The sequence below is a fragment of the Oceanobacillus limi genome, from assembly GCF_900111445.1.
GTDB classification, from domain to species: Bacteria; Bacillota; Bacilli; order Bacillales; family Amphibacillaceae; genus Ornithinibacillus; species Ornithinibacillus limi.
In genome coordinates this window covers 57672-115342 of record NZ_FOHE01000008.1, presented here as the reverse complement: position 1 = coordinate 115342, position 57671 = coordinate 57672, and the positions used below count along the sequence as shown (strand labels likewise).

The window sequence follows — 57671 nt, the reverse complement described above, 5'->3', positions numbered from 1 at the left end:
AAACCGCAGGAATATGGTAAATCGAAAACAGCGCATTAAATAGTAGAATAGCTATTAATGGCTTGGTTAAAAACCGCATTAAAGGATAAATAATTGGTAGTTTAATTACTTTTTCCCAAATCCACGCAGGAATTCCTTTAATCATAAGGATTGGAAAAATGATTAAGTAAACAGCCATTTGCATCATGTGAGCTGTTAGCATAATATGTGTAAGCAAATCAATAGGCGACCCTTTAACAAGATACAATAAGAGCAAACCAGTGTAGAAAATAGCTTGTTGTTTCACACTTGGTTTTTCAATTACTCCAAATTTATGTCGCAAAGGTCCAGTCACTAAGAAATAAGCAATTCCTAGTGATAAAACAAATAATAGAAAATACGGACTCCATAGTGCACGAAATCCAAATATTTGTAACTCTAACCACATAGTTAATTTCCTCCAAAAAAAACTTATATAATTTAGTATAACGTATTTTCCAAGTGAGGAAACGCTATAAATGTGACATTTTACGTAAAAAACTAACTAACTAGGACTTAGCTAAAAGAAAAAGATCAGGAATTGTCCTGATCTTTTCTATCTTACCACCAAATGATTAACGTAAGAGCTAATATAGTTACTATAGCAGCTCCTATTCCTCCGTAAATCATTAAGGATGGCATTTCATGGCCTGCATCTTTCATATGCATGAAATAATAAAATTGGAATGCAACCTGAACCACTGCTAATAGTAACAATAGTGGTATAGCGAATATTTTATCTACTCCTGTCAGTACTACTACAAAGGCTATAAGAGTAAATACAATCATTAACGCAAAAGTAATTAGTTGCTTTACCATTTCATCTTTATGTTTTTGTTTATGGAACGAATCAAAATTCCCGGTATTGGTGTTATTTGCCATAATTTAGCCCACCTTCCCCATTAAGTATACAACAGTGAAAATAAATACCCATACGACATCAATAAAGTGCCAATATAAACTGAAAGTATTAAATTTCGGAGCGTTGTATAGGTTTAATCCTCTTTTGGCATTACGAACCATAATTGCTGTTAACCAACAAAGTCCAAATAATACGTGCCCTCCATGAAATCCAACTAGTGTATAGAAAGCTGAACCAAAGGCAGATGAACGGAACGTAAAACCATATTCATGGATATAATGATAGAACTCATAAATCTCAAGGGATAGGAACGCAAGACCGAGCAAGCCAGTTATTCCTAACCACAATTGCATTTTCTTAAAGTCATTATTTTTCATATGATACATTGCATAAACACTAGTTAAAGAACTAGTCAATAGCAACATTGTCATAATGAAAACTAATTCTAACCCAAACAATTCCTCTGATGAAGGACCGCCAGCAGTTGAATTTTTCAATGCTAAATACGTTCCAAATAAACTTGCAAAAAGAACCGTCTCTCCACCTAGAAAGAACCACAAACCAAGGAATTTATTTTTCCCTTCTAGAGTTGCTTTTTCTGGGTTATGAGGCATTGTTTCCGGATTTAAGGAATGATCGTGACTCATATTAGTCAGCCTCCCTTTCAAGTTCTTCTTTCGTAATATGGTAGCCGTGATCATCCTTAAGAGACCTCACTAACATACTACCAAGACCAATTGCCATTCCACCAAATAAGAAGAGGTAGGCAACATCATGAGTTGCATGATAAATGAAACCAAAACTTGCGATAAAGAAACCTAGTGACATAACAAATGGAATAAACGATCCATTTGGCATGTGTACATCACCTAAAGGCTCTGCTGGAGTCATTTTTCCTTTACCTTCTACTTTTTCAATCCATAAAGGATCTAACCCACGTACTAATGGTAATTGTTTAAAGTTATAATATGGTGGTGGTGAGGCGATAGCCCATTCTAATGTACGTCCTCCCCATGGATCAGCTGGTGCTTTTTCCCCTTTAATAGCGGTGTAGATTGCATTGATTAAAAATACAATAACACCAAATGCCATGAAGAAAGCTCCAATTGTACTGATAAAGTTTCCAGTATCTAACCCTTGGTCTTCAAGGAATACCCAATAACGACGTGGCATCCCCATTAGCCCTAGGAAATGTTGGATAAAGAAAGTTAAATGGAAACCTATAAAGAATGTCCAGAATGTTAATTTACCCATTCCTTCATGTAGGATACGTCCGAAAATCTTCGGCCACCAATAATGACAACCTGCAAGAATACCGAATACTACCCCACCAACGATTACATAGTGGAAATGGGCCACTACAAAGTACGTATCATGGTACTGATAGTCGGCAACTGATGCTGCAACCATTACTCCAGTCATACCACCAAGTGTAAAGGTTGGAATAAATCCTAATGCCCATAGCATGGCAGAATTTATTGTGATCTGTCCACCCCATAAAGTTAGTAGCCAGTTAAAGATTTTTATACCTGTTGGTACTGCAATTGCCATTGTTGCAATTGCGAATATAGAGTTTGCTACAGGTCCCATACCAACTGTAAACATGTGGTGAGCCCATACCATGAATCCTAAGAATGCAATTAATACGGTTGCAAATACCATTGCCGTATAACCAAACAATCTTTTCTTAGAAAAAGTTGAGAATATATCACTAAATATTCCAAATGCTGGCAGAACCAAAATATAAACCTCTGGATGACCAAAAATCCAAAAGATATGCTGCCAAATAATTGAGTTACCACCTAAGGCAACATCAAAGAATGCAGCTCCAAACATACGATCAAACATTAATAGGAAAAGACCTACTGTTAATGCCGGGAACGCAAATAAAATTAACACACTAATCACAAATGTTGTCCATGTGAATAATGGCATACGCATATACGTCATACCTGGTGCACGCATATTTACGATCGTAACTAGAAAGTTAATACCACCCATTAGTGTACCTGCACCCGATAACTGAAGACCCATAATATAATAGTCTACACCATGACCTGGTGAGGTGGTTGATAATGGTGAATAAGCTGTCCACCCTGCATCAGGTGCTCCACCAGTAAACCAACTAACGTTTAACATAATTCCACCAAATAAGAACATCCAAAAACCTAATGAATTTAAAAATGGAAATGCAACATCACGAGCACCTATTTGTAATGGCATAATCGCATTCATTAAGCCAAGTAGTAACGGCATGGCTGCCAAGAATATCATGGTTGTACCATGCATTGTAATCATTTCATTATATAAACCTGCTGTTATAAAGTCATTTTCAGGTTCGATTAATTGTATACGGATAATCATTGCTTCTAGCCCACCGAGTAGGAAAAACAAACCACCTGCATACAAATACAATTTACCAATTTTTTTGTGGTCAACTGTAGTCAAGTAGTCCCATAACACGGCAGCGAAGCCTTTGTTCTGAGTAGCTATACTCACAAGATAAACCTCCCTTTTACGTCTTCCATCCCTATTTTTTATTAGTTACCAGCGCTATCAGGAGTTATATCTGAAGGCTGTAATTGCAGTAAATAATCTGCTAATTTATCCGCATCTTCATCTGAAAGAGTAGGATATTTACCAGTCATTTTATTTCCTGGTTTAATTAACTCAGGGTTTTTTAACCATTTTACTAAATTATCTTTTGATAGATCTTCAATTCCAGCTAAACGTGAACGATCCCCGAAGTTTGTTAAGTTTGGTCCTGTCGCCACTGGTGATGAACCAATTGCATGACATGCCATACAGTTATTTTCTTCAAATAATTGCTGACCATCTTCAACTATTTCACTATCTGCTGGTTCTTCAGGATCAACATTTTGCATATCTGCAACCCATTCCTCATATTCTTCCGGACTAACAACTACTACTTTAAAGTCCATCAATGAGTGAGAAGGTCCACAGAATTCAGCACATTTTCCCCAATATACGCCTTCTTCATATGCTTCAATGTACATTGTGTTCTCGTTCTCAGGGTTAACATCCATTTTACCCGATAACGAAGGTACCCATAATGAATGGATAACGTCTGACGATAGCATGTTTAAATACACTCTCTCACCAACCGGGATGTATAGATCCTGACTCGTTTGAATTTCTTCTCCTGCATAATCAAAATGCCACCAATACTGATTACCAGTTACATTTACATTAATAGCGTCCTCTGCACCTGCATCATCTGCCAAATCAAATGTAGCTATTACAGTAGGAACTGCAATGATGATTAATAGGAGAATCGGAATCACAGTCCATATTGTTTCTAATGTGTGATTTCCTTCAACTTGTTTTGGTATGTAATCTTCTTGACCTTTCTTTTTACGAAAACGTACAAGTGCGATCACATAAATAACCATAACTACCGCAAAAACAAATAACATAATAACGGTTGTTAAAATAATTAAATCTAATGAAGATTCAGCACCATACCCCTTTGGTACTAAAGCTGTTAAATTTTCTTTACCACAGCCAGATAATACTAGTGCCAATGAGCTTAACAAAAACAAAGCTCTAAATTTTCCCATCCAACCTAACATGTATTCATACCTCTCTTTCTGTCATTCATCTTTATATTTTAATTAATAGGGAAATCGATTGTTACTAATGCCATCATTACAAATAAAATTGTCAAATAGTTTAAAGAATATATGAAAATTAAATTCGCCCATTTCAAATCGTTTTTCACGGAGAATCCTCTGATTCCAATTACAAGCCAACCTATATTTAACAGGGTTGCAATTGTGACAAATACGAGGCCTAGCTCATAGAGAAAAAATGGTAATGGCAATAAGCATGCAATGTAAATAACAATTTGTCGCTTTGTAAATTCAAATCCATAAACAACAGGTAGCATCGGAATATCAGCTGCTTTATAATCATCTACTTTTTTCATAGCTAAGGCTAAGAAATGTGGAGTTTGCCATATAAACATAATGAGAAATAATACAACTGGTACAATATGAAGGTTTGGATCAATTGCTGTCCAACCTATTAAAGGGGGGACTGCTCCAGAAAAACTTCCTACTACCGTATTTAATGTATACTTCCTTTTTGACCACATGGTGTATAAGACCACATATGCAAACCAGCCAAATAATGCAATTAAGGTAGCTTCAATTGTTGTAAACATCAATAGAATTAGACCTGTAACTGTTGAAGCAATTCCTAGAAATAGCACCGTTTGCATTGATAAATTCCCAGTAACTGTAGGACGTTTTTTTGTCCGAGTCATGATAGGATCGATATCAACATCGTACCAATTATTGAAGATACATCCTCCCGCAATAACAAGAGCGCTACCAAACATAGTTAATAGTAAAACATCCCAATTTGCTAAAAACGAGGAATTGGTAAAATGAAGTGCTAATAAAAATCCAGTAAATGTTGTCATTAAGTTTGAATTTACAATACCAACTTTAACAAGAGCTTTTAAGTCTGAAATAAATGATGTTTTATTTTCCTTTGATACAGTTACATTCCCCAACACTTGTGATGAAGTTGTTGTCTCGACCTTGTTCATTATGAATATCCCCCCTTCAAATCCCTGACTTAAGGAACACATTTAAATAAGCATACTTCGAGTAGTTCAAGAACTATTTTTTATTACTATTCCCATAAGTATCCTTATTATAATCTTCATTGTATCATGGAAGTATAAGTACAATCTATTTTGCTACATAAGATTCATGCCCCAAAAGGGATAGAATATATGACAATTTTGTGAATGTCATATATAAAATAAAATAAAAGGCATCATAGCCTTCCTTTTAAGTATAAAATATGTAGCTGCCCAAATAAAAATGGACATAGTTTTATAAAGCTTATCAAATATCCCCTACATTATTTCTAGCAGACAATGACGAACAATGCAAGGTTTTTTTCTCGTTTTTACCATGAAAATAGTAATAAACCATGATATTATGTAGATTGTGTGTCAATTATCACATTTTCCCATTATTTAATTGATTTATCTGCTCAAGAGATATTATTATGGAAATTATAGAAAATAAACAGTGGAGATCTTTAAAAATTCCATATTATAATCAACATGAAGTGAGGATATTTTTATGATCAAAATATTAAAATGGCTTTCAATAGTCGCGTCAATTGGAATGATATTTATCTTAATTGGCGGAGCGCTTGTAACAAAAACAGAATCTGGGGCAGGATGCGGGGAAAGCTGGCCGTTATGTCATGGCCAGTTCATTCCAACCAATATTAATGCCGAGCTAGTCATCGAGCTTAGTCACCGATTAGTGTCCGGGGTTGTTGGTGTGGTCGTATTATTATTATCTTATTTCTCTTGGAAACATATCGGCCACATTCGAGAAGTCAAATTTCTTTCGTTTTTATCCATCTTTTTTCTCGTTTTACAAGGATTAATTGGGGCAGCAGCAGTAATGTGGGGACAATCTGACTTCGTATTAGCAGCACATTTTGGAATTTCTCTCATTTCTTTTGCAGCTGTATTCTTATTAATGCTACTTATTTTTGAAATTGATAAGAAGTTTGATGCGAGTTCACTTTTCATTCAGAAACGACATCGAATAGAGATCTATTTACTGACATTATACACACTTATTGCTGTATATACCGGGGCACTTGTCCGTCATACAAATGCAAATCTAGTCTGTGGGGATTGGCCATTTTGTACGAACACCTCCCCTTTCGCATTTTCAGCTTATAGTTTGGAACAGTGGATTCAGATGGGACATCGCTTCATTGCAGGCATTCTATTTATTTGGACCGTAACCTTATTTATAAGAATGATAAAACATTATCGATCTAGCCGGGTCATGTTTTGGGGATGGACAACAGTTGTCACACTTATTTCTCTACAAGTGTTTTTTGGTGCAATGATTATTTTCACCCTGCTTAACCTAGGCATCGCTTTACTTCACGCGCTGGTTATATCTTGTTATTTTGCAATGCTTAGTTATTTTATCCTTCTATCATCTAGAAGTGCAGCAGCAGAGCGAAAAAACAGTGAAACATCAAACTCTAATAACGGAATAAGTAAAGTCAAATAAACATGACAGATGGCGAAACCTTTGATCGTAGACGTCGCTATCAAATTTACGAAAACCCTGTAGTAGATCGTTTTCTACCACAGGGTTTTCTAGTGTGAATTAATATCTATTTACTTAAATTCGATCAATAGATCATCTACCCCTATTGCTTCTCCATCCTTCACATAAATTGATTGGATGGTACCGGCAAATGGTGCTTGAACCGTTGTCTCCATTTTCATCGCTTCCGTAATTAGTAAATGGTCTCCTTTTTGAACATTTTGTCCTTCTTCACAGATTACTTTTACAACGGTTCCTGGCATCGTAGCTCCAATATGCTTTTCATTCAGCTTATCCACTTTCGGTTTTGTCTCCACTTGCGACTGAACACCTTCGTCCTTCACAACTACTTGACGGGATTGACCGTTTAACTCAAAGTAAACAACTCGAGTACCATCATTACGAGGCTCTGAGATCGATACTAATTTTACTATTAAGGTTTTCCCCTGTTCAATCTCTACTTCTATAACCTCTCCAATTTCCATCCCATAAAAGAAAGTTGGTGTATCCAATACGGAAAGATCACCGTAAGTTTCATAAAATTTATGATAGTCCATAAATACTTTCGGATATAAAGCATATGCAATCATATCAAAACTAGTAACCTGACGATCTAATGTTTTAAAGAGCCTTTCTTTTAACTGATTAAAATCAATCGGTTCCATTAATTCACCTGGTCGAACAGTGACTGGTTTTTTCCCTTTTAAGATGATACGCTGTAATTCTTTGGGAAATCCTTGATAAGGCTGCCCCAAAAGACCTTCTGCAAGTTCTATAACTGAGTCCGGGAAATCAATAGACTCCCCTTTTTCGTATATATCTTCTTCGGTCAGGTTATTCTGTACCATAAATAATGTCATGTCCCCTACTACTTTGGATGACGGAGTTACTTTTACAATGTCACCAAACATATCGTTAACCCGTCGGAACATTTTCTTTACTTCATTCCATCTGCTTTCTAATCCAACTGCCCTAGCTTGTTGTCTTAAATTACTATATTGTCCTCCAGGCATTTCATGTAAATATATCTCCGTATGAGGTGCTTTCATTCCACTTTCAAATGCTTGATAATAATCTCTTACCCCTTCCCAATAATGAGAAAGTTTTTCATAGGAATCTACATTTACATTTGGCTGTCGAGGCGTACCTTCTAGTGCATGATATAAGGTTTGTGCACTTGGCTGCGAGGTTAACCCAGCCATTGGACCACAGGCAACATCAACTGCATCGACCCCGGCGTCAACAGCGCGAGCGTATGTGTAAACACCATTACCACTAGTATCATGCGTATGCAAATGAATTGGTAAATTAACAGAATCTTTTAGTGCGGATACTAACTGGTAAGCCGCTTCTGGCTTCAATAAACCAGCCATATCTTTAATTCCTAAAATATGTGCACCGGCTTGCTCCAATTCTTTAGCTAGGTTTATATAGTAAGCCAGATCATATTTTGATCTACTAGGATCTAGAATGTTTCCGGTGTAACAAATAGAAGCCTCTGCAATTTTATTGTTTTTACGAACCGCTTCAATTGCAGGTTTCATCCCCTCTACCCAATTTAAACTGTCAAATATTCGGAACACATCAATCCCAGCTGTTGCACTTTTTTCAACAAATTCGTTTATTAAGTTATCCGGATAATTTTTGTAGCCAACTGCATTACTAGCGCGTAATAACATTTGGAACAATACATTTGGCATTTTTTTCCTTAACTTTAATAGTCTTTCCCATGGGTCCTCTTTCAGGAATCTATAGGCAACATCGAAGGTCGCCCCTCCCCACATCTCTATGGAAAATAAATTTGGTAGTAGCCTAGAAGTTGGTTCTGCAATTTGTACAAGATCCTTTGTACGAACTCTAGTTGCAAGCAACGATTGATGCGCATCCCTAAACGTCGTATCTGTTAATAGTACTTCCTTCTGATCTTTCAACCAGTTGGATAATCCTTCTGGTCCTAATTCATCTAAAATTTGCTTGGTACCATTCGGAGCAGATTTTACATGATTCACCGCAGGAATAATTGGATTTGTAAATGAAGGCTTGGCCTGCTTTTCCAATCCTTCAAACCCATTCACGGTTGTATGACCAATATAAGTTAACATTTTCGTTCCACGGTCTTTACGTTTTGGAAAAACAAACAATTCTGGTGTTTGATCAATAAAGGTAGTATTATATTCACCTGACATAAATTGCTTGTGAAGCATTACATTTTCCAAGAATGGAATATTCGTTTTTATTCCGCGAATACGAAATTCCTTCAAATTTCGTACCATCTTTTGTGCAGATTGCTCAAAAGTTAACGCCCAAGTAGAAACTTTTACTAATAACGAGTCATAATGTGGTGAAATTTCCGCCCCTTGAAATCCATTCCCTGCATCGAGTCGAACACCAAAACCACCACCGGTACGGTATACCATTATTTTGCCAGAGTCCGGCATGAAATTATTTAATGGATCTTCTGTTGTTACTCTTGATTGAATTGCATAACCTGTTGTCGTAATTTTATCCTGCTCAGGAATTCCAATTGAATCATCATGAAGTTTTAGTCCATCTGCAATTTTAATCTGAGTCTGTGCAATGTCTATTCCAGTAATCATCTCTGTAATGGTGTGTTCTACTTGAATTCGTGGATTAACCTCAATGAAATAAAAATCATTACCCGTTACAAGAAATTCAACTGTGCCAGCATTAATATACTGAACATTTTCCATAAGATCAGTAGCTGCTTTACAAATATCTTCTCGTAGCTGACCACTTAAGGACACACTAGGAGCAACTTCGACCACTTTCTGATGCCGTCGTTGAATGGAACAATCCCTTTCGTATAAATGAACAATGTTACCGAATTTATCTCCGATAATTTGTACTTCTATATGTTTTGGATTTTCAATTAATTTCTCTACATAAACCTCATCATTTCCAAACGCTGCTTTTGCCTCCGATTTGGCACGATCATAACTTTCGGCTACATTTTCTGCGTTTCTAACAATACGCATACCACGACCGCCGCCACCTAAAGATGCTTTAATGATAATCGGGTATCCATGCTTTTCTCCAAAACTTTCTACTTCATGAAGGCTATTGACAGGTCCATCACTTCCAGGTATTACTGGTAAACCTGCTTGAATAGCCTGTTGTCTTGCTCTGACCTTATCTCCAAACATATGTAAATGCTCACTAGTGGGGCCAATAAATTGGATACCCTCTTCTTCACAGCGCTTAGCAAATTGAATGTTTTCTGATAAAAACCCATAACCAGGGTGTATGGCATCTACACCTACTTCTTTTGCTAGATCAATGATCCCTTCAATGTCTAAATAAGCATCAATCGGTTTTTTACCTTCTCCAATTAAATAAGCCTCATCGGCTTTATAACGATGATAAGAACTTGAATCTTCCTTAGAATAAATGGCCACCGTGCGAATGTTTAACTCCGTACAAGCACGAAAGACACGTATTGCAATTTCTCCACGGTTTGCAACTAATATCTTATTTATTTTATTTAACTTGTCCATGTTTTGCCTCCTTTGTAATTAGAAACACTTCTGATACTTGGAGTTTGTTTATTCTCAGGAGCGGGTTCTTGAGCCTGCTTTTTAACCGTCATAGCAATATTATTTAATATCCCCATCGAAATCATAAGAACAAGAAGGGATGAACCTCCATAACTAACAAATGGCAAGGTTACTCCAGTAATCGGGAGAATCCCACTAGCCGAACCTAAGTTAATGAATACTTGTATACCCACCATAAAAGATATCCCAATTGCTAATAATGCACCAAAACTATCCTCTGTTTTTCTAGCGATAAAAATCCCGCGTAATACAATTGTCGAGAGCATTGCCATTACAGTTAAAACACCAACTATTCCTAGCTCCTCTGCGATTATAGCCATTATAAAATCCGTATGAGGCCCAAATAAATAGCCTAATTTTTGGACACTTTGCCCTAATCCTTCTCCAATTAAACCACCTGAACCAATCGCAACATAGGACTGTATTAAATGATATCCATCATCATCTGGTGATTCGAACGGCTGATAGGCACCGGTAAATCGTGATAAACGTTCATCCGTAACCATGTTTGGAATAGCAATTGCTACAAGAATCAAACCAACCAACACCAAAACAAAAAGATGCTTAAAACGTATCCCCGAACTAAAAATTACAGAACACGCAATTAAAAATATGATCGAAGCAGTTCCAATATCAGGCTGTAAAACGATTAACCCTAATATAATACCAGTAAGTATTAATGGGGGTAACACACCTCTATTAAAGTCATTAATATAAGATTGCTTCTTTGAATATATAGAAGCAAGGTAGATAATAAGTCCTAATTTAGCAAATTCTGCAGGTTGTAGACTAATAGGTCCTAAAGCAAACCAAGATTTTGCATTATTAACTGAATTCCCGAATAATAATACACCTACCAGCAAACCAATTATGACCAAAGTAATCAGCTTTGTAAATTTCTGATAATTCCTATAAGGGAAGACACTACAAAAAACAAATCCTAATAACCCCATTGAAAACCACTGAATTTGCCTAAACAGATAATATGTACTTTCTCTCCCCTCAACGACTGCTACTACCATACTAGCGCTATAAACCATTACAATTCCAAACCCTGCTAATAATAATGGCATAATGATCAATGTAAAATCATAGTGTTTTAATTTTCGTATCATCTTGGCTTCTCCCATTTTATATAGTATAACAATTATTCTGACTATTGTCACATTATATTAATATTTACGTTAACTCATTAACTATCGTTTTAAACAAAAAAACCTTGCCCAATCCTTTCCGGCAAAGTTTTATTTCCGCATCCTCCATAGATGATCCTAATTGCTACACAGAGTTCTGTGCAGCTTCGTGTAGTATATTAAGCTGCCTCTCCAAATTCTCTAAAAGTGCTTTACCTTCATCTTCGCTGATTAAGTTTAAACGTACAGCAAAATCAATCTCTCTAGAAAGCCCAAACATTTGCGTATCCAGTACCTCTTCATACAAAGGGCATTGTGGCATGGTTAGATTTTCTATTTGGACTTCGATAAGCCGTAAAATTTTATCAGCATCAGCCTTAAGAAGGGCATAGGCTTTTTCACGATGATCGATCGTTACCTCAGGCATCAAATATATCCCCTCCCATAGAAAAATAGCTCATTGCTTCAGTTTATGAAATCAAAGTTAATATTAGTAGTAAAAAGTATACTTTCTTTAATCTATATTATCGTTTGAACTAAGAAATTGCAAATATTATTGATATACTATAGTAAATTTATGTGCGATATGTCATAATTATTTCGAAACTCGTGAAAAATAAGTGGTTGTCTGCTAACCTGAATATAAAAGAGTTGAAAGGTGGAATAATAATGATAGTTCCTATAATAGGTAATGTTACATACTCGATTACAATGGATCCTACTGTTTGGATCTTCGACGATCGGAAAATAGAGCTAGGTGAGGCCTTCTCTTCTAAAGTAAACAAAGATGTCAATCAGGATGAAGTACTTGAACAAGCAGCGAAGCGCTGGGACCGTGAAGTATATCATCAGAATGTAAAGCCACCAGTAAATAAAAGTATCTCACGTCTTGAGGGTGAAAAAATACTTACAGAGTCCTATGTTATGCCAATTCAAGATTTTATAAATCATGCCGAGATTGGTTCTGATGCTAAAGAAGCTCAACTAATAACAACGCATGAGGAAATAGTAATTCCTATCGAGGAACTAAAGAACTCATATTTTTTATTTGCATTAGAGGGGAAACCATTAAAAGAAGATGGGCCAGTTCATTTACTATACAAGGATGGATCAAATCAAGACAATCCAATTAAAGGAATTCAAAAAATAAATATCTTATAATCAGATGGTTTGTAGGGTGCAATGCTCCTGCAAACCATTATTATTTGGTAATACTTTTTCACAATACGTAGTGCCTCCCCCTGCGTTGCGTTCACTTTTAAATTGTATAATTTGACACACACTACTAAGAATAACAGTAGAGAACTTTCTATTGTTGATATTAGGAGGAGTGTCAAATGTTCATTCGAATAAGTATTCTTTTGGTTAGCATATTAATGATTGTTGGTTGTCAACAAGACAATACTGAGAATTCGTTACCATCTAAAGAACGTGATCAGGAAGAAAAAATTATTAATGTTAAAAACTCTGATCCAAAGGAACAACGAGATTTATCTAATGAGGAAATCGCCGACCATCTTGCCAATGTCGCAAGTGATGTCCCAGAAGTTGATGATGCAGCAGCTGTAGTAGCAGGACCTTATGCTGTTGTTGGGATTGATGTCGATAAAGAACTAGATCGTTCCCGAGTAGGAACCATTAAATATTCAGTTCTTGAAGCGTTACAACACGACCCATATGGTAAAACTGCTGTAGTTGTGGCTGACGCTGATGTAAACGAACGAATTCGGATGATGGCGGAAAAAGTGAGACAGGGCCATCCGGTACAAGGAATTGTGGATGAAGTTTCTGGAATTGTCGGAAGATATATGCCTGATTTTCCAATTCCAGAAGATCAACCTGAAACACCTGACACAAATAAAGAAATCCTTGAGGAAGAAAATGACAAAGATAAGCTAAATGATATTCAAAATGATCAATCAAAGCACCACAAAGAGCAGCGAGGAGATTAAAGTTTCCGCTTCCAAATTATAAAAGGTGTTACCAAAGCGGTAACACCTTTTTTCTAATTGTCTTTCGAATGGATATGTTTTTCGATATCATTAAAATATTGAACGCCATATTGAGATCCTTCAGAGACCATTTTAGCATTATCTAATTGTGCTTCATTTTCAGACGAGATTTGGTCTGGAATTCCAGCATTATATAATGTCGAATCCACTGTATTATCATCTTTTACAGATTGTTTTGATTTCTTCTTATTCCCTACTAATAGTCCTGCTGTGACCCCTACTGCACCTAAAGCAGAAATGATATATCCTTTTTTCAAAATATCATCCTTTCTTTCAACTCTATTATAAATCGATACCCTCTCTATTTTTCGTTTAAACATAATTAGTATTCCTAAATTTGCATGACGTATGATATAGTAAAATTATACACTCCACTTAGAGGTGAAAAAATGCAAGTTAAATGTGTTATTTGCGATAATATAGAAGATATTGAGGATGATTCCTTACAAGCAAAACGATTACGAAATCGTAGAATTCATATGTATTTGTGTAATCCTTGTTACAGTAGGGTGAAGGAAAATACGAATAAACGTCATGCAACAGGCGAATTCCGCTTGTACCGCGAAAAGAAACAACCAAATGATCTCATATAAAAAACCACTATAAAAGTGGTTTTTTATATGAATTCGTATGATCTGTACCAAGCTAACGAATCGAAAATCCTTTAATTTGATTTTCGTTGGGTATACAATCGAAAGCGATAAATCCCTAAGACTAAGCAGATTACAACTAAGCTCTCTGCTATTGGCAATGGACTCCTAGCCCATGCTGAAGGTAAAACAATAAATAATATATTTAATACAAATACACCTATCGCCAGTAGAATGTATACAATAAAGGACTTCACAACGGAGAGTTTCTTTGCAAACCCTAATTTATAAGCAATAGCAGCCAAAATATAATTAACAATAAAAAAAACCGTGAAAAGTTGTTCTTCACCAAAACGTTCCATAACGAAATCAAAAAACATATGTATCCCCCATTACAATTTCATTCCTTGTCTATCATACTAAATTTACATAAAACGCGCTAGTTTAAATATAATTCATGAGCTAAATTATTTTGTACAATTTGGTCATCTAATATATACTTTAATTACAAAAGTGAGGTGTTTTACATGAAAAACTTTAACTTTCCAATGTTCCTACTTTCTTCTTTGGTGATTCTTATGTTTTTACTCGTTGGGGTAGCAATTGCATTCCGAAGTATTGGATTCATAATATTATTTCTAGCAATAGGATTTATAATTATGGGCATAGGGATTTCAATAAAAAGAAAGAAAGTGACTTCATGAGTCACTTTCTACCTTTTTGGATATACTCGGTAATAATTTTCTGATGAACCGCTGGATGACATGTTAATACAGTATCCTTCTGTAACAAATTTAGGGAGATACCATCAATGTTACTAGTAACACCACCAACCTCATTTACAATTACCATACCTGCTGCTACATCCCAAGGAGCTAATCCCATAGCCAAATATCCTTCCAAAGTACCTTCTGCAACGAATGCAAATTCCAATGCAGCGGAACCATAAGCTCTCGCCCCTCTAACTTTCTTTACTAATTTTTGCATTACTTTCTCGTCAACCAATCGATTTTCACATAACCAAAAATGATTAAGACCTAAAACTGATTTATCTAGCGATACTTGTTCATTTAAGGTCGGAAGTTTTTGATCATTTTTAAAGGCTCCATTATTTCTTTGCGCAGTATACAACACATCGTCTATAACATTATAAATGAGACCAATTTCTCCGATTCCATCGTGAAAAACACCAACTGAAATAGCAAAATTCCTTTTTTGCTGTACAAAGTTCATTGTCCCATCTATTGGGTCAATAATCCAAACAGTTCCGTCTAATGTGGTAACATCGTCCCCATAGCCTTCCTCGCTCAGCAATTGATGACTAGGATATGCCTCTTTAATTCGTTTTACAAAGAAATATTCAATCGCCCTATCCATTTGGGTAACTAAATCTTTTGCGTCTGATTTTGTGTCAATTGTTAAAGGATCCTTTATTCGATTACGAATAATTTCACCAGCTTCTTTGACCCAAGTTTTGGCTTGGTGAAATAATTCTTCACGCATATCTATATCCATAATTGTTCCTCCATCTAGTTCGTGTTTATTATATATAGCTTATCAAATTTAAATTACCTAGTCATATTATATGAAATAATTAGGTCAAGTCTTTTTAATCATTAGAAATTGTTTACGTAATTCCTTTAAGCGCTCTTTCGATTTAATAACTTGAACGGTGTCATTTTCCTGCAATGCGTCATAAAGTGTTAATAGTTCATAATCGATTTCCATTTTAATTACTGGTAATTTTTCTCGTTCTTCCTCTAACCTTAATGTTTCTAAAACAAATTTCATAATGATCCACACCCTTTCTTAGCTTTTTTATCGAAGTGGATACACATTCAAAAATATAATTAAATATTTTTATTTATATATATGAGCATTATTTGATTTCGTTCTATTAAATGCTTCATTCTGGGCTATTTCAACCATTTTCATTCAATTTATAGACACAAATTACATAGGGTTTAAATGGACAAACACCAATTGTTTGACTTGATCTTTAATTTGCTTAATAATAATTATTATAATCTAACTGAAAGGAATGATACCTTTGACTTTTCAAGGTTTCAATAAAGAAGATTTTAATACTTTTTCCATAGAGGGACTTGATGAAAGAATGGAAGCGATTCAGACAAAAATTCAGCCAAAATTTCAAGAGATTGGGGCTGAATTAGTGGATTATCTTTCTGCACATTTAGGTAACGAGGTTTACTTACATATTGCAAAGCATGCTAGAAGAACCGTAAACCCACCAAATGACACCTGGTTAGCAATCGCTGATAATAAGCGTGGCTATAAAAAACACCCTCATTTCCAGGTTGGATTGTTTGATGATCATGTATTTATATGGTTAGCACTGATCTATGAATTAGACCATAAAAAAGAAATTGCCAATAAATTTGTAGAAAGTTTTGATCAACTAAAGCAGTTACCAGACCATTACGTCGTTTCCTTAGACCATATGAAAAAAGCTTCGATCCCATTACCTGAACTTGAGTTAAAGCATGTAGAGAGGTTTAGAGATGTTAAAAAAGCTGAGTTTCTTGTTGGCCTACATCTAACACCTGATGACCAACGCGTTACAAATGGAGATGCCTTTATAAATACAGTTAAAGACACTTATCAAACATTAATACCATTCTATCAAAAAGCATTACAAGCAAGATCATAAATTGAAACTTCAATCACTGGGGTCTTACTTCCGGTTATTCGTGGGATAAACGATGCCTTTTCTCTTGACGGAAGCTTCACTTGATTCCTAAATTAGTTCATGCATTATTTATATCATAGTTCATTACAAAAATATCCGAACTAAATGAATTCAAGAAAATTTGAATTATTAGTTCGGATTTTACGTTATCAGTAAATTTACATTTTGATTTTATCTGCCTTTTGTTCTCTTGCCTTTTTCACAACATGATAACTAGAATAACCAGATCCCTTTTCAAATTCTGCGAAAAACTGTTTTTCTTCACTCTTAGATGGCACAATCTGTTTAAATTTCCGATACGCATCAATTACCTCATGACGGGAAATTCCTTTTTCATATGCTTTTTCAATTAAGTTAAAGAAGTGAACCACATCGATTACCTCTTGTTTAGACCAACTTATATCAAAAGGATATTGATAATTCATTATTCATGCACCTCAACTCTATAGGTTTTCTTTAATATTTTTAGCGTCTTGAACTATTTGTTGAAATAATTCACTTACACTAGGAATATCATTAATCCGGGCTGCACCTTGCCCTGCCCATCCAAAACCTTTACTCCTGTCACCTTCAATAATATACCTTTTATTAGCTTCTCCACTTATATACTCTTTTAGTGACTCATAGCCTTCTTTTCTTTGTTCTATTTCTAAAATTTGGTCGGTCCATGTATTACGTAATGCTCGTGCAGGGGCACCTAAAGAACGTTTGATCACTACCGTTGATTCCTCATTAGCATCTAACAAATCTTGCTTATAGGCTTCGTGAGCATCCACACACTCCTTCGTTGCTATAAACCTTGTACCCATTTCAATTCCATCTGCCCCAAGTGCTAATGCTGCAATTAGTCCGTGTCCATCAACAATTCCTCCTGAAGCAATTACTGGGATTGATACATGATCGACAACTTGAGGAGTAAGAATAAAAGTTCCAACATCTCCTCTCCCTAAATGCCCACCCCCCTCTTGACCAACCACCATAACGGCATCAGCACCTAACTCTTCTGCCTTTACGGCTTGTCTTTTTGCTGCAACTAATACTAATGTCTTAATTCCGTGAGGCCTTACCATTTCTAAAACTCCTTTTGGATTCCCACCTGTCACAGAAATTATAGACACTTGTTCGTCTATAGCAACTTGTACCATCTCTTCATATGGTCTTCCATGTTGACCAATTGCAAAGTTTACACCAAATGGTTTATCTGTTAATGTTTTAACGCGTTGAATCTCATTTCTTAAATCAGTTGGATTGCTTAAACTCATAGCTGTTATTTGCCCTAGACCACCAGCATTAGATACAGCTGCAGCTAAATCAGCATATGCTAGATGGGCTAAGCCACCTTGAATTATTGGATATGTAATATTTAGTAATTCAGTTACTCTCGTATTCCAAGTCACATAAATCCCTCCACTCGATAAAAATCCCTTTCCATCATCCTACCATTGAACCTTTCTTCTTGGCTAACCATTAGGCATTTAAGAACCATAAAAATACCACAGCTGAGATCAGCTGTGGTTCATTATAATAAAAAACACTCTTCCCTATTTATTTGATTTACAAGTTGGACAAGTCCCATATAATGTGGTTACTTTCTCTTCTTCCACATAATCAATCACTTTTTGACAGTCTTGGCAAACGATCGTCCCCATTTGGCCCAACTCCTTTTTTAATTTGAAATTGCTTACACTTACTATAGTATGTCATAATTATTTTATCAAGCCTAATTAGTATAACATTTTTCAAAAAAGTGTGATCCAATAAAAGAGTAGGTGGAAAAACCACCTACTCTTTTACTTGTCCTTCTTTATTGTGTGTGGATCTACAATTTCATACCCCTCTTCTCTTAGACCTAAAACGATTTCTTCTAGCGCCTCATTCGTCCATTCTCTATCATGCATTAATAAATTGGCACCGGATTTTAACAGAGAATAAGGTACATCCACTTCTGGCCCCTTCCCTGATACCATTGCTTCAGTTAATTTATCCACATCCTTATACGGTTCAAAATAGTCATATCCATACGTCCAATTCATGACGATCATTTTTTCTTCTTGTGCTACTTTTGTAGAATAATCTGTATTAACTCCATGTGGAGCTCTAAAAAAGGCAGGACGTTCACCAATTATTTCTTCAATTTCATCATTTAATTGAGTAATTTCATCCCTCTGTTTATCTTGATCCTCTTCGATATCCTTTAAATTCGTATGGTTATACGTATGATTTCCGATTAAAAATCCCATTTCATGTATTTCTTTCAATATTTCTTTTTCCTCTTTTGTGTCAATGAAATGACCATTAACAAAAAAAATGGCGCCTGCATCTAGACTTTTTAATGTCTTTGCCATTTCAAGGGCATATTTATCAGGTGCATCATCGATCGTAAGTAATACTACATCTTCGTTTGTTCCCTCTTTAATTGGTACAACAGATGCATCTGAAGTAATTTTGTATAGGGGTTCATCGTTAAGTTCGTTCGAACTCTCCTCCTTACGTTCTTCTTTCTCTTCTACTTCCTCTTTATCCTGCTCAAGACTCGTTGTATTACTGCCATCTTCCGAATGGTCATCGTGATTTGCTTTATTTTCAGATTGTGGTTCTTCACCTGAAGATTGTTGTTCCGAGCTCGTATCACCATTATTGCAAGCGGCTAATAGGCAGAGTATTAATAGTACCCAGAATAATTGTTTCATCTGTATTCCTCCTGATGGTTTTATATTTATCTTAAGTCTAGATGAGTATAAATAACCATACAAGTATAAATGAATCTTTTTTTAAAAAATTGTCGAATTGTAAGGCCTTAAAATGGAAATAGTAAGAACTGACTTGATATAATACCCTAGTGTATTCACATCAGTATGCAGAGAAAGGATTTTTGAAATGAAAAGAGTCTCAAATGTATTCTACATATCGGCAATTGTAGCATTTCTATTTGTATTATGGGGGCTCATACCAGAAAGTATCCTGCCCAATGGTAATCTAGATAATGTTACAACTGTTATCCAAGGATTTATCGTCGGTCAATTTGGATGGTTTTACTTAATAAGCGCAACGGGCTTTTTAGTATTCGCCATCTATTTAATTTTTTCTAGGTATGGTCAAATAAAGCTAGGAAAACCTGGTGATGAGCCTGAGTACTCCTATATTACTTGGTTTGCGATGTTATTTAGCGCAGGTATGGGAATTGGTTTAGTCTTCTGGGGGGCAGCAGAGCCATTGTCGCATTTCTATACCCCTCCATATGGCGATCCTGAAACAAATGATGCCGCCAAAACGGCGATGCAATATAGTCTTTTTCACTGGGGATTCCATCCATGGGCAGTTTATGCGACCATCGCGCTAGCACTTGCCTATTTTAAGTTTCGCAAACAATCTCCGGGTGTTGTAAGTGCTATTTTAGAGCCATTATTTGGTGAAAAAGTTAAAGGTGGATGGGGAACACTTATCGATACCATTGTTGTATTTGCCACTGTTTTCGGGGTCGCGACATCCTTAGGGTTTGGTGCAATCCAAATTAGTGGCGGCTTGTCGTTCGTATTTGGTATTGATCAAACTTTTATGTTTCAGCTTCTTATCATTGTAATTGTTACCGTGTTATACATGATATCCGCCTCGACTGGTCTGAATAAAGGGATTAAATACCTAAGTAATGCTAATATTGTACTTGCTATTAGCCTCATGTTATTTTTGTTATTTTTAGGACCAACCAATTTTATCATGAACTTATTTACAACCTCATTTGGAACATACATGCAGAATCTCCCAAGTATGAGTTTCCGGATGACACCTTTTGATTCGGATAACTTGGACTGGATCAATGGATGGACTATCTTTTATTGGGCTTGGTGGATTTCATGGGCTCCATTTGTTGGAACCTTTATTGCGAGGGTATCAAGAGGGAGAACCATTAAAGAATTCGTCATTGGTGTATTGTTAGTTCCAACTATCTTTGGCGCACTATGGTTTTCTGTATTTGGAGGATCAGCAATTCACTTAGATTACTTTGAAGGTGCAAATATCATGAATATTGTAAATGACCTTGGGACCGAAGCTGCTTTATTTGCAGTGTTAGAACATTATCCACTAGGTCTTATCATGTCATTAATCGCAATTCTTTTAATTAGTACGTTCTTTATTACATCAGCTGACTCGGCAACATTCGTACTAGGGATGCAAACCACTAACGGTAGCTTATATCCTCCAAACACCGTAAAATTAATATGGGGATTTATTCAATCAAGTGCTGCAGCAGTATTATTATGGCAAGGTGGTTTAGAAGCTTTACAAACCGCAGCGATAATCGTTGCGTTTCCTTTTACAATAATTATGATTTTAATTGTGGCTTCTTTATTAAAGTCCTTTAAAGCGGAGCGAAAAGAAATGGAAGCAAGATCGAAAAAGGCGAGTCGAAAATCTTAAGTAAATAAAAAAAGTTGTACGAATTTCATCGTACAACTTTTTTATATCCTTCATTAATCTTATAGCATATGAATTGGAGTACCAAGTGCTACTTCTGCAGCCTCCATTGTAATCTCACCTAAAGTTGGATGCGCATGAATTGTTAATGCAAGATCTTCTGCAGTCATACCTGCTTCAACAGCCAAGCCAACCTCAGAAATCATATCACTAGCATTAGGACCAGCAATTTGTCCACCAAGGACAAGTCCATCCTCTTTACGAGTAACAAGTTTTAAGAATCCGTCACTATTGTTTAAAGATAGTGCACGGCCATTAGCCGCAAACGGGAATTTTGCAACTTTTACATCATAACCCGCTTCTTTTGCTTCTGCTTCGTTCATACCAACAGTAGCTAATTCTGGTTCAGTAAATGCAACCGCCGGAATACCGATATAATCGATTTCTGATTTCTCACCACTAATTGCTTCAGCCGCAATTTTACCTTCATAAGAAGCTTTGTGTGCAAGTGGTGGTCCCTCAACAATGTCACCAATAGCAAAAATATTATCAACATTTGTACGGCATTGCTTATCGACTTTTACAAGGCCACGATCTGTAACATCAATACCTACTTGTTCTAAACCAATCTCATCTGTATTTGGACGACGGCCAACTGTTACTAATACGTAATCTGCTTCAACTGTTTCTTCCTTACCTTTTGCTTCATACGTAACTTTCACACCATCTTTTGTTTCTTCAACGCCTTTTGCCATTGCTTCTGTAATTATTGTTGCACCTTTTTTCTTCAAGCGTTTTTTAACAAGTTGGGTCATTTGCTTTTCAAAACCGCTAAGAATATCTTTGGCACCTTCAAGGAAAGTAACTTCTGTTCCAAAGTTAGCATATGCAGATCCTAATTCACTACCAACATACCCAGCTCCGATAACAACCATTTTCTTTGGAATCTCTTTCAAGTTTAATGCACCAGTTGAATCTAACACACGTTCAGAGAACTTGAACGTTGGGATTTCAATTGGTCTTGAACCAGTTGCTATAATACAATTGTTAAAAGTGTATGTTTGAGAGTTTTTCTCATCCATTACTTTTACTGTATTTTTATCAACAAAATAAACTTCACCACTTACAATATCAACTTTGTTTCCTTTTAATAGACCTTCAACTCCTGATGTTAATTTATTAACAACAGAGCCTTTCCATTCTTGAACCTTTTCAAAGTCTACTTTTACATTTTCAGTCGTAATACCTAGATCTGCACTTCCGTGTGCGTTTTCCACTTGGTGCCCTGCCTCGATTAGTGCTTTAGAAGGTATACATCCTACATTTAAACAAACACCACCAAGTGCTCCTTTATCAACTATTGTTACTTTTTGACCTAATTGCGCAGCGCGAATAGCAGCAACGTAACCGCCAGGACCCGCACCGACAACTAATGTGTCTAACTCAATTGGAAAATCTCCTACTACCATAACCTTACGCCTCCATCATGATTAATTGTGGATCACTCAATAAACGTTTGATTTGATTTAGGGCATGTTGAGCTGTTGCACCATCAACAATTCTGTGATCAAAGCTCAATGATAATGCAAGTACTGGAGCAATAACAATTTCTCCATCACGGACAATTGGTTTTTCTGCAATACGACCAATACCTAGAATTGCTGCTTCTGGGTAGTTAATAACTGGAGTAAACCATTGACCACCTGCAGAACCAATGTTAGTAATTGTACTTGATGCACCTTTCATCTCTTCAGGGCTTAGTTTACCACTTCTTGCCTTATCTGCCAATTCATTGATTTCTGATGAAATTGTGAAGATCGACTTACGATCTGCATCTTTAACAACTGGTACTAATAGACCTTTTTCTGTATCTGCAGCAATACCGACATTATAGTAATGCTTTTGAACAATTTCATCTGTAGCATCATCAATTGACGCATTTAAGATAGGATATTGTTTCAACGCTGAAACAAGTGCTTTTACTACATATGGTAGGTAAGTCAACTTGATTTCTTGTTCTGCAGCAACTGCTTTAAATTTCTTACGATGTGCAACTAATTCTGAAACATCCACTTCATCTAACAATGTAACATGTGGAGCTTTTGTCTTCGAATTAACCATTGCTTTAGCGATAGACTTACGGATCGCTGTCATTTTTTCACGTGTTTCAGGATATTCTCCTGCTGGTGCTGGCGCAGCTTGTTTTTGAGTAGTCGTTTCTTCTGTTACCGTAGTATCTGCTGATTCTGGAGTAGCAGTAGTTTGTCCTCCGTTTAGGAAGCTATCAACGTCCTCTTTAACAATACGTCCATTTTTACCAGTACCATTCACTTGACGAATGTCAACACCATTGTCACGTGCATACTTCCGAACAGATGGCATTGCGATAACACGCTTACCTTCCGCCTGTTCGTCTGTTGTCTGTTCGCTGTCTGTTTTTGGTGACTCAACTGGAGCTTGCTCTTCTTTTGTTTCTGCAGCAGGTGATTCCTCTTCGCCCTCGTCTTCATAACCTTCTGCATCAAAAGAAATCAGACTATCACCTACAACTGCAACTGTTCCTTCTTCTACATGTAATTTTGTAACTTTCCCTTCTACAGGAGATGGGATTTCAACGACTGCTTTATCATTTTGTACCTCACATAGTACATCATCTTCTTTTACATCGTCGCCTTCTTTTACAAACCATTTAACGATTTCACCTTCGTGAATTCCTTCACCAATATCCGGCAATTTAAATACAAAAGCCATTATTACTACCTCCTTTTAGAAATTCATTACGCTGTTTACTTTTTCTACGATGTCTTTATGATTTGGTAGCCAAACTTCTTCTGCTTCTGAGAAAGCATATACGGTGTCTGGTGCTGCTACTCGTAAAATCGGAGCCTCTAAATGTAAAATAGCACGCTCTTGAATTTCTGAGATTACATGTGAAGCTACACCTGCTTGACGCTGTGCTTCTTGTACAACTACCACACGATTTGTTTTCTTCACAGATTCTAAAATAGTCTCTGTATCAATTGGTGATACCGTACGTAAATCAACAACTTCCACACTTACTCCGTCTTTTTCAAGCTCTTCTGCAGCTTTTAAAGAAGCATGAACCATTGCACCGTAAGTGACAATTGTTACATCTTTACCTTCTCGTTTAACATCTGCTTTTCCTAATTCGATCGTATATTCTTCTTCCGGTACTTCACCACGGAAAGAACGGTATAGTTTCATGTGCTCTAAAAATACAACCGGATCGTTATCACGAATGGATGCGATAAGTAGTCCTTTTGCATCATGCGGTGTAGATGGAATCACAACTTTAACACCTGGTTGTTGCGCGATTAAACCTTCTAGTGAATCCGCATGAAGCTCAGGCGTGTGTACTCCACCACCAAATGGTGAACGAACTGTTATCGGCGAGGTATGAGTACCACCGGAACGATAACGCATACGGGCCATTTGACCACTAATAGAATCCATTACTTCGTATACAAAGCCGAAGAATTGAATTTCTGGAACTGGACGATAGCCTTGTAATCCAAGACCAATTGCTAAACCACCAATTCCTGATTCAGCTAATGGCGTATCAAATACACGGTCTTCTCCAAATTCTTTTTGTAAGCCTTCCGTCGCACGGAAAACACCGCCATTTTGGCCTACATCTTCACCAAATACAAGCACATTTTCATCATTTTTTAACTCTGTGCGCATTGCATCAGTGATTGCTTGAATCATTGTCATTTGTGCCATGATCTACTTCGACTCCTTTGCTTTGTATTCTTCCATTTGCTCTTCAAGATGTGCTGGAAGTTTTTCATACATGTTTGAAATAAGATCCGTTACTTTCTGTTTTGGATATTTATCTGCTTCTTTTATTGCATTTTTAATTTCTTCTTTTGCTTCTTCAATAACTTTATTTTCTTCTTCTTCAGACCAAAGTTTCTTGTCTTCTAAGTACTTACGGAAACGAACTAATGGATCTTTTTTCTCCCACTCCGAATCCATTTCTGAAGTACGATAGCGAGTTGGGTCATCCCCAGCCATTGTATGCGGACCATAACGATATGTCATTAGTTCTAGTAGCATTGGCCCTTCACCATTAATCGCACGCTCACGAGCATGTTTTGTAGCTGCATACACAGCAAGAACATCCATTCCGTCTACTTGAATTCCTTCGATACCAGCAGAAACAGCTTTTTGAGCTAATGTTTTCGCAGCGGTTTGTTTATCACGAGGAACTGAAATAGCAAATCCGTTATTTTGTACGACAAAAATATTGTTCGCACCGTAAGCACCTGCAAAGTTAATTCCTTCATAGAAATCACCTTGAGATGTACCGCCATCACCTGTGTATGTGATTGCAACAGATTTTTTACCGCGCATTTTCATTCCAAGTCCTACACCTGCAGCTTGAACATATTGTGCACCAATAATAATTTGCGGACTTAAAGCAGGAACATTTTCAGGCATTTGATTTCCGTGGTAATGTCCTCTTGAGAACAAGAAAGCTTGGTATAATGGAAGACCGTGCCAAATCAACTGTGGTACATCACGATAACCTGGTAAAATGAAATCCTCTTGTTCTAATGCAAAGTGACTGCCTAACTGAGAAGCCTCTTGACCTGCAGTAGGTGCATAAAACCCTAATCGACCTTGACGATTCAAAGCAATAGAGCGTTGATCAAGAATACGAGTATAAACCATTCTTCTCATAAGCTCTTTTAATTCGTCATCTGATAAATCAGGCAGATATTCCTTATTGACTATTTTTCCATCTTCATTAAGAATCTGGAACATTTCGAACTGACTTTCAACATTTTCAAGTACATGTTTCAAAATAGTTCACCTCTTCCTTTCTTATATCCTTTTATAATTATCTTTTCTAGCCTTCCCAAAACATAAGAAAATCTGTACCCTTTTTCCATTTTTCTGCACTATTTTCATGTAGCCTAACAATGGGAATTTTGTTTAAGCAAACTGTTACATAATTTCATCGAAAAATACTGGTACAATTTTATTACTCCTAAAGTTTAGCTCATATCGTTCCATTCGGTCAACTACTTTGTTTTTAATTTATTTTTTTATCTTCCCATACTTCGATCTTTCATATTGGCCAAGCCAAAATAACAACATCTGTTACATTTTTAAATACAAACTGTATTATAAAATTGGATAAAAAAAGAACCGCCTAGTAGGCAGTTCTTTTTAGTAATGGAAAATAATAATTTTGTATGTTTTACAGAACATTTAACGCTATGAACAATTCATTAGCTTTCGTCTTCATCATAATTCACGGTTATATCAGCCACATTATAGTATTCTTTTTTTAATTTATTATATTCCATCGTGTGACTATTAAATGTTTCATTTGCTTGAATAACATCCTGATAACTTTCGTTAATCGTTTCAATATGTTCTGTCACAGTATCCTGATCCATCTCTTCTTTCTGAAGCATTTCGTATAGTTCTTTTTCTAAAGTTAAGGATTTCATATATTTTTCATACAGCACATCATACGATTTATACCGTTCGACCATAGCATCATACATTTCATTGGCTTTTTCCTTTACCGAATCATCATCGATTTCATTAATAAGTTCTTCCGTATTTAAAAATTCTTCACGTGAATCTTCAATACTATTTTTTTCTAACTCAATTTTTTCTTTACGTTCGTCTATCACCGATATAGCTTCATTTGACAATTCTTGTATTTTCTCAAAATCATCCATTCCTAAATCAATTATTTCTTCATAAATGGACTGTTCTTGTTTTTCTAATTCATTTATAGAAGTCTGTTGTTGTTCAAATCCTTCTTCCAGACTCACCGCTTTTTCCAAATGATTATAAACTTGCGTGTCTATTGATTCCCCACAGGCTGATAATATAAAGAAAGTAGTAAAAATCAATATCAAAAATAGTTTTTTAATCCTCACAAATATCTTCCCCTCTTCATTGCTGTACCTTAAATGGATAGTCTAGATTTATCATAAGTATAACATAATGCCTATTACGAACGAATACAATTTTAATAAATTTGTTGATAGTAAATTTATGATAAATAACTATTAATTATGATAAACTGTTAGAATGATACACATTGTACGAGCAGTTACAAGAAGGAATAATCAATTGGAGTGGTAAATAATGATTACGATGGAAAATATTGTACGAGAAGGTCATCCTGCTTTACGAGAAGTTGCAACTGAAGTAACGCTTCCTCCATCGGATGAGGAAATAAACTTATTATCCGATATGCTTACTTATTTAAAAAATAGCCAGGACGACGAGATGTGTTCCACATATGATTTACGACCTGGTGTTGGTTTAGCAGCACCTCAATTAGGAATTACGAAGCGAATGGTTGCCATACACTTTGAAGATTTGAATGGAAAGTTATATAGCTATGGATTGTTTAATCCAAAAATTGTTAGTCATTCCGTTGAAAAAGCTTATCTTTCTGCAGGTGAAGGCTGTTTATCTGTTGACCGAAATGTTGAAGGGTACGTTCCGAGATATGCTCGTATCACAGTTACAGCAACTGATTTAGAAGGTAACAAATTAAAACTACGTTTACGGGATTACGCAGCAATCGTTTTCCAACATGAAATTGATCACTTAAATGGAGTTATGTTTTACGACCATATAAACAAAGAAAACCCATATACAATCCCAGATAATGCAAAGGCAATTAATTAAAGAGAGAACAGCTGAACGCAGCTGTTCTTTCTTTATAATACAACTTCCACTCTCATTAATGTATAAGAAATGATTCTAAGTGAAAAATATACATACGAAACCTATTTAACAAATCACCATTCACGAATATACTTTTCCTACTAAACAAAGTTATTTATAGATAAAATATAATTTTTTTTATGGAAAAAAGGGATTTTTATTCCAATATTCTTCAAACCGTACTATACTATAGTTAAGAGGGATTGGATCGGTAGAACGTTTGTATGCTTTTCTTGATATTCTTGAAAGGAGATGTAATACAAACATGTTAAAACGCCTAAAAGAAAAGCTTAGAAAACGCTGGAAGGATTTTTTAGGCCAAGGACGTGTACCCACAACTTATAAAGACTAAGTTAATTCATGCTAAGGGTGCGACTTCTTGTAGTTGCACCCATGCTATCTACCGCTAATGATATAAGAAAATATTTTTAACTGAAACAATATTACCGGAGGCGTGAGGTAGTAATAACAGTTAATTACGGAAATATTCAATTCGTTACTATGTATTATGGAGAAGTAAATGAATAGTCAGTTTAAGAATCGTTATGTTATTTTGCATGACCCTTTTTTAGAAATGCCTAAACATAATACATAAATCGTTTTAGAAGTTACTTGAATAGTAAAATTAGAAATGAATGTTATAGAAAGATTAAGGAGAGATGAAATGATTTTCAAAGTATTATATCAAGAATCAGCGTATCAAGTACCAGTACGTGAAAGAACAAAAAGCCTTTACATAGAGGCAGAGTCAAAAGAGGAAGTTAGAAAAAAATTAAGTGATCGTAACTACAACATAGAGTTTATCCAAGTACTAGATGAGGCACATCTAGAATATGAAAAACAATCCGAAACCTTTACAACGGAGTCCGTATAAACGATGAAATTTGTAAAGAATGACCAAACAGCAGTTTTTGCACTAGGTGGATTGGGTGAAATTGGAAAGAATACGTATGGTGTTCAATTTCAGGACGAAATCATTCTAATTGATGCAGGTATCAAGTTCCCAGAAGATGAATTACTTGGGATCGATTATGTCATTCCAGATTACACTTACCTAGTACAAAATCAAGAGAAAATCAAAGGTTTAATTGTAACACACGGTCATGAAGACCATATTGGTGGTATTCCATATTTACTTAGAGAAATTAATGTGCCTATCTATGCTGGAAAACTCGCGATCGGACTCATCCGAAATAAGTTAGAAGAACATGGTTTATTAAGAAACGCCAAATTAAACACTATTCAAGAAGACGATATTATCAAATTCCGTAAAACATCTGTTAGCTTTTTCCGAACAACTCATAGTATTCCAGATTCCTATGGTATTGTTGTTAAAACGCCTCCTGGCAACATTGTTCATACCGGAGATTTCAAATTTGACTTCACCCCAATCGGTGAACCAGCTAATTTATCTAAAATGGCTGAAATTGGTAAAGAAGGAGTATTATGCTTACTTTCTGATAGTACAAATAGTGAAGTTCCAGGTTTTACAATGTCTGAAAAAGTTGTAGAAGGAAATATTCATGAAATTTTTGGACGTGTAGATGGAAGATTAATCTTTGCCACGTTTGCATCTAATATTTACCGACTACAACAAGTAGTAGGTGCAGCTGTTAAGCATAATCGAAAAATCGCTGTATTTGGTCGTAGTATGGAATCAGCGATAAATTTAGGACAAGAACTTGGGTACATTCAAGCTCCTAAAGATACATTTATTGATGCCAATCAAATCAATCGCCTTCCAGCGAATGAAGTAACTATTCTTTGTACAGGTTCTCAAGGTGAACCAATGGCTGCTCTATCAAGGATTGCCAATGGTACGCATCGACAGATACAAATTATTCCTGGTGACACAGTTGTATTCTCATCCTCTCCAATCCCTGGAAATACAATTAGTGTTAGCCGTACAATTAATAAGCTTTACCGCGCAGGTGCAGATGTCATCCACGGAAAACTTAGTGATATTCATACATCTGGTCACGGTAGCCAAGAAGAACAGAAATTGATGCTAAGACTCATGAATCCAAAGTATTTTATGCCAATTCACGGTGAATATCGAATGTTAAAGGAACACACAAAACTAGGTGAGCTTTGTGGAGTACCGATAGATAATTCATTCGTAATGGATAATGGAGATGTATTAGCATTAGGGAAAGACAATGCAACTGTAGCTGGTAAAATACCTTCTGGTTCTATTTATGTTGACGGAAGTGGTATTGGTGATATCGGTAATATTGTACTAAGAGACCGTCGAATATTATCAGAAGAAGGATTAGTAATTGTCGTTGTCAGCATCAATATGAAAGAGTTTAAAGTCGCTGCTGGCCCTGACATCATTTCACGTGGTTTTGTCTATATGAGAGAATCTGAAGACCTAATCAATGATGCACAAAAACTAGTTGCAAAACATTTAGAAAAGGTAATGGAGAGAAAGACAACACAATGGTCAGAGATTAAAAATGAAATCATTGACACCATTGCTCCGTTCTTATATGAAAAAACAAAACGTAAACCAATGATACTTCCTATTATAATGGAGATTTAGAACAAAAAGGATGAAAACCGAATCTAATGTCGGTTTTCATCCTTTTTACATACGTTTTAATCATCATCAATGACAAGTTGTTTTTCAAAACGAGAGATATCCTTATCAGCACCAATAACGATTAGAATATCATCTTCTTTTAACGTTTCATCAGCTGCAGGTGATACATTAATATTTTTTCCTTGCTTAATTGCTACAACGTTACAACCATAGCGAGCACGAATATCTAATTCAACTAGCGTCTTCCCAATAAGTTTTTTTCCTGCTTTTACTTCAACAATACTGTGGTCATCTGAAAGCTCAAGATAATCTAGTATATTATTTGATATAATGCTATGTGCTATCCGCTTCCCCATGTCTCTTTCCGGGTGCACAACATGATTTGCTCCAATTTTGTTTAATATTTTTTCATGATAATCATTTTGCGCTTTCACTGTAATTCGCTTAATTCCTAAATCATGTAGGATTACTGTTGTTAAAATGCTAGCTTGTATATTATCGCCTATTGCAACTATAACATGATCAATGTTTTTAATTCCTAATTCTTTTAAGGATGCTTCATCTGTCGAATCTGCAATAACAGCATGTGAGGCAATGTTTTTAAATTCATTAATTTTATCCTCATCACTATCTATTGCTAATACTTCCATACCTTCTTTACTCAATTCCCGACATATACTGCCGCCGAATCTACCTAATCCTATTACTGCAAATTCTCGCTTCATGTGCTTTTCCTCCAAGAACAAAATACTTATGTATTCATTACTATTTTACTGTACCAAGAATAGGAAAAAGAAGCAATCTCTATTTTTACATGAGATTGCTTCTTCTTTTACATTACATTGCATCGAGCATTTGGAATTGTGATTTTACCAATTCATAATACTCACCTTTTTGTTCCATTAATTCATCGTGATCTCCATTTTCTAATATCTTTCCTTGTTCCAATACGAAGATATTATCAGATTCACGTATTGTTGATAGTCGGTGAGCAATAATAATTGCTGTTCTTCCCTTTAGCAATCTACGTAATGCATTTTGTATTTTAACTTCCGTTTCTGTATCAATACTTGCTGTTGCTTCGTCTAAAATAATAATACTAGGATTCGCTAATAATGCACGAGCAAAGGACAATAACTGTCTTTCGCCAGCTGAAAGGATATTCCCTCTTTCCTCGACCTCTGTGCTATATCCATCCGCTAGACGTTCGATAAAGTCATTTGCACCCACTACTTTAGCAGCTTCAATAACTTCCTCATCACTAGCATCCGGTCGACCAAAACGAATATTCTCCATAATGGTTCCAGAGAATATAAATGTGTCTTGTAGTACAACACTTATATGGTTACGTAAACTACTTAATTTAACATCCTTTAAGTCATGTCCATCTACTTTAACGGTACCGCTTGTTGGATCATAAAACCGACTAATTAAATTTGCAATGGTCGATTTCCCACTTCCCGTATGTCCCACTAGAGCAATGGTTTCTCCCGCCTTAATTTCCAATGAAATTTCATGTAAAGCGATTCGTTCACTGTCATAAGAAAATTGCACTTTATCAAACGCTATATGACCTTTCATTTCTTCAAATTCAATCGCATTATCTTTTTCAGAAACATTTGGTTGTTCATCAAGGTATTCAAAAATCCGTTCAGAAGAAGCCATTGCCATTAGTAATTGGTTATATACTTGACCTAGTCTAGAGATTGGATCCCAGAACATACCTAGGAAAAAGGCAAACGATACAAACGTACCAAGTTTTATTCCTCCATCGCTTGGCCCTAAGATTATTAAATGAGCACCATAAGATATTAATACAACCGTTCCAATCGCATTACTCATCTCTACAAACGGACGGAACATCGCACTCTTACTGGAAGCAGTTCTCCAGCTTTGAAAATTATCCGTATTTACTCCATTAAAGAATTCCGTATTTTCCTTTTCCTGGGAAAAAGATTGGGTTATACGAATCCCTTGAATACTTTCATTTAAATGAGAATTCATTCGTGATTGCTGAATTCGTACATTCTGCCATGATCGACGAATTTTACGACGTAGTTTCGTTGATATATAAAACATTAATGGCAATATAACCATTACTGCTAAGGCTAATTTAGGACTCAACGTAAACAAAATAACTATAATCCCTAGTAAAGTAGCTATATCCATTAACAAATTAATGATACCGTTGGTAAATAGCTCTTGTAAGGAGTTGGTATCATTCATGATACGAACTAAAATCGAACCCGCTGAACGGTTATCAAAAAATCGATGCGATAACCGTTGTACATGGGTAAATAGATGTTGTCTTAAATCATAAATAACATTTTGCCCTAATAAATTCACCCATTTAATTCGATAAATATTACCTACATAACTTAGCAAATAAAGTAAACCAATAGCAATAACCAAATAAGTAAGCAGGCCTACATCTTTATTTTCAATTGCTACATCAAAGGCAACCTTACCTATAATAATAGGGACAGCTAAGCGGACCGCAGTAGATACAATCATTGCAATAATTGCACCTAGTAAATATGTTTTCGCATATGGTTTTAAATAGGTTAGTAAACGCCATATTTGTTGCCAATTAAACGGTTTTTCTATCGCTTGATCAATCGTATAATGAAATCGTTTCAGGTGACGATCTTTTTTATTTTCATTTGTTGTTTCTGACAATATTTCTCCCCCCCTTTAGACTGCTGACGGATTCATAATTGCGTCACGGTCTTGGTACTGAATATCATAAATACGTTGGTATGGACCATTATTTTCTACCAGCTCATCATGTGTACCACGTTCTACAATCTTTCCTTCTTCAAGCACAAGTATTTCATCCGCATGCTTTAATGAAGAGATACGATGAGCAATAATGAATGAAGTTCTTCCCTTCATTACCTCTTTCAATGCTTGCTGGATCTTAAATTCAGTTTCCATATCAACTGCTGATGTAGCATCATCTAGTACAAGGATACTTGGGTTAATACAAATAGCACGAGCAATCGCAATACGCTGCTTCTGACCACCAGAAAGCCCCATTCCACGCTCGCCTAATAAGGTATCATAACCATTTGGCATATCCATAATAAAATCATGTGCTTGTGCACGTTTAGCAGCATCGACAATTTGTTCTTCTGTAACATTTGGATTACCATAAGCAATATTTTCACGAATCGTAGTTGAAAATAGAAAAGATTCTTGTAAGACAAAACCGATATGTTTACGCAATGCTTTTATTTGATAATCAGAAACTGGATGACCATCAACCAATACTTGACCTTGTTCAGGCTCATAAAAACGTGTTATTAATTGAGTAATACTTGTTTTACCTGAACCAGTAGCTCCAATTAAGCCCACAACTTTTCCTGGTGGAGCATCAAAACTGATATTTTTCAACGCCTCATCATCATCTTCTACATATGTCAGTGTTACATCATCAAAGGTTACATGACCTTTAATTGGTTTATTAATAGCATTCTCTTTCTCTACGATATCTTCCTTTCCTTCTAAAATTTCTAGCAACCTTTCTCCAGAAGCTTTCGCTTGTGAGAATTGGTTAATGACAAACCCTAAATTCATAAGCGGCCCCATGATGTACCAAACTAAACTAAAAAATGCTACTAATTCACCTGGCTGCATCTGTGAACTAATTACTAAGTAGCCACCAAATGCAAGTAATGCTACCGCGCAGAAATTACCGATAAACTCCATTAATGGAAAGTATTTTGCCCAAATATTAGATGTTTTTAAGTAGTTTTGCCGGTAATTATCATTACTTCCCGAAAATCTACCTATCTCAAAGTCTTCTCTTGAAAGTGATTTTACGGTTTGCATACCACTAATGTTTTCTTGAACCCTTGTATTTAATCGTCCAAACGATTTACGAATACCTCGGAAAGCAGGATGTACTCGTTTATCAAACTTGAAAACAACAATGGCTAAAAATGGCATAGCTGCCATTGTTACAAGAGCAAGTGGAATGGAATAATAGAACATAACACTTAATGACATTAGGATTAACAACGCTATTCTTATCAGCTCTGCAAATCCAGCAGATAAAAAGAAGCGAAAGCCTTCAACATCTGCTGTTAAACGCGACATAATATCCCCAGTTTTGGCATTATCATAATACTTAAAGGATAAGATTTGGAGTTTTTTGTATAACGAATTCCGTACATGGAAAACGGTTGTTATTCCAAAAAGATCCCCTAAATATTGGTGTAAATACGTTGATATACCTTTAATAAACATAAGTACTAAAAATCCAATTGCAATGTATGGAATAAAGGAATACCTCTCCTTTGCCACTACTTCATCAATTGTTAATTGCAGTATAATCGGATACACAACGGTAATACCAGTCACAAAAAATAGGAAAAACAATGATATGAAAAAATATTTTCTGTGTGGCCAATAAAATTTCTTCAGTTTCTTAAATGTATCCAAATGTCTCCCTCCTTCATGAAGTTTTTATTTTCCGTAATTACTAATATAACGGTTTCCGAAATAAATTACCATATCTTTTGCTTAATTTTTTAAAATTTTTTTAATAACGATAAAATTTAGTCCCTAAGCCAGAATCCAAACCAAAGAAATCAGTACTTATTCGGTATCGATAATTACGTAATAGATATATGATGTGACGTAATGAACTTAAAAGATTTTGGATAGCATCTTCACCGCTACGGAAATACACTGCGCTTTCCGTGGGCTCGCGCTGAGCCTCCTCGTTCGCAAAGCCCGCTCACTGTGGGGTCTCAGCGTCTTCGCTTTCCCACAGGAGTCTCCGTGTATTTCCTTCGCTATGCTTGTATGCGTTTATGTTTAAATATCTTTCTATGTTATCCTTAAAAAAATAAGAACCGCTTCATCACCGGAGACAGAATACGTAGACTCCTTGAAAATACAAACCAATTTTCTGTGTGCGATGTTAAGCTGCCGAAGCATTCCTTGGACTGCGATTACTCATCCCACCGAAAACCCTTGTCCTGTGGGAACAGTACGAGTCCGAAGAGCCCGTACAGATGCGCCTACTTCTACCACTAACTCTCCGAAGCAAATTCCTCGGCACAAGGGGACAAAGAAGCATACTCAAGTAGTACCCTGGCTGAGGCCGTGCCCACGGAAAGCGAAGTATTCTGTCGTAACGGTATTCCTACACTATTTGAATATGATTGGATGAGCAAATTATATAAGTTACGTCGCATAATATACGTTATCTGCAACGAAACAACCAAAAAAATAACCTTAGCGGATGCTAAGGTTATTTTTTTACGATTTATTTAACTGGTTTACCTAGTACACGATTCACACGCTTACGTAACATCTTCATGCCACCGCCACCTGCTTGAAAATGTCTTAATTTACCTTCTGCATCAAAAACATAATACGCAGGTACGTATTGGTTATCAAAAGCATCTGTAAGTTTATGTGCATTATCAACAAAGATTGGTTGCGTAATATCATGCTCTCCAGCTACTTCTTGGATTTGATCTAGGTCTAAGTCTTTTTCTGAACGAGGCATATGGACTGCGATAACATTTAACTCGTCCTGATACTCATCACGGAACTCATTCACATTTGGCATTGCTTCCTTACATAATCCACAACTTACGGACCAAAAATGAATTAATGTAGGCTTCCCACCTAATAAATCCTCTTTCGTAATAGGATCACTATTATACCAAGTTGTAGCACCTTCTAATTCAGGCATTTGATCTCTTAATTTCATTCTGTGTTACCTCCTAATTTTATATCAAAAAGAAGCTGACCCGTATATTACAACAATATACGTCAGAGAGTCAGCTCCTGTATCATATTCAATTTCTATTAATAAATTTCCAGTTAATTATAATGTTTCTTGACCTGGCTTCCAGTTTGCAGGGCAAAGTCCACCAGTTTGCAACGCTTGTAATACACGTAATGTTTCGTCTACATCACGTCCAATGTTGTTGTGGAATACCGTTTGATACTGAAGTTCACCTTCTGGGTTAATAATAAATAAACCACGTAAGGCAATACCTTCATCTTCAATTAGAACACCATAATCTTTAGATACAACATGATTTGTATCTGCTGCTAATGGGTATGCTAGTTCACCAAGTCCATTGTCATCACGAGAAGTATTAATCCACGCTTTATGTGTATGAATTGTATCCGTAGAAACTCCAATAACCTCTGCATCTAAATCTTCAAATTCATCATATCGATCTGACATTGCAGTAATCTCAGTCGGACATACAAACGTGAAGTCCATTGGATAGAAGAAAAGAACTGTCCATTTATCTTCTTTCATATTTTCTTCAAGGCTTACCTTTCCAAACTCTTTGTTTGGCAATACTGCCTCCATTTCAAAACGTGGTGCTTGTTTTCCTACCATTCTTTCTGCCATATGTAATCACTCCAAATTTTAAGTATATTAATTTGACACCAACCAAAATTGTATGTGACTTGATTAACAAAGTCAATTGATAAAGGAAATATGCTGATCATTTATCTGTTATCATCATATCAGTATAGCCATTTCCATATTTTTTAAACAATTTAAACAGTAAATAAGGCTTTTTCTTTTGGAAAAGAAAAAGCCTTATTTTGAATTAACTCAATTTATTATTCACCATTTGGCAAACTTGTTCAGCATTCTGTCCTTCCGCACTTATTACAGGACCAGCGATACTTGTATCCGCCATTCCCATAACATCCTTGTCCTGCCCAGAAATTACACAACAATCACAATGGGCTGTGTCTGCTTCAGAACGTAGATCCACTACTTCATGTCCCATTTCCATGAGCGCTTCCCTGACATCAGTTAGCGTACCTTCAACTCCGATACGTGCCATTTTTAATCACTCCTCTAACTATGCATATTTTCATAGTTAGTATGACCAGGAGTTTGGAAACTATTCCATATCATCATTTTTTGAAGATAATTCATGGATCATCTTTGTTACAGCTCTAACACCAATAGTAAGAGCATCTTCATTTGGTTGAAGTTTATTGTGATGAAGACCAAATGGCGATTCCACTCCTAACCAAAACATAAAACCTGGTATCTCTTTTAACATATAACCAAAATCTTCACCTGTCATCGCTTTATTCGCTTCATGATACGATAATCCTTCATCCTTCATTGCTTTTTTAAAAAGATCGACATAGTTTTTTTCGTTATATACTTGATAATAATTTGCCCCATAGTCAATTCCTATAGAACAATCATAATTTATTTCAAATCCTCGAATGATTGATTCTAGCCTTCGTTTAACTACATGAATGGTATCTGGTCTAAGGGTACGAATAGTTCCCTCTAAGCGTGCAGTTTCTGCAATTGCATTTTGTACATGCCCGCTTTCCATTTTGCCAATTGTTAAAACAGCGCTGTCCAATGGATCAATTCCTCTTGAAATGATTTCTTGTATTTGGGAGATAAAAGCACCTGCAGCAACAGACATGTCCTTCGTTAAATGTGGATATGCTGCATGACCGCCTTTTCCAACAAAATCTAAGAACAACTCACTTGTATTTGCAAATAATAATCCTGATTTACTTGATACAGTTCCAACGGGTAGCTCTGGTGCTATATGCAAAGCAAAAATACAATCTGGTCTCCACGTATTAAATTCTTCCGATTGCATCATCGGTAACGCTCCACCAGGACCTTCTTCAGCTGGTTGAAAAATAAAAACAACATCATCCTGAATCGGTTCTTCAATTATACGTTGAAGTGAACCTAATGCAATCGTCATATGAAAATCATGGCCACAAGCATGCATTCGACCTTCATGTGAAGAACGAAAGGAAAAGCCCGTGTCTTCAGTAATTGGTAAACCATCAATATCACAGCGATACCCAATTGTTTTGCTAGGGTTTGTTCCTTTTATCTTCACTAGAATCCCCGTTTTCCACTCTTGGATCAGTGTACGGTCATTAGCGATTAAATTTATTTGTTTTATTAAATAAGCTTGTGTTTTATACTCCTGAAATCCCAATTCTGGAATTCGGTGTAATTCACGCCTTATATTCTGCAAGTTGGCTATAGTCATCAAATCGCCTACTTAGTTGTCTAATTTACGTAGTTCATGCTTAATTTCCGTTTTTGATTTCGTGCTTTCATCAATTTCCTTTAACACTTTAGCAGGGGTTCCAGCTACTAATGTGTTAGGCGCTACGTCTTTTGTTACAATTGCTCCAGCTGCAACAATTGCTCCCTTTCCAATCGTAACTCCCTCTAGAACTACTACGTTTGCACCGATGACAACATCATCTTCTACAACCACTGGTTTTGCTGATGGTGGCTCTATTACACCGGCTAGCACTGTACCAGCACCAATATGACAATTTTTTCCTACTGTTGCACGGCCGCCTAGTACTGCATTCATATCAATCATCGTTCCGTCACCAATGACAGCACCAATATTGATACTTGCCCCCATCATAATAACAACGCCATCACCAATTTCTACCTGATCACGAATGATCGCACCAGGTTCAATACGTGCGTTAATATTTTTTAGATCAAGTAAAGGAATAGCAGAATTACGTCGGTCATTTTCAATAACATAATCAGAGATACTAGTTTTGTTTTCCTCTAAAAATGCAGAGACAACCTTCCATTCACCAAAAAGTACTCCACTCTGATCCTCTACAAAAGATTGTATGTCTTCATATACTAATGACTTAAGGTTTTCACCTTTTATGTATACTTTTACTGGTGTACTCTTCTTACTATTCGAGATAAAATTAATAATTTCATTTGCATCCATTTGATTCATTTAAAATCCTCCTAGATATATATTCTTTTTTACTTTAGCAAACAGAACTCGTTCAAGCAACAAAGGAGTACTAATAAAAAAAGATGAAAAAACGTCCTTGCATTCTCACAAGGACGTACATTTCCTATTTATTTGTATTTTGCCGTATATAAATCTCTACGCATATTCTTTAAAATAGCTCTTCGTGTTACAATCCCCTCAAAATAACCATTTTCATCGTCTACACACACAAATGGATAATTAATTACCGAGGTCAACCCATCTAAAAAATTGTCTTGTTTTGCTAGTCGTGGTATATCCGTATGCATAACTTCCTCGACCCGCATGTCAGACAAACGTTCCATTTCAAAACGCTCTAACCCTAAAATTTGATTCAAAATAATGGTCTTTCCAATTGTTCCAACTAATTTATAAGATGAATCTAACACAGGTACTGCAGAATAACCTGACTTTACTAAAACCAATAAGGCATGTTCTAAAGGATTATTTACTTGTACATGGGCGACTTTTTCTGATGGAATCATCAAGTCCTCTACCGTAATTGATGTAATTTCCTTATCTTCTATCATGCTCATCACAAACGCTCCTTTATTATTGTCATGAAACATTCCTAACCCTTTACAAAAGGAGTTTTTATTACTCTAACCATAGTTTACCATAATTTTGGTTAAGACAAAATTTTCATTCCTTCGTTTTATGTAACACATATTTAATATGAACATATAATCATATTACCCAAAAGGTGGAAACATCACGGAGAATTACTATCAATTAGTCATACTTTCATGTAATTACTGATAGTGCCTAAAGCCAACTCTATTGGGGATAGTTATTTAAATTTATATAGTATATGTAGATGTTCGTTAATTTGTTACATAGTACCTAACAACGTAACTTCTCCCTTAAGATGACACGGGAAATTAGTGAATTTCTTGATAAATGGAAGCAATTTTCTATCAAATAAAACAGTTATAATTCATGAATGACAACCACTTTAAGGCAACATAATAAACATAAAACAGAAGAATGAAATGGAGTTTTTCGTAATATGAAAGTCTATTCATTTACAAAAAAGGAAGAGTATGCACACGCTATCCTCCACGGTATTGGGGCATTATTTAGTCTGATCGCCCTTGTTTTGTTAATAATATATGCTACTTCAAATGGAAATCTGTGGCACATAGTATCTGTAGCGATATTTGGAATTACAATGTTGCTTATGTATTTAGCATCTACAATCGTTCATAGCTTGCCACCAGGAAAATGGAAGGATCGCTTTTTGATCATTGATCATGTATCTATCTACTTATTTATTGCAGGATCTTACACTCCTTTTTTGCTTGTCCATTTACGTGGAGAAATTGGGTGGACATTGTTTTTTATCGTGTGGGGATTTGCCATAGCAGGTATCATATTTAAAATATTTTTCGTCAAAAAATTAATCCTGCTATCTACTTTATTATATATACTGATGGGGTGGCTCATGCTTATTGCTTGGGATCCACTCACTTCTATTATGCATGAGCGCGGCGTAAAACTATTAGTTATCGGTGGTGTTCTTTATACTTCCGGTACCATATTTTATATATGGCGAAGCTTTCCTTTCCACCATGCAGTTTGGCACGCATTTGTTTTAGCCGGTTCTGCCTTTCACTTCTTCACCGTACTTTATTATGTCTTATAAATCCGCGTGCTAACGTTTAGTTAGCACGCTATTAAATTAAAATGGAAATTTATTAAGCCATTGACCACCATCCATGGTCACAACTTCGCCATTGATATAAGATGCTTTGTCGGATAATAAAAAGTATGCTAGTTCTGCTATTTCTTCTGGTTTTCCTAAACGCTGGAGAGGTACAGATTCTAACGTTCGTTTAGCCGCATACTCTGATTCAAATAACTTGTCCGCTCCACCAGTTCTTTCAATTGGTCCTGGCGCAATTGCATTTACTCGTATACCATATTTCGTGCCCCACTCTACAGCCAGTGTCCTCGTCATATTCAAAACACCAGCTTTTGCTGCCGATGAATGGATGACACCTGCCCCTGCATTCCAAGCATACGTCGCAACCATATTTAATATCGTTCCTTTTTGTTTCGAATCGATCCAGTGCTTCCCAACTTCTTTACTACAGTAAAAAGTACCATTCAGTACAATGTCAATGACAGAGTTCCATCCATTTATAGATAAATCCTCAGCTGCACAAATAAAGTTTCCTGCAGCATTGTTCACTAAGTGGTCAATGCTACCGAAGTGTTCGACGGTATCAGAAACTACTCGTGCAACCTCATCTGGATTACGTACATCCATTCTTCCAATACGTATTTCACCTGTTGCTGTTTCCAAAAGCTCTTCCTTAACTTTGTTTAGTGTTTCATCGTTCCTCCCACTAATTACAACATTTGCTCCTTCATCAGCAAATTTTTTTGCCATGTATTTCCCCATACCACTTGAACTACCTGTAACCAGAATTGTTTTACCCTTCATATTAAACTTCCCCTTTACCAATGTTTATCCTAATCATAGTAATTTATCAGTCTAGTGTCAAAAATTAGATTATTCCCTTTGCTACTATTTTCTTAAACAATCTCAAACAAATTCATGCTATAATTTGGAGTAATACCTGATAGAAAGGTTGTAAGTATGAATAGACGTTCATTTCTCAAGAAAACCTTTGGGGGGATATTAACTTTTCTAGGAGTAAGTGGAGGGGCTTACTTCTATGCTCGGGATATTGAACCCAAGGCACTTAATATACATACAGAAAATATCAAATCATCCACTATTCCAAAATCATTTCATAACTTTAAAATTGTTCAGTTCTCGGACACACATATCGGTTTTCATTACGATTTAGCACAGTTTGAAGACTTAGTAAATGTAATTAACAAACATAATCCAGATCTTATTGTCTTTACTGGAGACTTAGTTGATGAACCAAATAGATATAATTGGGATACCAAATTAATGAAATTGCTTCAATCCCTAAAAGCGCCTTATGGGAAATTTTGGATATATGGCAATCATGATCATGGTGGATATGGTACAGATATTGTAAAAGAAGTTATGGATCAAGCAGATTTTCAGCTGCTTCAAAACGAACACAAAATAATCCAAAAGGACAATGAATCGATCAATTTAGCTGGAATAGATGATGTCATGTTAGGAAATCCAGACTTAACGAAAACATTACAACAAGCTAATACAGACCTTTTCACTATTCTTCTTGCACACGAGCCAGACTATGCAGATCAAGCAATAAAGTTTCCTATTGATGTACAATTATCAGGTCATAGTCACGGTGGTCAGGTTCGGTTACCTTTTATCGGACATTTGTATACGCCTTCCTATGCACAGAAATATGTAAAAGGTAATTATGTATTTGACTCTAGTAACTTATCACTTTATGTAAATCAAGGCATTGGCACGACAAGAGTACCTTACCGATTCTTATGTAAACCAGAAATATACGTATTCTCATTAAAATCCGAATAATGCTATAATCAGAATAAAACGAGTTTGCCAAAGTAAACCTTTAATCAGTGGGGTTTCCTTTCCCCACTGAACCTCCTTTGTTTTACCTAGAAGGTTTAACGTAAGGCCTTACGACGGACAGGACGTTTCCGTATTGCTTACCATAGTTTATTGCCACTAAAGTAATCAAAAAGGATTCTTTGAATCAATTAATTCATTTATTCATTGTTCTTGAAAGTGGACATGCTTTCATATAATATAGAGACAAGTTACCAATTTGAAAGGAGGACAGACAATGAAGCAACGTAATCAAGAAAGCTCTCTAAGTGATTTAGCAAAAGCAATCTATACTATTAATCGCCATGCAAAAACTGCACCTGAACCAGGACATCTCTATTTTATAAAAAAAGAATCAATCAAACGCCTTCTCCAAGAACGTCGCGCAGTCAAAATAGGACTCCACTTTTCAGATCATCCAAAATTTAGTAATCAACATTCCACTCTTTTAGTAAAGGTGGATCAATATTACTTTCATATTCCTCCATCGAAGGAAGACTTCAAAGAGCTTGAGCATTTAGGTACTCTCGATCATAACTATCGAAATCCTCAGACGAAAATGCCATTGTCACAAGCAAAGCGTATTATCTATCAATATATAAACTGGCAACCGAATAAAAGCGCGAAACGAACAAAACAAAAAGAATACGCTTCAGCATATTTTACTCCGTCATCCTTAGGTAAAATGGAATGGCCACCAAAAAAGACTTTCCGATAATACGCTGTCCATTTCTTCTTAGCAAGTAGAAAATGACATTTCCACTTGTGCTGTTATCTTTTGGAGCTTTCTTATCACTGTCTAGGTTAGCACAAACTGTGGCGAATCTATCTGATACCTCCTTTATTGTTTCCGTTTCCCAACTAGCCAAAAAAGGCGTACAGTTGATCCGAATACTGTACGCTTTTTCATATTCTTTTTCTTCTCAAATAGTTAAATACATGAATAACCCATAAAGCTCCTCCAAATACTCCTAGAGCTTGCAAAGAAAATTTAACTAATTGAAGTGTTAATCCTCGTATTTCACCTATTATTAATACTACAACAAAAAATGCCACGATAAATATTAAACTACTTATCACATAACACAATAATTTTGTTGAATTTAAAGCAATAAGAAAGGAAATCACTGGCTTAGTAACGAAATAAATACCAATAATCCCGAAAAATATACTTATCGAGTAAACCATTTCATCGGTTAACCCTAATGAACGAAAATGAGCCATTTTAATAATGAACACTTTGTCTAAATACATACTAGACCAACTCTTTCAATCTTAACATTTTATTCTAAGCATAAACGCTTTAACAAAAATATATACATTAATCGAAATATTTATATTTTTGATATACTAGTTTTAATATAAATAATGAAGGTGGCGGAAAAATGAATAGAGCATTTATATTAATTCTCTTAGGTGCAGCGCTTTGGGGGACAATTGGTTGGTATGTTAAAAATCTCTATGTATTTGGCTTCACGCCCATGGAAGTTGTAACCCTAAGAGCCTGGTCATCCGCATTATTATTAGTTGGTTATCTTACGATCATAGCGCCAGCAAAATTAAAGTTATCTAAACTGATTGACATTAACTATTTCTTGGGTACAGGTATATTGAGTATCATTTTCTTTAACTATTGCATGTTTACTGCAATTGAACAGTCAACACTTCCAGTAGCAACTGCTTTATTATATACAGCACCAGCTTTTGTAACCATTCTATCATTCTTCTTGTTTAGAGAAGTTTTAAACTATATGAAAATAATTGCTTTGTCTATTACATTATTAGGTACCTGTCTAGTTGTCGGATTAATTCCACTAAACATACCGTCAATTCCTTTCAGTAGTATTCTTTTTGGTATTGGATCAGCAATAGGTTATGCTTTGTACAGTATTTTCAGTAAGTTCGCCTTAAATAAATATAGCAGTATTACCATTACAACTTATACGTTTGTGATCGCATCATTAGCTCTTATTCCTTTCTTTCCATACCAAGAAAAGTTTCACTTATTAATAGAACCAATGATATTATTTTATGCGTTCGGACTTGGGTTTCTACCAACAGCTTTTGCTTACATTGTTTATACTCATGGATTACAGCAAACTGAGGCTTCCAAGGCCTCTATACTAACAACTGTAGAACCTGTTGTTGCGACATTAATTGGTATCTTTATCTTTAATGAGGAATTTTCATCCATGCAAATGTTAGGTATGCTTTGTATTATAAGTGCGGTTATTATCATTCAACTTTCAATGAAGCAAAGCATTCACTTTAAACCTAAAAAAGCCCAAATTAAGTGACCTTCCTCACGCCATTACAATTCAAAAGGCGTTATCATGTAACCATACGATATCAAGGAGGTTACATGATGAATATTTTTACTGCTGAACATACACCGGCTGAAGTTGTTAAAGCATTTCCAAAAGCAAGTGATTTATTTAAGCAATATAAAATTGATTTCTGCTGTGGTGGGGATCAATCATTAGCTAGTGTTTTTCTTAATAAGGATTTAAAAGAGTCTACTATATTAAATGAATTAAATACTGCTTACAAAAAGTGGCAGGCAGAAGATCATGAGTTAACAAATTGGGACGACATGGCTCTTTCTCAGTTGATCGATCATATCGTCAATCATCACCATAGATTTTTAGAGGAAGAACTGGCGCCTCTGAGTCAATTCGTTACCAAAATATATAAAGTACACGGTGAAAAACATCCACATTTAAAGGAGCTTCATCGCTTATATCACGAGTTAAAAGTAGAATTAGAAGAGCACACAATGAAAGAAGAAGCTGAAGTGTTTCCTCTAATTAAAACCTATGAAAATCAACCTACTGAGGATCTATTACATCATATCCATGTAGCTAACGGGACATTAGAGGATGAGCATGATCATGCAGGTGCTCTTTTAAAACAAATTAGAGAAATAACGAATGACTTCACTCCCCCATCAGATGCATGTAACTCTTATCGAATCACTTATGCTCGGCTAGCAGATTTAGAATCAGACACCTTTCAGCATATACATTTAGAAAATAATGTATTATTTCATCGGCTATAAAAAAGAATATTTTCTATAGCCGAAAAATTTTAATGAAAATCCGTTCAATGAATCCAAAATTCTACCATCAGAATTCGAATTCGGTTCGGATTTTTCTTTTGGTTAAACACAAACCTATGTTGCAGATAACGTATATAATGCGACGTAACATTTTGTTATGACATTCCATTACGAATGGATGTAGTTTTAGAATACCGCTACGGCAGAACGCTTCGCTTTCCACGGGCAAGGCCTCAGCCAGGGTACCACTTGAATATGCTTCTTTGTTCCCTTGCGCCGAGGAATTCGCTTCGAAGAGTTACTAGTAGACGCAGGCGCATCTGTACGGGGTCTTCGGACACGTGCTGTTCCCGCGGAGTCTACGCATTCTGCCTCCGCTGTCGAAGTTCTTTTATACCAAATATTTAATTAGGGAAAAGTGTTATTTAAAAACTGAATGCAATAACTAGCGTAGGAAACACATGAAGACTCCAGCGGGAGGAAAGGCATCGGTAAGACCCCGGAGTGCGTCAGCACGAGGAGGCTCACCAGCCGCCCGCGGAAAGCGAAATGTGTTTCCGAAGCGGTGTAATAGCATGAATCAATAATTACAAGTTGCGTCGCATAATTCATCTAATACGTAAAAGATTCGACTACTAAAAAGGTAATTCTTTATACAAGATTGTTCGTCTTAAGAATCGAAAGTTCGCCGTTTCATTCCCCACCCCATTTTTATTTCATATTTTTTGGGAATTTTATGTTATGATAATTATAAATCAGACAATGATGCGTTACTATATACATAATTGGAGGGCATTTTCTTGCAACATCTATTAAACACCAACGTAAAAAACATTGAAATCTCTGGAATACGAAAGTTTTTTAATCTCGTAGCAGGCGAACAGGATGTCATTTCATTAACAATCGGACAACCTGACTTTTATACTCCAGCTCATATAAAATCTGCAGCAGTTTCTGCAGTAGAGAACAATAAAACTTCTTATACTCCGAACGCTGGGATTATCGAACTTCGAAAAGCAATCACAGCTTATTATGAAGAAAATTATGAAGTCGTATATGACCCTGAGTCTGAGGTTATCGTAACAACAGGAGCTTCTCAAGCAATAGATATTACCTTTCGAACTATTTTAAACCCTGGAGATGAAGTAATATTGCCAGGTCCCATTTATCCTGGTTACGAACCACTGATTACCTTAGCTGGCGCATCTCCAGTTTATGTGGATACAACAAAGGATAATTTTAAACTCACCAAAACCAAATTAGAAAAAAGCATAACTGAAAAAACAAAATGCATCGTTCTCCCTTATCCATCTAACCCAACAGGTGCTTCTTATTCATATGAAGAACTGCAAGAAATCGTTTCTGTCATGAAGAGCAATGCTATTTTCATTTTGGCTGATGAAATTTATAGTGAACTGGTTTACGAACAAAAACACATATCAATCGCAGGATTTGAGGAAGTCAAAGAACAAACGATCATTGTAAATGGTCTTTCCAAGTCACATGCAATGACTGGTTTTAGGCTAGGCTACACACTAGCCCCACAATGGCTATCCCAACAAATGTTAAAAGTTCACCAGTATAACGTTACTTGTGCTACTTCAATAAGTCAATACGCTGGATTACAAGCATTAAGAGCTGGGAAAGATGATGCTATAAGAATGCGTGAAGCCTACCTTAAACGTCGTAATTATGTATACGATAGGCTTGTTAATATGGGATTAGAAGTTGGTAAAAAACCTGAAGGGGCTTTTTACTTTTTTATAAAGTTTCCTTGTGGAAAACTAAATTCATTCCAACTAGGTTTAGATTTAGTTCGTAAAGGGAAGGTTGCGCTAGTACCAGGAAGTAGTTTTTCATCTATTGGTGAAGGATATATGCGCCTTTCATACGCCTATGACATGGACACGCTTAAACAGGGATTAGATCGATTAGAGGATTATTTAAACAATGTATACGAGTAGAAAATGAAGATAGATGGGGTTATGATCCCCCCCTACCCTGTTCGTGATATTTTGAACGATCATTTGCCATCATTTCATTGTATCTATTTAATAATCTATCTAGTTCTTGACTTAGAGTAATCGATTCTATACTAGTAATTCCTTTTGTAAGTGCAACATCGGTCATTCTATTTCGTACTTTTTCAATTTGCTTAAGGAGCTGTTCAGAATTGTACATTACTGGATATGCCCCCTCCTTTAAGTCATTTATAATAATTTAACATATTTTAATACATGATGAACATTAATGTACATAAAATTTTATAAACAAAAAATAAATAACAAAATAAATTCTGCTCCGCTAATAAAGTTGGTATAATAAAACTATATAATTGTCTACTATCTTATTTATAACAGAAAATAAATTTGCTGTTTTATAGAGAGAAAGGAATGTCATTTTTGGCAAAAGAAAAAAAGAAAAATGAATGGGTTGAATGGTTGAAGGCAATTATTATTGCTGTTATCCTAGCATTTATAATTAGAAACTTTTTGTTTGCTACTTCTATCGTTGAAGGAGACAGCATGGACCCGACACTAGAAAACGGAGAAAGAGTAATCTTTAATAAATTTGTTTATTTTATCGGAGATCCAGAGCGTGGAGACATCGTCATCATTCAACGTCCACAAAAGAATTATGTAAAACGGGTAATTGGTTTACCTGGTGAAAAAATAGAAATAAAAGACCATAATTTGTTTATAAACGATGAACAATATGAGCAACCATTTTTAACAGAGGAATCGAAGAATCATACGGGAAACTTTGGACCTATTGAGGTTCCTAAGGACAGTTATTTCGTTATGGGGGATCATCGAGCGATAAGTAAAGACAGTAGGAACGGATTAGGTTTTATTACCGAGGAAGAAATTATTGGGAAGTCTGAATTAATAATCTATCCATTTACTGATTTTGCTAGAACAAAATAACAATGAAAAGGTCCAAACTACTGTTCGGACCTTTCTTTTTACTTTTCATTATCAAAAATACAATACCCAATATTTAATACTAAGATCCCTAAGCAAACGATACCAAAAGCGAGTTCCATTCGCGCTGCACCTCCTAAATTTACTTTATGTAGTATGCGATAGTTTATTCAGCGACGCTGTCGTACGTTTTAGGCAGCACCCCATAATTACACATATCATCTTTTTTTCAATTCTATCATATCAAGATTCCCACCCTAAATAAAGAAAAATATGTTAAAATAAAGTCTAATCTAGTAAACTTATATTTCTCTAAAGCAGGTGATACTATGCTCCATTGTCCCTACTGTGGTTCAGGGGTTAAAGAAAAAGAGATATATTGTATAACATGTGGAAAAGAATTACCTGAGGACCTTGATCTCAGGAGCAATATAAAAAAGAAATTCAATAAATTATGGTTTGTTCCAATAATTGCTATTGTAGTTTTTCTAATTGGTATAAGCGTCCTTAATCTAGTCTTACAAAATCAAGCCTCCGAGGCGAAGAATTTGTATGAGCAAGGGGAAAAATTATTATCTGATAATGAATTTGAAGAATCATATGATCTTTTTAAACAAGCAACCCTTAAAAAATCAAATTTCACACAGGCCGAATCAGCACTAAACTTTGTTGGTGAAGCAATGAAAGTAAAAAACGCCATTAAACAAGCAAATTCACAATTAGACAAGGAAAACTTCCAGGAAGCATTATCCTTACTAAATGATGCAGAGAACTCCTTAAAGAATTATAATGGTTCTGCTGTTAGTGAATTAGTAGATGAAATTGTTTTTTACCGTAACGAAATTAAAGTTGCGCAATTGCAAAGCATTCTAGCTGAAAACCCTACAATTGATGAATTGAAAATCCTCTTATGGGAAGCGGATGCTATACAGCAAGATCAAGCAGATCAAATTGTAACAGATATTCGAAATCAAATTATTGATTTCACCTTTTCAAAAGCCAGTGAACATTTATCAAACAAACAATTTACAGATGCACAAACCATTGTTGAGGATGGTCTAAAATATGCTCCCAATTCGGAAAAGTTAAGTAGTTTAAAAACAACGATTGAGAAAGAAAAAGCGTCCTTCGAAGTTACCCAACAACAACGAATTGAACAGGCAATTAGCGCAGAAGCTGAAGAACGTGAACTTAACGAAACCGATGCAATCGAACTCCTTTCTGTTGAAGTGGAACGTGACCAACAAGGAAATGTTGTCGTTAAGGGCGAAGTAAAAAGCGTCGCATCTGATCCAGTTCATTCTGTGTTAGTTGATTATTCCCTTACTACAGACAATGATTCAGAATTTCTTTCCAATGAAGTATATGTATATCCGGATACATTATACCCAGAGGAATCTGGTAAATTCGAATTCACACATTATGAGGTAAGTGAAGATATTGAATTGATAGATATCGAAGTTAACACGGTAAAATGGTATTTAAATTATTAATGGAGTGATTTATCCATGCGTCAAAAAAGATATCCACCTATTATTCTAACTATCATTATTGGAATCCTAGGAATAACGATCTCTACCTTTATGTATTTAAATTGGAATGAGCAAGATATTACGATTAACAATCCAATTGTGAGCAAAGTAAAAGTTGAAGCCCAGCCAGCAAATTTAAAAAACATTATTCATCAAACGGAAAAGAACGTCGTGCAGATTGAAGCGCAAAACGAATATAGTACATTAACTGGTTCTGGATTTGTTTATAATGAAAAAGGAGATATTATAACAAATGCTCATGTCATACAGGATGCAGAGATCATTTATGTACGAACTGCTAATGCGCGAATTTATCCTGCTGCTGTAATTGGTGTAGGAACGGATACTGATATTGCAGTTGTTCGGGTTCCTCAACTAGCTGGAGAGAGCGGATTACCTGTTGATGAAGAGAATACCACCGAAATAGGTGATGAAGTTATTGCTCTAGGAAGTCCACATGGATTCCAAAACACCGTTACTCTTGGTATAATTTCGGGAACGGAACGAAATTTCTCTGTCGATGGCTTTAATTATCAAAATGCCTACCAAATATCTGCTCAAATCACTCAAGGAAATAGTGGTGGTCCATTAGTCAATAGAGCAACAGGGAAAGTAATCGGAATTAATTCTGTAGGTACCGATGACGGCACCATAGGATTTAGTATTCCAATTAGTGATGTATTGTCACAAGTAGAGACCTGGTCCAATGAAGCCCAAAATGATCAGCTTCAATTCACTAGTACCGAAGACATGATAAATTCTTTAGATCCAGATCAATTTAAAGAAGACGCTTCGTACTTAATAGAATATTTTCTTGATAGTATTTTTATAAGAGATTATGTTAGTGCATATTCCTTATTAGGGGACGATCTTCAGTCTTCTACATCATATTCCAACTTTAGAGATGGTTACATTCAAATTATAGACTTGGAATATGAAAACATTAAGACAGACTCACCTGAAGATAATAAAATAACTGCAACAGCAGATGTAGCCATTAAGCAAAAACTACCTGATGAAGATGAAGATGAAGAAGTGACCGAAAACAAAACATTTGAATTTACAATTGGCTATGAAAATGACCAATTAAAAATAATTAAGCTACAAACAAATGAGTAAAAAAAGCTCTATCTCAGCTAACTTTATCTAGAGATAGAGCTTTTATTTATTCAACAAAAAATTTCGTTAACTGCGGAGCTGGCAATGGTTTACTTAAATAAAACCCTTGCATCTCATCACATCTCGCCTTGGATAAGAATGTTAATTGTTCTAGTGTTTCTACACCTTCAGCAATGACTTTCATGTTTAGAGAATGTGACATATGAATAATTGATTTAACAATCGCTTTATTTTCTCTCTGTTCATCATTTAGAAACATCTTATCAATTTTCAACTTCGTTATAGGAAACAAACTCAAATATTTGAATGACGAATATCCCGTCCCAAAGTCATCAATCGATACAAGTACACCTAACTTCCGAAGTTCATGTAGTGTATTTAATATAAAATCCTCGTGGGCCATTGCCATGCTTTCTGTAATTTCTAATTCAAGATATTGCGGATCTAATCCAGTATCCGCGAGAATATCCTTCACTTTTTGGACCAAGCTTCGCTGGTGAAATTGTTTTGCTGATAAATTTACACTTACGATTACTGGCTCATAACCTTGATCCTGCCATCGTTTATTTTGCTTACAGGATTCATACAATACCCAATCACCTATTTCCATAATTAACCCTGTTTTCTCTGCGAGTGGGATAAATTCACCTGGTGATATATATCCTTTTTCCGGATGATTCCACCTTAGCAAAGCTTCCAACCCGACAATCTTACCAGTATTAAGATTCTTTTGTGGTTGATAATGTAATTCAAACTGTCCTTGTTTTAGCGCTTTACGTAACTCCGTTTCCATTGTGAGTCGCATTTTAAAGTTTTCAGAAATAGACGAATCAAATAGATTATAATTATTACGATGCTTTTCTTTAATAACATACATAGCTGAGTCTGCATGTTTAATTAAATCATTGGCATTTGTACCGTTTTCAGGGTAAATACTGATCCCAATGCTCACCGAAGTATAAATTTCATATTCCCCCATTTTAATCGGTCGCTCAAATTCTGCAATTAACCTTTCTGCAAGATCAACAGCCGCTTCTTTTGTCGGTGTGTTTCGCTGCAAAATTAAAAATTCATCCCCACTCATCCGAGCAATAAACGTATCCATATGTAAAAATGCTTTTAATCGATCTCCACAAGCCTTTAACAACTGATCTCCGAATGTATAACCAAGTGTATCATTAATTTCTTTAAAGTAATCTAAATCGATAAAAAACACAGATAGGATTTCACCTGATTCCTTGGCTTCACTAACAGCTTCTTGCAATACTTTATGAAAAAAGTTTCGGTTGGGTAAATCCGTCAACTCATCATAATATGCCATGTATTCAATACGATTCTCATTTTCTATTCGTTCGGTTATATCTTTCACACTAGCTACTCGAACAATTGTTCCTTGATTGTTATAAGGATAATCAATGACTTCTACATGGAACTTTGAGCCGTTACGATGGACCCCAATTAATTCATAGGTGTTTTCACTAGTAAGACATAGCCGTTCCATTTTATGTAAACTTTTCTGGTCAATTAAATGTCGAATTTCCATTCCTTTAATTTCTTCTGGAGCATATCCAAACATATTTGAAAAGACCGTATCACAATCTACAATTGTATGATCTCCATACATCACAATACCTTCTGAGCCAACAGCAGTATTTTCATTAATGTACTGTTTGATTTCCTCTGCTTTATCCTGGAAAGATAACGTGTGAAGCAACAAGCAATAACTATTTTCAGATACTTGAATGGAATTAACTTCAATCAATTCTCTGTCTTGATTTCGAAGCTCCATTAATTGATGAACTTCTCTTGACTTTTTTAATAAATCAAAATTGAAGTAATCATAAATGGACTGTTTGTCAAAGCTTTCAATACTCAACACATTCGCAGCTACGTCATTTCCCTTCATAATAATTCCATCATCTCGAACAAAAAGGACCGCTTCCCTTAAGGAGGATAATATTCGATTATGCATAGGTAGTACTGTTTTACCGTTTGTCATAGATTTATCTCCTATCTGTCTAATGCACCGTTACCCAATGATAATTCTTTCTTTTGGATAATGATATTTTCCGTTTTGTTTATTATTCTTAAACATAAATAGAAAAGTAATAATCCCTACCCTACCAATAAACATAAGGGCCATTAAGAAAATTTTACTAAATGTTGTTAATTCTGAAGTGATTCCCATTGATAATCCTACGGTTCCAAACGCTGAGGTTACCTCAAATAATATTTCAGTGATCGTAAATGGCTCAACAATGGATATAAGTAATAAAGATCCAAATACGACCATTATTGCCATTAATGTTACTGTTACAGCCTTCATTAAGTCTTGCTCGTGTACTTCCCTTCTAAAAATACGTATACTGTTTCCACCACGAGCATAGGTGATTATGAATATAACTACCAATGCAAATGTTGTTGTCCGAATTCCCCCACCTGCACTACTTGGTGATGCCCCGATAAACATTAAAAAGGACATAAATAAATTATTTTGCTCTGATAACTGACTAACATCCATCGTAGATAATCCACCACTCCGAGTTGTAACAGACTGGAATAATGAATAGAAAATAATTTCGTGCCAAGACTTATCTGCAAAAAATCCTTTCATATCAAATAAATAGATGGAAATAGATCCTATTACAACCAAAAAGAGAAATGTAACAGTAGTAAGCTTTGTAAACAAGCTGAAGCGCATAAATTTTCGTTTGTCGTATTTAGAGAATAAAAAGTCCTTTACCTCTATTAATACCGGAAATCCAATCGCACCAAAAATAATAAGTAAAATATGTATAAATTGAACAAAATAGTCTTGTTGGAATGGTATTAGAGACTCTCCGGTTATATCAAATCCACCATTCGTTATTGCACTAATGGTACTAAAAAAACCATTTAAATATGCTTCTGCTGTAGTAGGAAAATACTGCAAATAATATGTACCTAATATAAGGAATCCTAATAATTCTATTGTTAATAACACGAGAAAAATTTGTTTTATTAACCGAACCATTCCTTCGAACGTTGTTTGGTTTTGATCAGTCATGATTAACCGACGCTCTTTTAAACCAATCTTTTTTCCTAAGATAATCCAAATAAAAGTCCCAATAGCCATAACTCCAACAGCACCAAATTGCATAATAATAGCCAGTATGATTATTCCTGGTGTACTCAATGTGTCAGCTACCGTAATGGTACTCAGACCAGTAACACTTAATGCACTTATTGCTGTAAAAATAATATCAATAAAAGCCAATTGAACCCCTTGTTGATGAGCAATTGGTAACGCAAGTAGAATTGTCGAAATAATTGCTGCCAGGAAATAAAAAAGAAAAATCATTCGAACTGGCGACAAGTCATGTATCCGGCGTAATAACGATCTAAATAATAACATAAAGCTTCTCCTTCTTACCTAACACTTTTCTTCGGTGATTTTATACTATGAGATTGCTTATTATTATAGCAGTTCCGGACATTATTTTCCTCATTTTCGACAAAAATATATATTAAATATACAATTAGTGTAGCAGAAAATATATTAATTTGTAAAAAATTAAAATATTCGTGTTAAATTAACAATTAAACTTAGGGGTGGAGCACTATGGAGTTAACTGCTCAGTTGGGGACTAAAATTATTGGAGAAGCAAAAAAACTTATCAATGAAAATATAATTATAACAAATACAGATGCTATTATAATTGCTAGTACAGATCCATCTCGGATTGGAGACTTTCATGAGGGTGCTAAAATAACTATAGAAAACAATTCTATTACGATCCTTACGAAAGAACACCAAAAAAAGTTAGCTGGTATTCGACCAGGTGTAAATTTACCCATTTCAATTGATCAAAACGTAATAGGTGTCATAGGTATCACAGGTGATCCATCTGAAATAACACCTTTTGCCTCCTTAATGCAGAAAATGACCGAGTTACTAATTCAGGAAAGTATTTATGTTAGAGAAGCTGAGTGGAAATCCAGGTCATTAGAAAATTTCTTTCTTGAATGGATACAATTGGAATCTGTTTCATCAGAATTTATTCAACGAGCAGAGGTTTTCGGTATTACCCATACCGCACCATTACGTTGCACATTAATCGATATCAAGCCAAAAGTGAAAAATTACCAACTTCAAGAACTAATAAACTGGTTGGAATTACATTTAACCAGTACAATCGTTCGTTGGGGAAATAACCGTTTGCTAATGATAACAAAGGAAGTCGCAAGGAATTCCAAACAATATTTAAAAACTAAACTAGAAAAGTTTCAAACATATGCTAATTCCCAACTAAGCCTTACAATTGCCATAGGGATTGGACCTGTAGTCAAGGATAAGGTGATCAAACCGTCTTACCAAAAGGCTGAAAAAGCAATTCGAGTCGCAAGAAATGCAGATGACATAAATTTCTTTGAAGATCTCTTACTTGAAATCTGCCTAGATGATATAGATGCCGAATTAAAACAATCCTTAATACAACAGATACTAAAACCGTTACAGCCTGAGGCCGATTTATTACAGACATTAATTTCTTATTTACATCATGATTTACATATCAAAAAAACTGCTGCTAATTTACACATACACATTAATACACTGCATTATCGATTAAAAAGAATTGAACAATTAACAAATTTGAATCCAAAAGAAACATATTCCATCACCACTTTCTATACCGCTCTTTATTTTTTGGATAAAAAAACAATTTGACATTGTTTTTTTTATCTTTTTTTGTTCCTTGATACATATAAATTCCTTTAGGTCTACTATAAAATGATAAGAAAAGGAAAATAGGAGTTGGAAAAATGTTTACAGAAAAAATAAAGGAGAACCTAAAACAAATTGTTGGCTCGAAAAATGTTGATTTTAAGAAAAGTAGTTTACTAGTATATTCCTATGATGCGACACCACAATTCCAATCTCTCCCAGATGCAATCGTATCCCCCCGAAACACGAATGAGGTTTCTCAGGTCGTGAAGCTTTGTAATGACAATCGAATTCCAATCGTCCCACGCGGATCAGGTACAAATTTAAGTGCGGGAACAACACCCCTAGAAGGTGGAATCGTTCTATTATTTAAACATATGGATCAAATTTTAGATATTGATGAGGAAAATTTAACAATTACTACACAACCAGGCATTATTACGCAAGATTTAATTCATGAAGTAGAAGCTAGAGGTCTATTTTACCCTCCCGATCCAAGTTCCATGAAAATATCGCAAATCGGCGGCAATATTAATGAAAACTCTGGTGGACTAAGGGGGTTAAAATATGGTGTAACAAGAGACTATGTATTAGGGTTAGAAATTGTATTACCCAATGGAGAAATAATTCGGACCGGAGGAAAGCTAGCAAAAGATGTGGCTGGTTATGATTTAACACGGCTGTTTGTAGGGTCAGAAGGTACACTTGGTATTATTACAGAAGCAACCTTAAAGTTGATACCAAAACCTGAAACAAAGAAAACGATGTTAGCGCTATATCAGAACATTGATGCAGCTGCGAGATCAGTATCTGCAATCATCTCCAACCGTATTGTCCCTGCTACATTAGAATTTTTAGATCAACCAACATTACAAGTTGTAGAAGACTTTGCCCAGATTGGATTACCTACCGAAGTTAAAGCCGTGTTATTAATTGAACAAGATGGTCCCGAAGTCGTTGTGCAACAAGATATGCAACAAATAGCCCAAATTTGCGAGGAAAATCATGCCGTCGAAGTTTCTCTAGCGAAAACAGCTGAGGAAGCTGAAGGGTTAACAACTGCTAGAAGATCGGCATTATCCGCTTTAGCACGTCTAAAACCGACAACAATTTTAGAGGATGCGACTGTACCGAGATCTGAAATTGCAAATATGGTAAAAGCAATCGAGAATATTGCGAAGAAGTATGATGTTACGATCTGTACATTTGGCCATGCAGGAGATGGGAATTTACATCCTACATGTTTGACCGATGTACGGAATACAGAAGAAATTGAACGGGTAGAGCTAGCTTTTGAAGATATTTTTCACAAAGCGATTGG

General features: G+C 35.6%; 57 protein-coding genes (2 of these 57 cut by a window edge). 21 read left to right on the top strand and 36 right to left on the bottom strand.

Features of this window, described 5'->3' with window-relative positions:
• From ctaG to cyoE, 6 genes are all read right to left on the bottom strand, one after another.
• Window positions 1-427 carry the 5' end (the start) of a cytochrome c oxidase assembly factor CtaG gene (gene ctaG / locus BMX40_RS10395; protein WP_090869567.1) on the bottom strand. 482 nt of this gene lie to the left of the window's left edge, so the window shows 427 of its 909 coding nt (coding positions 1-427); the start codon lies at window positions 425-427; its stop codon lies beyond the left edge, outside the window.
• A 152-nt stretch (window positions 428-579) separates the two neighbouring features.
• Window positions 580-900, bottom strand: coding sequence for a cytochrome c oxidase subunit IVB (ctaF, locus tag BMX40_RS10390; protein WP_090869565.1), 321 nt, complete (start codon window positions 898-900; stop codon window positions 580-582).
• Window positions 901-903: 3 nt separating this feature from the next.
• A complete protein-coding gene (locus BMX40_RS10385; RefSeq protein WP_090869563.1) occupies window positions 904-1527 on the bottom strand; it encodes a cytochrome (ubi)quinol oxidase subunit III in 624 nt (207 codons plus the stop codon).
• Window position 1528: 1 nt separating this feature from the next.
• Window positions 1529-3379 (bottom strand): cytochrome c oxidase subunit I, encoded by a 1851-nt coding sequence (gene ctaD, locus BMX40_RS10380; RefSeq protein ID WP_090869561.1) that lies wholly within the window; start codon window positions 3377-3379, stop codon window positions 1529-1531.
• 41 nt (window positions 3380-3420) lie between these two features.
• A complete protein-coding gene (coxB, locus tag BMX40_RS10375) occupies window positions 3421-4473 on the bottom strand; it encodes a cytochrome c oxidase subunit II (protein WP_090869559.1) in 1053 nt (350 codons plus the stop codon).
• A 38-nt stretch (window positions 4474-4511) separates the two neighbouring features.
• Window positions 4512-5456, bottom strand: coding sequence for a heme o synthase (gene cyoE / locus BMX40_RS10370; protein WP_090869557.1), 945 nt, complete (start codon window positions 5454-5456; stop codon window positions 4512-4514).
• Between the two features lie 547 nt (window positions 5457-6003).
• Here cyoE and BMX40_RS10365 point away from each other — a divergent pair.
• Window positions 6004-6966: a COX15/CtaA family protein gene (locus tag BMX40_RS10365; RefSeq protein WP_090869555.1), complete on the top strand. Its 963-nt coding sequence runs from the start codon at window positions 6004-6006 to the stop codon at window positions 6964-6966.
• 110 nt (window positions 6967-7076) lie between these two features.
• On the opposite strand, the gene pyc is transcribed toward BMX40_RS10365, so the two are convergent.
• From pyc to BMX40_RS10350, 3 genes are all read right to left on the bottom strand, one after another.
• Window positions 7077-10520 carry a pyruvate carboxylase gene (pyc, locus tag BMX40_RS10360; RefSeq protein WP_090869553.1) on the bottom strand — a complete coding sequence of 1148 codons (3444 nt, stop codon included), beginning with the start codon at window positions 10518-10520 and terminating at the stop codon, window positions 7077-7079.
• Window positions 10508-11695, bottom strand: a complete 1188-nt coding sequence (gene ftsW / locus BMX40_RS10355; protein ID WP_090869551.1) for a putative lipid II flippase FtsW — start codon at window positions 11693-11695, stop codon at window positions 10508-10510. The genes pyc and ftsW overlap by 13 nt, the downstream gene beginning before the upstream one ends.
• Window positions 11696-11858: 163 nt before the next feature.
• Window positions 11859-12140 (bottom strand): Fpa/YlaN family protein, encoded by a 282-nt coding sequence (locus BMX40_RS10350; RefSeq protein ID WP_090869548.1) that lies wholly within the window; start codon window positions 12138-12140, stop codon window positions 11859-11861.
• Window positions 12141-12382: 242 nt separating this feature from the next.
• Between BMX40_RS10350 and BMX40_RS10345 the strand changes: the two genes are divergently transcribed.
• Complete coding sequence (locus BMX40_RS10345) at window positions 12383-12874, top strand: hypothetical protein (protein ID WP_090869547.1); 492 nt, start codon at window positions 12383-12385, stop codon at window positions 12872-12874.
• A gap of 176 nt (window positions 12875-13050) precedes the next feature.
• Complete coding sequence (locus tag BMX40_RS10340) at window positions 13051-13665, top strand: YhcN/YlaJ family sporulation lipoprotein (protein ID WP_090869545.1); 615 nt, start codon at window positions 13051-13053, stop codon at window positions 13663-13665.
• A 53-nt stretch (window positions 13666-13718) separates the two neighbouring features.
• Here the strand turns inward: BMX40_RS10340 and BMX40_RS10335 are convergent, their stop codons facing one another.
• Window positions 13719-14045: a hypothetical protein gene (locus BMX40_RS10335; protein ID WP_244513486.1), complete on the bottom strand. Its 327-nt coding sequence runs from the start codon at window positions 14043-14045 to the stop codon at window positions 13719-13721.
• A gap of 69 nt (window positions 14046-14114) precedes the next feature.
• On the opposite strand from BMX40_RS10335, the gene BMX40_RS10330 reads away from it, so the two are divergent.
• On the top strand, window positions 14115-14318 hold the full coding sequence (locus tag BMX40_RS10330; protein ID WP_090869542.1) for a YlaI family protein: 204 nt from the start codon (window positions 14115-14117) through the stop codon (window positions 14316-14318).
• 71 nt (window positions 14319-14389) lie between these two features.
• On the opposite strand, the gene BMX40_RS10325 is transcribed toward BMX40_RS10330, so the two are convergent.
• The gene (locus BMX40_RS10325) at window positions 14390-14695 is read right to left on the bottom strand and encodes a YlaH-like family protein (RefSeq protein WP_090869540.1); all 306 of its coding nucleotides are present in this window, start codon (window positions 14693-14695) and stop codon (window positions 14390-14392) included.
• Window positions 14696-14842: 147 nt separating this feature from the next.
• On the opposite strand from BMX40_RS10325, the gene BMX40_RS20245 reads away from it, so the two are divergent.
• Window positions 14843-15019, top strand: a complete 177-nt coding sequence (locus tag BMX40_RS20245) for a DUF5325 family protein (RefSeq protein ID WP_170840749.1) — start codon at window positions 14843-14845, stop codon at window positions 15017-15019.
• A 1-nt stretch (window position 15020) separates the two neighbouring features.
• Here BMX40_RS20245 and BMX40_RS10320 read toward each other — a convergent pair whose 3' ends face one another.
• Window positions 15021-15830, bottom strand: a complete 810-nt coding sequence (locus BMX40_RS10320; protein ID WP_090869537.1) for an inositol monophosphatase family protein — start codon at window positions 15828-15830, stop codon at window positions 15021-15023.
• 84 nt (window positions 15831-15914) lie between these two features.
• Window positions 15915-16106: a hypothetical protein gene (locus BMX40_RS10315; protein ID WP_090869535.1), complete on the bottom strand. Its 192-nt coding sequence runs from the start codon at window positions 16104-16106 to the stop codon at window positions 15915-15917.
• 259 nt (window positions 16107-16365) lie between these two features.
• Here BMX40_RS10315 and BMX40_RS10310 point away from each other — a divergent pair, with 259 nt between their 5' ends.
• A complete protein-coding gene (locus BMX40_RS10310; protein ID WP_090869533.1) occupies window positions 16366-16986 on the top strand; it encodes a YktB family protein in 621 nt (206 codons plus the stop codon).
• A gap of 197 nt (window positions 16987-17183) precedes the next feature.
• On the opposite strand, the gene BMX40_RS10305 is transcribed toward BMX40_RS10310, so the two are convergent.
• The 4 genes from BMX40_RS10305 to BMX40_RS10290 form a co-directional block, all read right to left on the bottom strand.
• Entirely contained in the window at window positions 17184-17450 is a 267-nt protein-coding gene (locus BMX40_RS10305) for a UPF0223 family protein (RefSeq protein ID WP_090869531.1), read from the bottom strand.
• A gap of 18 nt (window positions 17451-17468) precedes the next feature.
• Window positions 17469-18422: an NAD(P)H-dependent flavin oxidoreductase gene (locus BMX40_RS10300; protein ID WP_090869528.1), complete on the bottom strand. Its 954-nt coding sequence runs from the start codon at window positions 18420-18422 to the stop codon at window positions 17469-17471.
• Between the two features lie 144 nt (window positions 18423-18566).
• Window positions 18567-18674, bottom strand: coding sequence for a GapA-binding peptide SR1P (locus BMX40_RS10295; protein WP_090869526.1), 108 nt, complete (start codon window positions 18672-18674; stop codon window positions 18567-18569).
• Window positions 18675-18815: 141 nt separating this feature from the next.
• On the bottom strand, window positions 18816-19715 hold the full coding sequence (locus BMX40_RS10290) for a polysaccharide deacetylase family protein (protein ID WP_090869523.1): 900 nt from the start codon (window positions 19713-19715) through the stop codon (window positions 18816-18818).
• 187 nt (window positions 19716-19902) lie between these two features.
• Here BMX40_RS10290 and BMX40_RS10285 point away from each other — a divergent pair, with 187 nt between their 5' ends.
• A complete protein-coding gene (locus BMX40_RS10285) occupies window positions 19903-21441 on the top strand; it encodes a glycine betaine uptake BCCT transporter (RefSeq protein WP_090869522.1) in 1539 nt (512 codons plus the stop codon).
• A 59-nt stretch (window positions 21442-21500) separates the two neighbouring features.
• On the opposite strand, the gene lpdA is transcribed toward BMX40_RS10285, so the two are convergent.
• From lpdA to BMX40_RS10260, 5 genes are all read right to left on the bottom strand, one after another.
• Window positions 21501-22907, bottom strand: coding sequence for a dihydrolipoyl dehydrogenase (lpdA, locus tag BMX40_RS10280; protein WP_090869520.1), 1407 nt, complete (start codon window positions 22905-22907; stop codon window positions 21501-21503).
• Window positions 22908-22911: 4 nt separating this feature from the next.
• On the bottom strand, window positions 22912-24189 hold the full coding sequence (locus BMX40_RS10275; RefSeq protein WP_090869517.1) for a dihydrolipoamide acetyltransferase family protein: 1278 nt from the start codon (window positions 24187-24189) through the stop codon (window positions 22912-22914).
• A gap of 15 nt (window positions 24190-24204) precedes the next feature.
• A complete protein-coding gene (locus BMX40_RS10270) occupies window positions 24205-25182 on the bottom strand; it encodes an alpha-ketoacid dehydrogenase subunit beta (protein WP_090869514.1) in 978 nt (325 codons plus the stop codon).
• A 3-nt stretch (window positions 25183-25185) separates the two neighbouring features.
• Window positions 25186-26268 (bottom strand): pyruvate dehydrogenase (acetyl-transferring) E1 component subunit alpha, encoded by a 1083-nt coding sequence (pdhA, locus tag BMX40_RS10265; protein ID WP_090869512.1) that lies wholly within the window; start codon window positions 26266-26268, stop codon window positions 25186-25188.
• Window positions 26269-26699: 431 nt separating this feature from the next.
• Complete coding sequence (locus BMX40_RS10260; protein ID WP_090869509.1) at window positions 26700-27365, bottom strand: YkyA family protein; 666 nt, start codon at window positions 27363-27365, stop codon at window positions 26700-26702.
• A 211-nt stretch (window positions 27366-27576) separates the two neighbouring features.
• On the opposite strand from BMX40_RS10260, the gene def reads away from it, so the two are divergent.
• The 3 genes from def to rnjA all read left to right on the top strand — a co-directional run bounded on the left by def (window position 27577) and on the right by rnjA (window position 30712).
• The gene (gene def / locus BMX40_RS10255) at window positions 27577-28128 is read left to right on the top strand and encodes a peptide deformylase (protein WP_090869507.1); all 552 of its coding nucleotides are present in this window, start codon (window positions 27577-27579) and stop codon (window positions 28126-28128) included.
• Window positions 28129-28831: 703 nt separating this feature from the next.
• Window positions 28832-29041, top strand: coding sequence for a DNA-dependent RNA polymerase subunit epsilon (locus BMX40_RS10250; RefSeq protein ID WP_090869505.1), 210 nt, complete (start codon window positions 28832-28834; stop codon window positions 29039-29041).
• A 3-nt stretch (window positions 29042-29044) separates the two neighbouring features.
• On the top strand, window positions 29045-30712 hold the full coding sequence (rnjA, locus tag BMX40_RS10245) for a ribonuclease J1 (RefSeq protein WP_090869503.1): 1668 nt from the start codon (window positions 29045-29047) through the stop codon (window positions 30710-30712).
• A 56-nt stretch (window positions 30713-30768) separates the two neighbouring features.
• Here rnjA and BMX40_RS10240 read toward each other — a convergent pair whose 3' ends face one another.
• From BMX40_RS10240 to cbpB, 9 genes are all read right to left on the bottom strand, one after another.
• Window positions 30769-31437: a potassium channel family protein gene (locus BMX40_RS10240; protein WP_090869502.1), complete on the bottom strand. Its 669-nt coding sequence runs from the start codon at window positions 31435-31437 to the stop codon at window positions 30769-30771.
• A gap of 112 nt (window positions 31438-31549) precedes the next feature.
• Window positions 31550-33391 carry an ABC transporter ATP-binding protein gene (locus BMX40_RS10235; RefSeq protein WP_090869500.1) on the bottom strand — a complete coding sequence of 614 codons (1842 nt, stop codon included), beginning with the start codon at window positions 33389-33391 and terminating at the stop codon, window positions 31550-31552.
• A 15-nt stretch (window positions 33392-33406) separates the two neighbouring features.
• Window positions 33407-35158 carry an ABC transporter ATP-binding protein gene (locus BMX40_RS10230; RefSeq protein ID WP_090869498.1) on the bottom strand — a complete coding sequence of 584 codons (1752 nt, stop codon included), beginning with the start codon at window positions 35156-35158 and terminating at the stop codon, window positions 33407-33409.
• 832 nt (window positions 35159-35990) lie between these two features.
• Window positions 35991-36443 (bottom strand): TlpA family protein disulfide reductase, encoded by a 453-nt coding sequence (locus BMX40_RS10225; RefSeq protein ID WP_090869496.1) that lies wholly within the window; start codon window positions 36441-36443, stop codon window positions 35991-35993.
• 117 nt (window positions 36444-36560) lie between these two features.
• Complete coding sequence (locus BMX40_RS10220; protein WP_090869494.1) at window positions 36561-37103, bottom strand: peroxiredoxin; 543 nt, start codon at window positions 37101-37103, stop codon at window positions 36561-36563.
• 205 nt (window positions 37104-37308) lie between these two features.
• A complete protein-coding gene (locus BMX40_RS10215; RefSeq protein ID WP_090869492.1) occupies window positions 37309-37551 on the bottom strand; it encodes a YkuS family protein in 243 nt (80 codons plus the stop codon).
• 60 nt (window positions 37552-37611) lie between these two features.
• Window positions 37612-38751, bottom strand: a complete 1140-nt coding sequence (locus BMX40_RS10210) for an N-acetyldiaminopimelate deacetylase (RefSeq protein WP_090869490.1) — start codon at window positions 38749-38751, stop codon at window positions 37612-37614.
• A 12-nt stretch (window positions 38752-38763) separates the two neighbouring features.
• Complete coding sequence (dapD, locus tag BMX40_RS10205; RefSeq protein WP_090869488.1) at window positions 38764-39480, bottom strand: 2,3,4,5-tetrahydropyridine-2,6-dicarboxylate N-acetyltransferase; 717 nt, start codon at window positions 39478-39480, stop codon at window positions 38764-38766.
• Window positions 39481-39608: 128 nt separating this feature from the next.
• On the bottom strand, window positions 39609-40055 hold the full coding sequence (gene cbpB / locus BMX40_RS10200; protein ID WP_090869485.1) for a cyclic-di-AMP-binding protein CbpB: 447 nt from the start codon (window positions 40053-40055) through the stop codon (window positions 39609-39611).
• A 473-nt stretch (window positions 40056-40528) separates the two neighbouring features.
• Here cbpB and trhA point away from each other — a divergent pair, with 473 nt between their 5' ends.
• Window positions 40529-41164 (top strand): PAQR family membrane homeostasis protein TrhA, encoded by a 636-nt coding sequence (gene trhA, locus BMX40_RS10195; RefSeq protein ID WP_090869483.1) that lies wholly within the window; start codon window positions 40529-40531, stop codon window positions 41162-41164.
• A 36-nt stretch (window positions 41165-41200) separates the two neighbouring features.
• On the opposite strand, the gene fadH is transcribed toward trhA, so the two are convergent.
• On the bottom strand, window positions 41201-41968 hold the full coding sequence (gene fadH / locus BMX40_RS10190; RefSeq protein WP_090869481.1) for a 2,4-dienoyl-CoA reductase: 768 nt from the start codon (window positions 41966-41968) through the stop codon (window positions 41201-41203).
• A gap of 156 nt (window positions 41969-42124) precedes the next feature.
• Between fadH and BMX40_RS10185 the strand changes: the two genes are divergently transcribed.
• Complete coding sequence (locus BMX40_RS10185) at window positions 42125-42976, top strand: metallophosphoesterase (protein ID WP_090869479.1); 852 nt, start codon at window positions 42125-42127, stop codon at window positions 42974-42976.
• A 274-nt stretch (window positions 42977-43250) separates the two neighbouring features.
• Window positions 43251-43730, top strand: coding sequence for a YkyB family protein (locus BMX40_RS10180; RefSeq protein WP_090869478.1), 480 nt, complete (start codon window positions 43251-43253; stop codon window positions 43728-43730).
• Window positions 43731-43918: 188 nt separating this feature from the next.
• Here the strand turns inward: BMX40_RS10180 and BMX40_RS10175 are convergent, their stop codons facing one another.
• Window positions 43919-44236: a hypothetical protein gene (locus tag BMX40_RS10175; protein WP_211753620.1), complete on the bottom strand. Its 318-nt coding sequence runs from the start codon at window positions 44234-44236 to the stop codon at window positions 43919-43921.
• A gap of 161 nt (window positions 44237-44397) precedes the next feature.
• Between BMX40_RS10175 and BMX40_RS10170 the strand changes: the two genes are divergently transcribed.
• The 3 genes from BMX40_RS10170 to BMX40_RS10160 all read left to right on the top strand — a co-directional run bounded on the left by BMX40_RS10170 (window position 44398) and on the right by BMX40_RS10160 (window position 48034).
• Window positions 44398-45309, top strand: coding sequence for a DMT family transporter (locus BMX40_RS10170; RefSeq protein WP_090869474.1), 912 nt, complete (start codon window positions 44398-44400; stop codon window positions 45307-45309).
• 68 nt (window positions 45310-45377) lie between these two features.
• A complete protein-coding gene (ric, locus tag BMX40_RS10165; protein WP_090869472.1) occupies window positions 45378-46070 on the top strand; it encodes an iron-sulfur cluster repair di-iron protein in 693 nt (230 codons plus the stop codon).
• Between the two features lie 800 nt (window positions 46071-46870).
• Window positions 46871-48034, top strand: a complete 1164-nt coding sequence (locus BMX40_RS10160; RefSeq protein ID WP_090869470.1) for an aminotransferase A — start codon at window positions 46871-46873, stop codon at window positions 48032-48034.
• Between the two features lie 19 nt (window positions 48035-48053).
• Here BMX40_RS10160 and BMX40_RS10155 read toward each other — a convergent pair whose 3' ends face one another.
• The gene (locus BMX40_RS10155; protein WP_090869468.1) at window positions 48054-48251 is read right to left on the bottom strand and encodes an aspartyl-phosphate phosphatase Spo0E family protein; all 198 of its coding nucleotides are present in this window, start codon (window positions 48249-48251) and stop codon (window positions 48054-48056) included.
• Between the two features lie 221 nt (window positions 48252-48472).
• On the opposite strand from BMX40_RS10155, the gene lepB reads away from it, so the two are divergent.
• The 3 genes from lepB (at window position 48473) to BMX40_RS10140 (ending at window position 51645) form a co-directional block, all read left to right on the top strand.
• Window positions 48473-48997: a signal peptidase I gene (lepB, locus tag BMX40_RS10150; RefSeq protein ID WP_090869466.1), complete on the top strand. Its 525-nt coding sequence runs from the start codon at window positions 48473-48475 to the stop codon at window positions 48995-48997.
• 545 nt (window positions 48998-49542) lie between these two features.
• On the top strand, window positions 49543-50487 hold the full coding sequence (locus tag BMX40_RS10145) for a zinc ribbon domain-containing protein (protein ID WP_244513485.1): 945 nt from the start codon (window positions 49543-49545) through the stop codon (window positions 50485-50487).
• Between the two features lie 15 nt (window positions 50488-50502).
• Window positions 50503-51645: a S1C family serine protease gene (locus BMX40_RS10140; RefSeq protein ID WP_090869462.1), complete on the top strand. Its 1143-nt coding sequence runs from the start codon at window positions 50503-50505 to the stop codon at window positions 51643-51645.
• Window positions 51646-51691: 46 nt separating this feature from the next.
• On the opposite strand, the gene BMX40_RS10135 is transcribed toward BMX40_RS10140, so the two are convergent.
• Entirely contained in the window at window positions 51692-53644 is a 1953-nt protein-coding gene (locus BMX40_RS10135; protein ID WP_090869460.1) for a sensor domain-containing protein, read from the bottom strand.
• Between the two features lie 30 nt (window positions 53645-53674).
• Window positions 53675-55039, bottom strand: a complete 1365-nt coding sequence (locus tag BMX40_RS10130) for a TrkH family potassium uptake protein (RefSeq protein WP_090869456.1) — start codon at window positions 55037-55039, stop codon at window positions 53675-53677.
• A gap of 207 nt (window positions 55040-55246) precedes the next feature.
• On the opposite strand from BMX40_RS10130, the gene BMX40_RS10125 reads away from it, so the two are divergent.
• Together BMX40_RS10125 and glcD are read left to right on the top strand one after the other, a co-directional pair.
• A complete protein-coding gene (locus tag BMX40_RS10125; RefSeq protein ID WP_090869454.1) occupies window positions 55247-56353 on the top strand; it encodes a CdaR family transcriptional regulator in 1107 nt (368 codons plus the stop codon).
• A gap of 95 nt (window positions 56354-56448) precedes the next feature.
• A protein-coding gene (gene glcD, locus BMX40_RS10120; RefSeq protein WP_090869452.1) for a glycolate oxidase subunit GlcD crosses the window boundary here: on the top strand, window positions 56449-57671 show its 5' portion. 190 nt of this gene lie beyond the right edge of the window; only the first 1223 of its 1413 coding nucleotides appear in the window; it begins with the start codon at window positions 56449-56451; its stop codon lies beyond the right edge, outside the window.

Excerpts from the sequence above, each read along its gene's own strand:
- BMX40_RS10385 (WP_090869563.1), bottom strand. The coding sequence starts at position 1,527 with ATGAGTCACGATCATTCCTTAAATCCGGAAACAATGCCTCATAACCCA.
- BMX40_RS10365 (WP_090869555.1), top strand. The coding sequence starts at position 6,004 with ATGATCAAAATATTAAAATGGCTTTCAATAGTCGCGTCAATTGGAATG.
- BMX40_RS10210 (WP_090869490.1), bottom strand. The coding sequence starts at position 38,751 with ATGACTATAGCCAACTTGCAGAATATAAGGCGTGAATTACACCGAATT.
- BMX40_RS10185 (WP_090869479.1), top strand. The coding sequence starts at position 42,125 with ATGAATAGACGTTCATTTCTCAAGAAAACCTTTGGGGGGATATTAACT.
- BMX40_RS10220 (WP_090869494.1), bottom strand. The coding sequence starts at position 37,103 with ATGGCAGAAAGAATGGTAGGAAAACAAGCACCACGTTTTGAAATGGAG.
- BMX40_RS10320 (WP_090869537.1), bottom strand. The coding sequence starts at position 15,830 with ATGGATATAGATATGCGTGAAGAATTATTTCACCAAGCCAAAACTTGG.
- ctaF (WP_090869565.1), bottom strand. The coding sequence starts at position 900 with ATGGCAAATAACACCAATACCGGGAATTTTGATTCGTTCCATAAACAA.
- BMX40_RS10285 (WP_090869522.1), top strand. The coding sequence starts at position 19,903 with ATGAAAAGAGTCTCAAATGTATTCTACATATCGGCAATTGTAGCATTT.
- ric (WP_090869472.1), top strand. The coding sequence starts at position 45,378 with ATGAATATTTTTACTGCTGAACATACACCGGCTGAAGTTGTTAAAGCA.
- BMX40_RS10125 (WP_090869454.1), top strand. The coding sequence starts at position 55,247 with ATGGAGTTAACTGCTCAGTTGGGGACTAAAATTATTGGAGAAGCAAAA.
- BMX40_RS10345 (WP_090869547.1), top strand. The coding sequence starts at position 12,383 with ATGATAGTTCCTATAATAGGTAATGTTACATACTCGATTACAATGGAT.
- BMX40_RS10335 (WP_244513486.1), bottom strand. The coding sequence starts at position 14,045 with ATGTTTAAACGAAAAATAGAGAGGGTATCGATTTATAATAGAGTTGAA.
- BMX40_RS10130 (WP_090869456.1), bottom strand. The coding sequence starts at position 55,039 with ATGTTATTATTTAGATCGTTATTACGCCGGATACATGACTTGTCGCCA.
- rnjA (WP_090869503.1), top strand. The coding sequence starts at position 29,045 with ATGAAATTTGTAAAGAATGACCAAACAGCAGTTTTTGCACTAGGTGGA.
- BMX40_RS10275 (WP_090869517.1), bottom strand. The coding sequence starts at position 24,189 with ATGGCTTTTGTATTTAAATTGCCGGATATTGGTGAAGGAATTCACGAA.
- BMX40_RS10290 (WP_090869523.1), bottom strand. The coding sequence starts at position 19,715 with ATGAAACAATTATTCTGGGTACTATTAATACTCTGCCTATTAGCCGCT.
- coxB (WP_090869559.1), bottom strand. The coding sequence starts at position 4,473 with ATGTTAGGTTGGATGGGAAAATTTAGAGCTTTGTTTTTGTTAAGCTCA.
- trhA (WP_090869483.1), top strand. The coding sequence starts at position 40,529 with ATGAAAGTCTATTCATTTACAAAAAAGGAAGAGTATGCACACGCTATC.
- BMX40_RS10175 (WP_211753620.1), bottom strand. The coding sequence starts at position 44,236 with ATGGCTCATTTTCGTTCATTAGGGTTAACCGATGAAATGGTTTACTCG.
- BMX40_RS10350 (WP_090869548.1), bottom strand. The coding sequence starts at position 12,140 with ATGCCTGAGGTAACGATCGATCATCGTGAAAAAGCCTATGCCCTTCTT.
- BMX40_RS10340 (WP_090869545.1), top strand. The coding sequence starts at position 13,051 with ATGTTCATTCGAATAAGTATTCTTTTGGTTAGCATATTAATGATTGTT.
- BMX40_RS10225 (WP_090869496.1), bottom strand. The coding sequence starts at position 36,443 with ATGAAATTAAGAGATCAAATGCCTGAATTAGAAGGTGCTACAACTTGG.
- fadH (WP_090869481.1), bottom strand. The coding sequence starts at position 41,968 with ATGAAGGGTAAAACAATTCTGGTTACAGGTAGTTCAAGTGGTATGGGG.
- BMX40_RS10215 (WP_090869492.1), bottom strand. The coding sequence starts at position 37,551 with ATGGCACGTATCGGAGTTGAAGGTACGCTAACTGATGTCAGGGAAGCG.
- dapD (WP_090869488.1), bottom strand. The coding sequence starts at position 39,480 with ATGAATCAAATGGATGCAAATGAAATTATTAATTTTATCTCGAATAGT.
- BMX40_RS10155 (WP_090869468.1), bottom strand. The coding sequence starts at position 48,251 with ATGTACAATTCTGAACAGCTCCTTAAGCAAATTGAAAAAGTACGAAAT.
- ftsW (WP_090869551.1), bottom strand. The coding sequence starts at position 11,695 with ATGATACGAAAATTAAAACACTATGATTTTACATTGATCATTATGCCA.
- cyoE (WP_090869557.1), bottom strand. The coding sequence starts at position 5,456 with ATGAACAAGGTCGAGACAACAACTTCATCACAAGTGTTGGGGAATGTA.
- cbpB (WP_090869485.1), bottom strand. The coding sequence starts at position 40,055 with ATGAGCATGATAGAAGATAAGGAAATTACATCAATTACGGTAGAGGAC.
- BMX40_RS10330 (WP_090869542.1), top strand. The coding sequence starts at position 14,115 with ATGCAAGTTAAATGTGTTATTTGCGATAATATAGAAGATATTGAGGAT.
- BMX40_RS20245 (WP_170840749.1), top strand. The coding sequence starts at position 14,843 with ATGAAAAACTTTAACTTTCCAATGTTCCTACTTTCTTCTTTGGTGATT.
- BMX40_RS10295 (WP_090869526.1), bottom strand. The coding sequence starts at position 18,674 with ATGGGGACGATCGTTTGCCAAGACTGTCAAAAAGTGATTGATTATGTG.
- def (WP_090869507.1), top strand. The coding sequence starts at position 27,577 with ATGATTACGATGGAAAATATTGTACGAGAAGGTCATCCTGCTTTACGA.
- BMX40_RS10140 (WP_090869462.1), top strand. The coding sequence starts at position 50,503 with ATGCGTCAAAAAAGATATCCACCTATTATTCTAACTATCATTATTGGA.
- lpdA (WP_090869520.1), bottom strand. The coding sequence starts at position 22,907 with ATGGTAGTAGGAGATTTTCCAATTGAGTTAGACACATTAGTTGTCGGT.
- pyc (WP_090869553.1), bottom strand. The coding sequence starts at position 10,520 with ATGGACAAGTTAAATAAAATAAATAAGATATTAGTTGCAAACCGTGGA.
- BMX40_RS10315 (WP_090869535.1), bottom strand. The coding sequence starts at position 16,106 with ATGAAATTTGTTTTAGAAACATTAAGGTTAGAGGAAGAACGAGAAAAA.
- BMX40_RS10270 (WP_090869514.1), bottom strand. The coding sequence starts at position 25,182 with ATGGCACAAATGACAATGATTCAAGCAATCACTGATGCAATGCGCACA.
- BMX40_RS10250 (WP_090869505.1), top strand. The coding sequence starts at position 28,832 with ATGATTTTCAAAGTATTATATCAAGAATCAGCGTATCAAGTACCAGTA.
- BMX40_RS10135 (WP_090869460.1), bottom strand. The coding sequence starts at position 53,644 with ATGACAAACGGTAAAACAGTACTACCTATGCATAATCGAATATTATCC.
- BMX40_RS10170 (WP_090869474.1), top strand. The coding sequence starts at position 44,398 with ATGAATAGAGCATTTATATTAATTCTCTTAGGTGCAGCGCTTTGGGGG.
- BMX40_RS10325 (WP_090869540.1), bottom strand. The coding sequence starts at position 14,695 with ATGTTTTTTGATTTCGTTATGGAACGTTTTGGTGAAGAACAACTTTTC.
- BMX40_RS10305 (WP_090869531.1), bottom strand. The coding sequence starts at position 17,450 with ATGAATTATCAATATCCTTTTGATATAAGTTGGTCTAAACAAGAGGTA.
- BMX40_RS10180 (WP_090869478.1), top strand. The coding sequence starts at position 43,251 with ATGAAGCAACGTAATCAAGAAAGCTCTCTAAGTGATTTAGCAAAAGCA.
- BMX40_RS10240 (WP_090869502.1), bottom strand. The coding sequence starts at position 31,437 with ATGAAGCGAGAATTTGCAGTAATAGGATTAGGTAGATTCGGCGGCAGT.